At 61.6% G+C, this 56,796-nt stretch carries 49 protein-coding genes and 2 riboswitches (2 of these 51 only partly in view); of the genes, 23 read left to right on the forward strand and 26 right to left on the reverse strand.

Annotation, left to right across the window (positions count from 1 at the left end):
- From AAGQ88_RS12395 to AAGQ88_RS12415, 5 genes are all read left to right on the forward strand, one after another.
- Window positions 1-3,186, forward strand: the 3' portion of a protein-coding gene (locus AAGQ88_RS12395; RefSeq protein WP_285423965.1) for a response regulator. Its footprint begins 312 nt before the window's first position; the window shows 3,186 of its 3,498 coding nt (coding positions 313-3,498); its start codon lies off the left edge, out of view; the stop codon is at window positions 3,184-3,186.
- Between the two features lie 48 nt (window positions 3,187-3,234).
- Window positions 3,235-4,056 (forward strand): protein-glutamate O-methyltransferase CheR, encoded by an 822-nt coding sequence (locus tag AAGQ88_RS12400; RefSeq protein WP_285423964.1) that lies wholly within the window; start codon window positions 3,235-3,237, stop codon window positions 4,054-4,056.
- A complete protein-coding gene (locus AAGQ88_RS12405; protein ID WP_342655519.1) occupies window positions 4,053-4,670 on the forward strand; it encodes a chemotaxis protein CheB in 618 nt (205 codons plus the stop codon). Before AAGQ88_RS12400 ends, AAGQ88_RS12405 begins: the two co-directional genes overlap by 4 nt.
- Window positions 4,664-5,845, forward strand: coding sequence for a hybrid sensor histidine kinase/response regulator (locus tag AAGQ88_RS12410; RefSeq protein ID WP_093458415.1), 1,182 nt, complete (start codon window positions 4,664-4,666; stop codon window positions 5,843-5,845). Before AAGQ88_RS12405 ends, AAGQ88_RS12410 begins: the two co-directional genes overlap by 7 nt.
- 167 nt (window positions 5,846-6,012) lie before the next feature.
- Window positions 6,013-6,390: a response regulator gene (locus AAGQ88_RS12415; RefSeq protein ID WP_093458416.1), complete on the forward strand. Its 378-nt coding sequence runs from the start codon at window positions 6,013-6,015 to the stop codon at window positions 6,388-6,390.
- A gap of 131 nt (window positions 6,391-6,521) precedes the next feature.
- Here AAGQ88_RS12415 and AAGQ88_RS12420 read toward each other — a convergent pair whose 3' ends face one another.
- A complete protein-coding gene (locus tag AAGQ88_RS12420; protein ID WP_342655520.1) occupies window positions 6,522-8,552 on the reverse strand; it encodes a response regulator in 2,031 nt (676 codons plus the stop codon).
- The gene (locus AAGQ88_RS12425) at window positions 8,549-10,078 is read right to left on the reverse strand and encodes an ATPase domain-containing protein (RefSeq protein WP_342655793.1); all 1,530 of its coding nucleotides are present in this window, start codon (window positions 10,076-10,078) and stop codon (window positions 8,549-8,551) included. The genes AAGQ88_RS12420 and AAGQ88_RS12425 overlap by 4 nt, the downstream gene beginning before the upstream one ends.
- A 242-nt stretch (window positions 10,079-10,320) precedes the next feature.
- Here AAGQ88_RS12425 and AAGQ88_RS12430 point away from each other — a divergent pair, with 242 nt between their 5' ends.
- Together AAGQ88_RS12430 and nudC are read left to right on the forward strand one after the other, a co-directional pair.
- Entirely contained in the window at window positions 10,321-11,133 is an 813-nt protein-coding gene (locus AAGQ88_RS12430; protein ID WP_342655521.1) for a crotonase/enoyl-CoA hydratase family protein, read from the forward strand.
- Window positions 11,134-11,225: 92 nt separating this feature from the next.
- Window positions 11,226-12,074, forward strand: a complete 849-nt coding sequence (gene nudC, locus AAGQ88_RS12435) for an NAD(+) diphosphatase (RefSeq protein WP_285423959.1) — start codon at window positions 11,226-11,228, stop codon at window positions 12,072-12,074.
- Here nudC and AAGQ88_RS12440 read toward each other — a convergent pair.
- From AAGQ88_RS12440 to AAGQ88_RS12465, 6 genes are all read right to left on the reverse strand, one after another.
- Window positions 12,030-12,809 carry a TSUP family transporter gene (locus AAGQ88_RS12440; protein ID WP_342655522.1) on the reverse strand — a complete coding sequence of 260 codons (780 nt, stop codon included), beginning with the start codon at window positions 12,807-12,809 and terminating at the stop codon, window positions 12,030-12,032. The two genes, nudC and AAGQ88_RS12440, sit on opposite strands and share 45 nt — an antisense overlap.
- 196 nt (window positions 12,810-13,005) lie before the next feature.
- Entirely contained in the window at window positions 13,006-14,145 is a 1,140-nt protein-coding gene (locus AAGQ88_RS12445; RefSeq protein ID WP_342655523.1) for a Gfo/Idh/MocA family oxidoreductase, read from the reverse strand.
- Between the two features lie 194 nt (window positions 14,146-14,339).
- The gene (locus tag AAGQ88_RS12450; RefSeq protein WP_342655524.1) at window positions 14,340-15,107 is read right to left on the reverse strand and encodes an SDR family oxidoreductase; all 768 of its coding nucleotides are present in this window, start codon (window positions 15,105-15,107) and stop codon (window positions 14,340-14,342) included.
- Between the two features lie 30 nt (window positions 15,108-15,137).
- Window positions 15,138-16,205, reverse strand: a complete 1,068-nt coding sequence (locus AAGQ88_RS12455; protein WP_342655525.1) for a phosphotransferase family protein — start codon at window positions 16,203-16,205, stop codon at window positions 15,138-15,140.
- Window positions 16,206-16,430: 225 nt separating this feature from the next.
- On the reverse strand, window positions 16,431-16,745 hold the full coding sequence (locus AAGQ88_RS12460; protein ID WP_285423955.1) for an SCP2 sterol-binding domain-containing protein: 315 nt from the start codon (window positions 16,743-16,745) through the stop codon (window positions 16,431-16,433).
- A 56-nt stretch (window positions 16,746-16,801) separates the two neighbouring features.
- Entirely contained in the window at window positions 16,802-17,512 is a 711-nt protein-coding gene (locus AAGQ88_RS12465; RefSeq protein ID WP_342655526.1) for a histidine phosphatase family protein, read from the reverse strand.
- A gap of 214 nt (window positions 17,513-17,726) precedes the next feature.
- Here AAGQ88_RS12465 and sohB point away from each other — a divergent pair, with 214 nt between their 5' ends.
- Complete coding sequence (gene sohB, locus AAGQ88_RS12470) at window positions 17,727-18,749, forward strand: protease SohB (protein WP_342655527.1); 1,023 nt, start codon at window positions 17,727-17,729, stop codon at window positions 18,747-18,749.
- A gap of 341 nt (window positions 18,750-19,090) precedes the next feature.
- Here the strand turns inward: sohB and AAGQ88_RS12475 are convergent, their stop codons facing one another.
- Window positions 19,091-19,585: a DUF934 domain-containing protein gene (locus tag AAGQ88_RS12475; RefSeq protein WP_342655528.1), complete on the reverse strand. Its 495-nt coding sequence runs from the start codon at window positions 19,583-19,585 to the stop codon at window positions 19,091-19,093.
- Window positions 19,569-21,227: a nitrite/sulfite reductase gene (locus AAGQ88_RS12480; protein WP_342655529.1), complete on the reverse strand. Its 1,659-nt coding sequence runs from the start codon at window positions 21,225-21,227 to the stop codon at window positions 19,569-19,571. Before AAGQ88_RS12480 ends, AAGQ88_RS12475 begins: the two co-directional genes overlap by 17 nt.
- Window positions 21,228-21,789: 562 nt before the next feature.
- Between AAGQ88_RS12480 and AAGQ88_RS12485 the strand changes: the two genes are divergently transcribed.
- Window positions 21,790-22,878: an ABC transporter substrate-binding protein gene (locus AAGQ88_RS12485; RefSeq protein ID WP_342655530.1), complete on the forward strand. Its 1,089-nt coding sequence runs from the start codon at window positions 21,790-21,792 to the stop codon at window positions 22,876-22,878.
- A gap of 12 nt (window positions 22,879-22,890) precedes the next feature.
- On the opposite strand, the gene AAGQ88_RS12490 is transcribed toward AAGQ88_RS12485, so the two are convergent.
- Both AAGQ88_RS12490 and metH read right to left on the reverse strand, forming a co-directional pair.
- Window positions 22,891-23,133 (reverse strand): DUF2970 domain-containing protein, encoded by a 243-nt coding sequence (locus AAGQ88_RS12490; protein WP_342655531.1) that lies wholly within the window; start codon window positions 23,131-23,133, stop codon window positions 22,891-22,893.
- A gap of 162 nt (window positions 23,134-23,295) precedes the next feature.
- A complete protein-coding gene (gene metH, locus AAGQ88_RS12495; protein ID WP_342655532.1) occupies window positions 23,296-27,006 on the reverse strand; it encodes a methionine synthase in 3,711 nt (1,236 codons plus the stop codon).
- 173 nt (window positions 27,007-27,179) lie between these two features.
- Between metH and AAGQ88_RS12500 the strand changes: the two genes are divergently transcribed.
- The 3 genes from AAGQ88_RS12500 to nfuA all read left to right on the forward strand — a co-directional run bounded on the left by AAGQ88_RS12500 (window position 27,180) and on the right by nfuA (window position 31,663).
- On the forward strand, window positions 27,180-29,480 hold the full coding sequence (locus tag AAGQ88_RS12500; RefSeq protein ID WP_342655533.1) for a fatty acid cis/trans isomerase: 2,301 nt from the start codon (window positions 27,180-27,182) through the stop codon (window positions 29,478-29,480).
- Between the two features lie 487 nt (window positions 29,481-29,967).
- The gene (locus AAGQ88_RS12505; RefSeq protein ID WP_342655534.1) at window positions 29,968-30,987 is read left to right on the forward strand and encodes an acyltransferase; all 1,020 of its coding nucleotides are present in this window, start codon (window positions 29,968-29,970) and stop codon (window positions 30,985-30,987) included.
- 82 nt (window positions 30,988-31,069) lie between these two features.
- The gene (gene nfuA, locus AAGQ88_RS12510) at window positions 31,070-31,663 is read left to right on the forward strand and encodes a Fe-S biogenesis protein NfuA (RefSeq protein ID WP_093458433.1); all 594 of its coding nucleotides are present in this window, start codon (window positions 31,070-31,072) and stop codon (window positions 31,661-31,663) included.
- Window positions 31,664-31,909: 246 nt separating this feature from the next.
- Here nfuA and cobM read toward each other — a convergent pair whose 3' ends face one another.
- The 4 genes from cobM to AAGQ88_RS12530 are packed head-to-tail and all read right to left on the reverse strand — an operon-like array spanning window position 31,910 to window position 34,025.
- Window positions 31,910-32,656 carry a precorrin-4 C(11)-methyltransferase gene (gene cobM, locus AAGQ88_RS12515; protein WP_342655535.1) on the reverse strand — a complete coding sequence of 249 codons (747 nt, stop codon included), beginning with the start codon at window positions 32,654-32,656 and terminating at the stop codon, window positions 31,910-31,912.
- Between the two features lie 30 nt (window positions 32,657-32,686).
- The gene (locus tag AAGQ88_RS12520) at window positions 32,687-33,106 is read right to left on the reverse strand and encodes a cobalamin biosynthesis protein (RefSeq protein ID WP_342655536.1); all 420 of its coding nucleotides are present in this window, start codon (window positions 33,104-33,106) and stop codon (window positions 32,687-32,689) included.
- The gene (locus tag AAGQ88_RS12525) at window positions 33,103-33,822 is read right to left on the reverse strand and encodes a CbtA family protein (RefSeq protein WP_342655537.1); all 720 of its coding nucleotides are present in this window, start codon (window positions 33,820-33,822) and stop codon (window positions 33,103-33,105) included. The genes AAGQ88_RS12520 and AAGQ88_RS12525 overlap by 4 nt, the downstream gene beginning before the upstream one ends.
- Before the next feature lie 11 nt (window positions 33,823-33,833).
- Window positions 33,834-34,025, reverse strand: coding sequence for a CbtB-domain containing protein (locus tag AAGQ88_RS12530; protein WP_342655538.1), 192 nt, complete (start codon window positions 34,023-34,025; stop codon window positions 33,834-33,836).
- A gap of 98 nt (window positions 34,026-34,123) precedes the next feature.
- Window positions 34,124-34,341, reverse strand: a riboswitch (cobalamin riboswitch).
- 213 nt (window positions 34,342-34,554) lie between these two features.
- Window positions 34,555-34,778: riboswitch (cobalamin riboswitch) on the forward strand.
- A gap of 129 nt (window positions 34,779-34,907) precedes the next feature.
- On the opposite strand from AAGQ88_RS12530, the gene cobW reads away from it, so the two are divergent.
- The 4 genes from cobW to AAGQ88_RS12550 all read left to right on the forward strand — a co-directional run bounded on the left by cobW (window position 34,908) and on the right by AAGQ88_RS12550 (window position 41,563).
- Window positions 34,908-35,987, forward strand: a complete 1,080-nt coding sequence (gene cobW / locus AAGQ88_RS12535; protein WP_342655539.1) for a cobalamin biosynthesis protein CobW — start codon at window positions 34,908-34,910, stop codon at window positions 35,985-35,987.
- A 2-nt stretch (window positions 35,988-35,989) separates the two neighbouring features.
- A complete protein-coding gene (cobN, locus tag AAGQ88_RS12540) occupies window positions 35,990-39,754 on the forward strand; it encodes a cobaltochelatase subunit CobN (protein WP_342655540.1) in 3,765 nt (1,254 codons plus the stop codon).
- Between the two features lie 127 nt (window positions 39,755-39,881).
- Window positions 39,882-40,907, forward strand: a complete 1,026-nt coding sequence (locus AAGQ88_RS12545; RefSeq protein WP_342655541.1) for an ATP-binding protein — start codon at window positions 39,882-39,884, stop codon at window positions 40,905-40,907.
- A 17-nt stretch (window positions 40,908-40,924) separates the two neighbouring features.
- Window positions 40,925-41,563: a VWA domain-containing protein gene (locus AAGQ88_RS12550; protein ID WP_285423938.1), complete on the forward strand. Its 639-nt coding sequence runs from the start codon at window positions 40,925-40,927 to the stop codon at window positions 41,561-41,563.
- 137 nt (window positions 41,564-41,700) lie between these two features.
- On the opposite strand, the gene AAGQ88_RS12555 is transcribed toward AAGQ88_RS12550, so the two are convergent.
- Window positions 41,701-41,967 (reverse strand): hypothetical protein, encoded by a 267-nt coding sequence (locus AAGQ88_RS12555; RefSeq protein ID WP_093458442.1) that lies wholly within the window; start codon window positions 41,965-41,967, stop codon window positions 41,701-41,703.
- Between the two features lie 388 nt (window positions 41,968-42,355).
- Between AAGQ88_RS12555 and AAGQ88_RS12560 the strand changes: the two genes are divergently transcribed.
- Window positions 42,356-43,672, forward strand: coding sequence for a sigma-54 dependent transcriptional regulator (locus AAGQ88_RS12560; RefSeq protein WP_285423936.1), 1,317 nt, complete (start codon window positions 42,356-42,358; stop codon window positions 43,670-43,672).
- 98 nt (window positions 43,673-43,770) lie between these two features.
- Here AAGQ88_RS12560 and AAGQ88_RS12565 read toward each other — a convergent pair whose 3' ends face one another.
- Window positions 43,771-44,310 carry an AAA family ATPase gene (locus AAGQ88_RS12565; RefSeq protein ID WP_342655542.1) on the reverse strand — a complete coding sequence of 180 codons (540 nt, stop codon included), beginning with the start codon at window positions 44,308-44,310 and terminating at the stop codon, window positions 43,771-43,773.
- Window positions 44,311-44,317: 7 nt separating this feature from the next.
- Window positions 44,318-44,881: a nicotinamide riboside transporter PnuC gene (gene pnuC / locus AAGQ88_RS12570; RefSeq protein WP_342655543.1), complete on the reverse strand. Its 564-nt coding sequence runs from the start codon at window positions 44,879-44,881 to the stop codon at window positions 44,318-44,320.
- A gap of 323 nt (window positions 44,882-45,204) precedes the next feature.
- Here pnuC and AAGQ88_RS12575 point away from each other — a divergent pair, with 323 nt between their 5' ends.
- Window positions 45,205-46,035 carry an undecaprenyl-diphosphate phosphatase gene (locus tag AAGQ88_RS12575; RefSeq protein ID WP_342655794.1) on the forward strand — a complete coding sequence of 277 codons (831 nt, stop codon included), beginning with the start codon at window positions 45,205-45,207 and terminating at the stop codon, window positions 46,033-46,035.
- Window positions 46,036-46,038: 3 nt separating this feature from the next.
- Entirely contained in the window at window positions 46,039-46,482 is a 444-nt protein-coding gene (locus tag AAGQ88_RS12580; RefSeq protein WP_342655544.1) for a DUF1294 domain-containing protein, read from the forward strand.
- Between the two features lie 15 nt (window positions 46,483-46,497).
- On the opposite strand, the gene AAGQ88_RS12585 is transcribed toward AAGQ88_RS12580, so the two are convergent.
- Both AAGQ88_RS12585 and AAGQ88_RS12590 read right to left on the reverse strand, forming a co-directional pair.
- On the reverse strand, window positions 46,498-46,842 hold the full coding sequence (locus AAGQ88_RS12585) for an MmcQ/YjbR family DNA-binding protein (protein ID WP_342655545.1): 345 nt from the start codon (window positions 46,840-46,842) through the stop codon (window positions 46,498-46,500).
- 50 nt (window positions 46,843-46,892) lie between these two features.
- Window positions 46,893-47,807 carry a LysR substrate-binding domain-containing protein gene (locus tag AAGQ88_RS12590; RefSeq protein WP_285424075.1) on the reverse strand — a complete coding sequence of 305 codons (915 nt, stop codon included), beginning with the start codon at window positions 47,805-47,807 and terminating at the stop codon, window positions 46,893-46,895.
- 187 nt (window positions 47,808-47,994) lie between these two features.
- On the opposite strand from AAGQ88_RS12590, the gene AAGQ88_RS12595 reads away from it, so the two are divergent.
- Window positions 47,995-48,492 carry a DUF302 domain-containing protein gene (locus AAGQ88_RS12595; RefSeq protein WP_342655546.1) on the forward strand — a complete coding sequence of 166 codons (498 nt, stop codon included), beginning with the start codon at window positions 47,995-47,997 and terminating at the stop codon, window positions 48,490-48,492.
- A 99-nt stretch (window positions 48,493-48,591) separates the two neighbouring features.
- Here AAGQ88_RS12595 and AAGQ88_RS12600 read toward each other — a convergent pair whose 3' ends face one another.
- Window positions 48,592-49,683 (reverse strand): NADH:flavin oxidoreductase/NADH oxidase, encoded by a 1,092-nt coding sequence (locus AAGQ88_RS12600; RefSeq protein WP_342655547.1) that lies wholly within the window; start codon window positions 49,681-49,683, stop codon window positions 48,592-48,594.
- An 87-nt stretch (window positions 49,684-49,770) separates the two neighbouring features.
- Between AAGQ88_RS12600 and AAGQ88_RS12605 the strand changes: the two genes are divergently transcribed.
- A complete protein-coding gene (locus AAGQ88_RS12605) occupies window positions 49,771-50,070 on the forward strand; it encodes a helix-turn-helix domain-containing protein (RefSeq protein ID WP_093458449.1) in 300 nt (99 codons plus the stop codon).
- Between the two features lie 147 nt (window positions 50,071-50,217).
- Here AAGQ88_RS12605 and AAGQ88_RS12610 read toward each other — a convergent pair whose 3' ends face one another.
- The 3 genes from AAGQ88_RS12610 to AAGQ88_RS12620 are packed head-to-tail and all read right to left on the reverse strand — an operon-like array spanning window position 50,218 to window position 54,075.
- Window positions 50,218-51,516 (reverse strand): cytochrome c, encoded by a 1,299-nt coding sequence (locus AAGQ88_RS12610; protein ID WP_342655548.1) that lies wholly within the window; start codon window positions 51,514-51,516, stop codon window positions 50,218-50,220.
- Window positions 51,517-51,528: 12 nt separating this feature from the next.
- Window positions 51,529-53,313 carry a GMC family oxidoreductase gene (locus AAGQ88_RS12615; protein WP_342655549.1) on the reverse strand — a complete coding sequence of 595 codons (1,785 nt, stop codon included), beginning with the start codon at window positions 53,311-53,313 and terminating at the stop codon, window positions 51,529-51,531.
- Window positions 53,314-53,316: 3 nt separating this feature from the next.
- On the reverse strand, window positions 53,317-54,075 hold the full coding sequence (locus AAGQ88_RS12620; RefSeq protein ID WP_342655550.1) for a gluconate 2-dehydrogenase subunit 3 family protein: 759 nt from the start codon (window positions 54,073-54,075) through the stop codon (window positions 53,317-53,319).
- 340 nt (window positions 54,076-54,415) lie between these two features.
- Between AAGQ88_RS12620 and AAGQ88_RS12625 the strand changes: the two genes are divergently transcribed.
- Window positions 54,416-55,021 (forward strand): FMN-dependent NADH-azoreductase, encoded by a 606-nt coding sequence (locus AAGQ88_RS12625; RefSeq protein ID WP_342655551.1) that lies wholly within the window; start codon window positions 54,416-54,418, stop codon window positions 55,019-55,021.
- Window positions 55,022-55,425: 404 nt separating this feature from the next.
- A complete protein-coding gene (locus AAGQ88_RS12630; protein WP_285423924.1) occupies window positions 55,426-56,466 on the forward strand; it encodes a dienelactone hydrolase in 1,041 nt (346 codons plus the stop codon).
- An 11-nt stretch (window positions 56,467-56,477) separates the two neighbouring features.
- On the opposite strand, the gene AAGQ88_RS12635 is transcribed toward AAGQ88_RS12630, so the two are convergent.
- Window positions 56,478-56,796, reverse strand: partial view of a TIGR03915 family putative DNA repair protein gene (locus AAGQ88_RS12635; protein WP_342655552.1) — the final stretch only. Its footprint extends 551 nt past the window's final position; only the last 319 of its 870 coding nucleotides appear in the window; the start codon falls outside the window, past its right edge; it ends in the stop codon at window positions 56,478-56,480.

The raw sequence follows: 56,796 nt of genomic DNA on the forward strand, positions 1-56,796 counted from the left end.
GTGGGCGACAACCCCGACCAAGTGGACCGCTTCAAACGTCTGGCGTCGCTGCAGGAGTCGTGGAACCAGTTTGCGCAGGAAATGATCACGCTGCGCCGCACCAACGGCGATTATGCGACACCGATCCAGAACCGGCGAGGCAAGCGTCTGGCCGACGAAATCCGCGATCAGTACGAACAGGCCGCGAATATCGAGCATCAGCTGCGCCTGACGCGCAACACCGACGTGACCCGGACGACGATCATTTCCGTGTCGGCGTACATCGCCTTCATCCTGATCGTCAGCGGTATCCTGGCCTGGGTCGGACGCCGTGACATGACTGCGCTGTCCAGTACTTATGCTGCGAACATCAAGAGCCAGCAGGAAGACGCCGAGCGCCTGGCGCATGTCGCCTGGTTGCGCAACGGTCAGAGCGAGCTGGCCGAGCAGGTGATCGGGCAACTGACCCTGAACCTGCTCGGGCGTAACGTGTTGCAATTCTTCGCGCATTATCTGGGCGCCGTGGTCGCTGCGGTCTATGTGCGTCAGGAACACGGTGGTCTGGTCCGCGTGGCGTCTTATGGTTTTTCGCGTCAGCAGGAACTGCAGGAACAGTCGATCTACAGCGGCGAAGGCGTGGTCGGCAAGGCCGCCGAGCAAGACGAGATCATCACCCTGCAAGACGTGCCGCACGATTATTTCAAGGTCACGTCCGGGCTGGGCGACGGTGAGCCGCGCAGTGTGGTGGTGGTTCCGACCAGCAATGACGATCAGGTCAACGGCGTCATCGAGCTGGGCTTTTTGCGCGAGCTGACCCAGCGCGATATCGAGTTTCTCGAACTTGTCGCGGAAAACGTCGGCACGTCCATTGAAGCGGCGCGCTATCGCCAGCGCCTGCAGGAAGTGCTGGCCGAAACCCAGCAGCTCAACGAAGAGCTGCAAGTGCAGCAGGAAGAACTGCGCACGGCCAACGAGGAGCTCGAAGAGCAGTCGCGGATTCTCAAGGAATCCCAGGTGCACCTGGAAACCCAGCAGGCAGAGCTTGAGCAGACCAACGAGCAGCTCGCCGAGCAGAGCAAGGCGCTGGCCGAGCAGCGTGACGCGCTGGACCGCAACAACGAAGAACTGAACATCGCCCAGGTCGAACTCGAAGCCCGCGCCGACGAGTTGCAGCGCTCGAGCAAGTACAAATCCGAGTTCCTGGCCAACATGTCCCACGAGCTGCGCACGCCGCTCAACAGTTCGTTGATTCTGGCCAAGCTGCTGGCGGAAAACCCGCAGGACAACCTCACCGAAGAGCAGGTCAAGTTCGCCGAATCGATCTACTCGGCCGGCAACGACCTGTTGAATCTGATCAACGACATTCTCGACATTTCCAAGGTCGAAGCCGGCAAGCTCGACATGCGCCCGGAAAACAGCAGCGTCAGCCGTCTGGTCGATGGCCTGCGCATGACCTTCGAACCGCTGGCCGCCGACAAGCAGCTGCATTTCTCCGTTGAAGTGCAGGCGGGTGCACCGGTGTCGCTGTACACCGACCGCCAGCGCTTGGAGCAGATCCTCAAGAACCTGCTGTCCAACGCCGTCAAGTTCACCGAAAGCGGCGCGGTCAGCTTGACCGTGTCGCCTCAGCCTGGCGGCGGCGTGGCGTTCACGGTGCGCGATTCCGGCATCGGCATCGCCGAAGACCAGCAACAAAGCATCTTCGAGGCGTTCCGTCAGGCCGACGGCACCACCAACCGTCGCTACGGCGGCACGGGCCTGGGCCTGTCGATTTCCCGCGATCTGGCGAGCCTGCTGGGCGGCTCGATTTCGGTGACCAGTGCGCCCGGGCAGGGCAGCATTTTCACCCTCGTGCTGCCTGAACAGTACGTGGAGTTGACGCCGTCGCAGTATGCCGAGGTGCCGCCGGTCGTCGCCCAACCGGCGCCGCCGTTGCCAGTCCCTGCGCCCGTTCCGGTGGTTGCCCCGGTCGTCGAGCCGGCCCCGCGCTTTGCCGATGACCGCGAAAAAGCGCCTTTCAACAAGCGCTGCATCCTGGTGATCGAAGACGAAGTACGTTTCGCCCACATCCTCTTCGATCTGGCCCATGAGCTGGGCTATTACTGCCTGGTCGCCCACGCCGCCGACGAAGGTTTCGACCTGGCGTCCAGCTTCCTGCCCGACGCCATTCTGCTGGACATGCGCCTGCCCGATCATTCCGGGCTGACGGTGCTGCAGCGCCTGAAAGAAATTCCGTCGACGCGGCACATCCCGGTGCACGTCATTTCCGTGGAAGACCGTCAGGAAGCCGCGTTGCAGATGGGCGCCATCGGCTACGCGGTCAAGCCGACCACCCGCGAAGAGCTCAAGGACGTGTTTGCGCGCCTGGAAGCCAAGCTCACGCAGAAGGTCAAACGTGTCCTGCTGGTCGAAGACGACGCGCTGCAACGCGACAGCATCGCTCGACTGATCGGTGACGACGACATCGAAATCACCGCGGTCGGATTCGCTCAGGACGCGCTGGAACTGCTGCGCGATAACGCCTATGACTGCATGATCATCGACCTCAAGCTGCCGGACATGCTCGGCAATGACTTGCTCAAGCGCATGTCCACCGATGAGATCTGCGCGTTCCCGCCGGTCATCGTCTACACCGGGCGCAACCTGACCCGCGATGAAGAGGCCGAACTGCTCAAGTACTCGCGCACGATCATCATCAAGGGCGCGCGCTCGCCGGAACGCCTGCTCGACGAGGTCACGCTGTTCCTGCACAAGGTCGAGTCGCAGCTGTCCAATGAGCGTCAGAAAATGCTCAAGACCGCCCGCAGCCGCGACCGCGTATTCGAGGGCCGCAAGATCCTGGTGGTCGACGATGACGTGCGCAATATCTTCGCCCTGACCAGCGCGCTGGAACACAAGGGCGCGATCGTCGAGGTGGGGCGCAACGGGCTGGAAGCCATCGACAAACTCAACACCATCGAAGACATCGATCTGGTGCTGATGGATGTGATGATGCCGGAGATGGACGGTTATGAGGCGACCATGCAGATCCGCAAGGACCCGCGCTGGCGCAAGCTGCCGATCATCGCCGTGACCGCCAAGGCCATGAAAGACGATCAGGACCGCTGCCTGCAGGCGGGCTCGAATGATTACCTGGCCAAGCCGATCGATCTGGACCGTCTGTTCTCGCTGATTCGCGTGTGGTTGCCGAAGATGGAACGTATCTGAATGGATCGGATCAATTGACCACTATTGTTGAAAGCCCGGATTCTGCTGATGTCTCATGAGAGAAACGCCGATATCGAACTGCGCTTGCTGATTGAGGCGATCTATCTGAAGTACAGCTACGATTTCCGCGATTATTCGGGCGCGTCGGTCAAGCGGCGCGTTGCTCACGCGTTGCGCCAGTTCGAACTCAAGACTATCTCAGCCTTGCAGGAGCGCGTGCTGCACGATCCGTCGGCGTTCATGCAGCTGCTGCAATTCCTGACGATTCCGGTCAGTGAGATGTTTCGCGACCCTTCACATTTCCTCGCGATTCGTCAGGAAGTGGTGCCATTGCTTAAGACCTACCCGTCGTTGAAAATCTGGATCGCCGGCTGCAGCACGGGGGAAGAGGTCTATTCCATGGCGATTCTGTTGCGCGAAGAAGGGCTGCTCGAGCGCGCGATCATCTACGCCACCGACATCAATCCCAGCTCTCTGGAAAAAGCCAAGCAAGGCATTTTCTCGATGGACAGCATCCCCGGCTACAACACCAATTACCTGAAGGCCGGCGGCAAGCGTCAGTTTTCCGATTACTACACCGCCGCCTACGATTACGCAATTTTCGACAAGACCCTGCGTGAGAATGTCACCTTCGCGGACCATAGTCTGGCCACCGACAGCGTGTTTTCCGAGACGCAGTTGATCTCGTGCCGCAACGTGCTGATCTACTTCAACAAGAAGCTGCAGGATCGCGCGTTCGGCTTGTTTCACGATTCACTGTGTCATCGTGGGTTTCTGGTGCTCGGCAGCAAGGAAACCCTGGATTTCTCCGGTTATAAAGATCAATTCGAACCCTTGGTCAAACAAGAGCGGATCTACCGCAAATCATGAGAACGTCCTTTACCGGTATTGACCCCGATCAACCCGCCTTGCCGGTGGTCGACGCCATTGTCGTGGGCGCATCGGCGGGCGGCGTCGAAGCCTTGCTGACGATTTTCCGGCGGCTGCCCCGAGGCTTCGGGTTGCCGATCCTGACCGTGCTGCATCTGCCCGATGAGCGACGCAGCCATCTGGCCGAGGTGTTCAGTTCGCACCTGGCGATACCGGTCAAGGAAGCCGATGACAAGGAAACCATTGCGCCTGGCACGCTGTACTTCGCAGCGCCGGGTTATCACCTTTCCGTGGAGTCCGATTTCAGCCTGTCCCTGAGCCAGGAAGAGCGGGTTTTTCACTCCCGGCCCAGCGTCGATATTCTCTTCGAATCGGCCGCTGACGCTTACGATGCAAGGCTTGCCGGCGTGCTGCTCACCGGTGCCAACAATGATGGTGCCCGGGGTATGGCACGAATCAAGGAGTTCGGTGGTCTGACCGTGGTCCAGGATCCGGCGCAGGCGCTGGCGCGCACCATGCCCGAAGCTGCGCTGGCCCTGCACACACCGGACTTTCTCTTGCCTTTGCCCGACATCGGCCTGTTGCTTGTCGAGCTGGAACGAATTGCATGCTGAGTGAAATCAAAGCCAAACTGCTGATCGTCGACGATCTGCCCGAGAACCTGCTCGCGCTCGAAGCGTTGATCAAACGCGAAGACCGTCAAGTGTTCAAGGCACTGTCTGCCGACGAAGCATTGTCGCTGTTGCTGGAGCACGAGTTCGCCATGGCGATTCTCGACGTACAGATGCCTGGCATGAACGGCTTCGAGCTCGCCGAAATGATGCGTGGCACCGAAAAGACCAAGAACATCCCGATCGTGTTCGTCAGTGCCGCGGGGCGCGAGTTGAACTACGCCTTCAAGGGCTACGAAAGCGGCGCAGTGGACTTCCTGCACAAGCCGCTGGATATCCATGCGGTCAAGAGCAAGGTCAACGTCTTCGTCGACCTTTATCGTCAGCGCAAGGCCCTCAAACAGCAGCTGGAGGAACTCGAGCGCAGCCGACAGGAACAAGAGGCGCTGTTGCGCGAGCTGAAGTCCACGCAGAACGAGCTGGAACATGCGATACGCATGCGTGACGATTTCATGTCCATCGTCTCCCACGAGGTGCGCACGCCCCTCAACGGCCTGATCCTGGAAACCCAGTTGCGCAAGCTGCACCTGGCCAAGGACAACGCCTCGGCGTTCACCATGGACAAGCTCAAGGCCATGGTCGACCGCGACGAGCGCCAGATTCAGAGCCTGATCAGGCTCATCGAGGACATGCTCGACGTGTCGCGCATTCGCACCGGCAAGCTGTCGATCCGCACCAGTCCGTTCGACCTGTCCGAGCTGGTGGTCAATCTGGTGGAGAGTTACGCGGCGCAGATCGCCGCGGCCGAAAGCGTCGTCACGTTGCATGCCAGCGAGCCGGTCATCGGCGTGTGGGATGAATTCCGCATCGAACAGGTGGTGGCAAACCTGCTGACCAACGCACTGCGCTATGGCGCGCATAAGCCTATCGAGGTCCGCGTGTACAGCGAGGGCAACGAAGCGTATGTGGAAGTGCGCGATCAGGGCATCGGCATCAGTGCCGAGAATCAGAAGCGTATCTTTCAGCAGTTCGAGCGCGTGTCGGCCAGTCATGCCATCTCGGGGCTTGGGCTGGGGCTGTTCATTTCCGATCAGATCGTCGTTGCGCACGGCGGTCGGATCAGCGTCGAAAGCGAGGAGGGTGCAGGCTCGGTTTTCCGCGTCAGCCTGCCACTTTAAGCCCTGTCGGGCGACGGCAGGCTCGGGCCAGAGCCTTGCCGTCGACATATCCCGCACGTCCAACCACACGCGTACGACCGTCCGGCTAAATAACTGATTTTTCTGCGCAACCTCCTGCGCGGGCCATGGTCGTAATGGCAGCTATTTACAAGATCGAAGGCGTTCCAATGAGCTCTGATGCAGAAAATGTCGTACTCATCGTCGAAGACGAGCCGCTGATCCTCATGCTGCTCTCCGACTACCTGTCGGGAGAGGGCTATCGGGTCTTGCAGGCGGAAAACGGTGAACAGGCATTCGAAATCCTCGCGACCAAACCCCATCTGGATTTGATGATCACCGATTATCGTCTGCCGGGCGGCGTGTCGGGCGTGATGATTGCCGAACCGGCGGTCAAGTTGCGGCCCGAGCTGAAGGTGATTTTCATCAGCGGCTACCCGGCGGAAATCGTCGAATCGGGCAGCCCTATCGCGCGCAAGGCGCCGATCCTGGCCAAGCCGTTCACCATGGACACGCTGCATTCGCAGATTCAGAGCCTGTTGAACTGAGGCGCGCCATGCATCTTCAACTATGAGCCTGCTCGCGATTGCGACGGTTGGGCATTGAATGCGATGACCGACCCGCCGTAACCGCGAGCACGCTTATTCCTGGAAAGGGCCAAACGGCTGCCGCCCGTGGCTCATCCCTCAATCATCTCCCGCACCTTGGCCGTCAGCTGATCGAACGCGAACGGTTTGGTGATCATCTGCATGCCGGTGTCGAGGAAACCGGCTCGGGCGCCGGCATTTTCGGCGTAACCGGTGATGAACAACACCTTCAGGTCCGCGCGCATCTGCCGGCCGATGTCGGCCAGCTGGCGCCCGTTCATGCCGGGCAGGCCTACGTCGCTGATCATCAGGTCGATGCGTTGGGACGATTCGAGAATCGGAATCGCGCCCACGGCGTCACCCGCCTCCAGATACGCATAACCCAACTCGCTGAGCACTTGACTCACCAACGCGCGCACGGCCGGGTCGTCTTCGACGATGAGGATCGTTTCACCTTCGCGCGCTTCGGTCGCAGTGGCGTGCTCGGTGGTTTCTTCAGCCTGGGTCTCGCCGCGAAAGCGTGGCAGGAACAACTGCACCGTGGTGCCGTTGCCGACCTGGCTTTCAATCGACACGTGCCCGTGTGACTGTTTGGTGAACCCATAGATCATCGACAGGCCCAGGCCGGTGCCCTGGCCAATCGGTTTGGTTGTGAAAAACGGATCGAATGCTCGGCTGATGACGTTTTCCGGCATGCCGCATCCGGTATCGGTCACGCTGAGCACCACATAGTCGCCCGGCAGCAGGTTTTCGTACGCATTGGTGAAGGTGCGGTCGAGCTTGCGGTTGAACGTCTCGATCATCAGCATGCCGCCGTCAGGCATCGCGTCCCGCGCGTTGAGCACCAGGTTGAGCAGGGCGCTCTCGAGCTGGTTGGGGTCGGCCTCGGCTGTCCACAATTGCGGATCCAGGCACATGTCCAGGCGGATGCTTTCGTTGACGCTGCGGTGTAGCAATTCACCCATGGAGTTGACCAGCTCGTTCATCTCCACCGGTTTGGAGTCCAGCGATTGTCGACGCGAGAACGCCAGCAGTCGGTGGGTCAGCGCGGCAGCACGGTTGGCCGACGTCACGCCGAGATCGATCAGGCCGTCCAGATCCTCCGTACGGCCCCGCGCCAGCCGGCGCCTGAGCAATTCCAGGCTGCCGATGATGCCGGTGAGCATGTTGTTGAAGTCGTGGGCGATGCCCCCGGTGAGCTGGCCCACGGCTTCCATTTTCTGCGACTGACGCAACACTTCCTCGTTATGGCGCAGCTGCGAGGTGCGCTCCTCGACTTGTTGTTCGAGGGTTTCATTGAGGCGGCGCAGCTGCTGCTCGGCCAGCTTTCGCTCGGTGATGTCCGAGGTCACGCCTGCCAACAGGCTGACCCGACCGTTGCGTGCCCGAATGGCCCGGGCGCGCACGTCGACCCAGTGCAGCGACCCATCGGGCCAGAGGTTGCGAAACTCGATGATGAAGTCGTCGCCGCTGTCCAGGCTGCGCTGCAGCGCCGACTGCATACGCGGCTGGTCTTCGGGGTACACCGAACCCAGCCAGTCGTGATAAGTGAATGGCGCGTGTTCGTCACGGCCGAAGTGGGTCTTGCTGATCGCCGAGCAATCGAGCTCGAAGAATTCTGCTTCCAGTTGCCACGAACCCAGCCGCCCGGCCTTGAGCGCATGCTGCAGACGCTGTTCGCTTTCGCGCAGGTCTTCCATGCGGCTGCGTGCCTCGTACTGGCGACGCCGGCCGCGCACGGCGGTGGTCACCAGACTCACCAGCGTGGCCGGGTGAAACGGGCGCTCGAGAAACGTCACGTTGCCCAGCAGTTTGCCCAGACGCGCCGAAGGATTCTGGTCCGGGCCGCCATGGTGCGTGAGCAGCACGATTGGCTGATCCGACCAGGCAGGCTGATTGGCAAGCAAGTCGAGCAGCGGGTTGATGTCGACCCCGCGCAGGGCTTCGTCGGCGATGATCGCCAGCCCCGCGCCGGAGATGAGTTCGCGGCACATGCCGCCCAGGTCGTGAGTGATGATGGCCGGGAATCCCGCTTCCTGCAGGATCATCAGGGCGATCTGGCTGTCCCTGCCGTGGGGGGCAAGGATGATTGCCCGCTCCGAGAGTTGTCCAGGTGTACTCACGCGTCCTCGTCCCGCAGCAGCGGATTGCTCTCGCCGAAATAATGAGGCACGCCGCGCAGTACGCCCTGGAACGCTTCCAGCGGTGCACCGATCTTCATACCGGCGCCGCTGATGCGGTATTCGCGAATGGTCGACTCATGGGTCCCCGTGCGTTTCTTGATGATGGAAATGGCTCGGCGCACCTTGCCCAATGCTTCGAAGTAACGCAACAGAATCACAGTGTCCGCCAGGTAGGTGATGTCCACCGGGGCGCGCATGTCGCCCACCAGGCCGTGCTGGGCCACGGTCATGAACGTGGAAGCGCCCTGACGGTTCAAGTAGAGCAGCAACTCGTGCATGTGCAGCACCAGCGCATTTTCTTCCGGCATCGCCGCCTGATAGCCGTTGAGGCTGTCGATGACCACGGTGCGGATCTGTTTTTCATCGACGCTGCGGCGTACCCGGTGAGAGAACTCACCCGGCGACAGCTCAGCCGCGTCGACCTGTTCGATCAGCAGGTTGCCGGTCTCTTGCAAGGCATGCAGATCGATCCCGACTTTTTTCATGCGCTCGAACAGCAGGCCCATTTCTTCGTCGAAAATGAACAGGCCGACACGTTCGCCGCGCAGCACGGCAGAGGCTGCGAAGACCAGCGATATCAAGGATTTGCCGGTACCGGCCGGGCCCAGGATCAGCGTGCTCGAGCCGCTGTCGATGCCGCCGCCCAGCAGGTCGTCCAGCTCCTGGATGCCACTGCTGATCGGCTGGCTGCCACGGGTCTTGCGGTGCTCGGCCGCGATCAGGCGGGGGAACACATGGACGCCGTCAGCGAGGATGGTGAAGTCGTGGTAGCCGCCGCGGTATTTCTGCCCGCGGTACTTCACCACGCGCAGACGACGACGTTCGGCGCCGTACGATGGCGTAAGTTCTTCCAGGCGAATGACGCCGTGGGCAACACTGTGGACGGTCTTGTCCAGCGACTCGGTGGTCAGATCGTCGAGCAGGACCACGGTCGCATCGTAGCGCGCGAAATAATGCTTGATCGCCAGAATCTGCCGGCGATAGCGCAACGAGCTCTGCGCCAGCAGGCGGATTTCCGAGAGGCTGTCGATGATCACGCGCGAAGGGCGGACCTGCTCGACGATTTCGAAAATCTGCTTGGTGGCCTCACCCAGTTCAAGGTCCGAGGAGTACAGCAGGCTTTGCTGATGCTCGGCATTGAGCAGGTCTTCAGGCGGCGTCAGCTCGAACACGACGATCTCTTCGTTCAGCTCCCAGCCATGGGACAGGGCACCTTCGCGCAGCTCGCGTTCGGTTTCAGAAAGTGTGATGTAGAGACAGCGTTCGCCCGCCGCCGCGCCTGCCAGCAGAAACTGCAGCGCAACGGTGGTTTTGCCGGTTCCGGGTTCTCCTTCGAGAAGAAATACATGACTGCGCGAAAGACCACCCGCAAGGATGTCGTCCAGGCCCACGATGCCGGTTGCCGCTTTTGATGTAGTCAAGTATCGCCCTCTTGCGACCTGAGAAAGGGTCGAGCGCCGATTCATCATCGCTCGCCCAGGCAGCGTTGATACCGGGATATTCCGGTTCTTTACCGCCAACACTCTGGACCGCCGGCATGGCCGACCGTTCAGTTTTTAAATGGCCGAATGCTGGCAAATCGAGGCAGTCGTGCTGCTTCGTTGTCCGGCAAATGGCGCAACCGTGGCCTGCGAGCGGCCTTGTCGGCTTGCTATAGTCGGGCGTCATGGAATTCAGCCCCGTCACTGCCCGATCAAGGATCATCATCGTGTCCGACTACAGCGCTTTCAAGGTCGAACTCAACGACCACATCGCTCATGTGCAAATCAATCGTCCAGAAAAGATCAACGCCATGAACGCGGCATTCTGGAGCGAGATTATCGACGTTTTCCAGTGGGTTGAAGACACTGACGAGATTCGGGTGGTCGTGCTCAGTGGCGCGGGCAAGCATTTTTCATCGGGCATCGACCTGATGTTGCTGGCCTCGGTGGCCAACGAACTGGGCAAGGATGTCGGGCGCAATGCGCGCCTGCTGCGCCGCAAGATCCTGCAGATGCAGGCGTCATTCAATGTGGTCGACCGCTGCAGCAAGCCGGTGCTGGCGGCCATTCAGGGCTATTGCATTGGCGGCGCCATCGATCTGATCAGCGCCTGCGACATGCGTTACGCGGCCGACGATGCGCTGTTTTCCATTCGTGAAATCGACATGGGCATGGCCGCCGATGTCGGCACCTTGCAGCGTCTGCCCCGTCTGATCGGCGACGGCATGATGCGCGAGATGGCCTACACCGGTCGTAACGTGGATGCGGCGGAAGCGCTGCGCATCGGTCTGGTCAACCGCACGTTCGCCGACACGCCTCTGTTGCTCGAAGGGGTGTTCGCGGTCGCACGGCAGATCGCTGCCAAATCGCCGATCGCCATCGGGGGCAGCAAGCGAATGATCGGTTACATGCGCGATCACAGTGTCGATGATGGCCTGGAATACGTTGCCACCTGGAACGCTGCCATGTTGCAATCGGCGGACCTGAAGCTGGCAATGGTCGCCCACATGGGCAAGCAGAAGCCGGTTTTCGACAATTGACCGATGATTTAGCATTCGCAGCGATCTGCCGTCTCTGAGCGCGGGGCCTGAGCCTTGCGCGGCGCAGGTCTGCTCACAAGAGGAGTTGCTTCATGACGCGCCCCAGGCGTTGGACCACCGCAGTGCTTGATGTCCAGGCGCCGGGCGGTTGGGCCGTGGTCCACAGTGATCAGGGTTTTCTGCTCGACGATAACGGGGTGATGTTCCCCCGTGAATGGCTCAAGCGCCAGGACCTGCCATTGATCAGTGAGCACGGCATTGGCCACTTCGATGGCGAACCGGTGTACGTGCTGGTGCTCAAGCATCCGGTGGAACTCGAAGGCATGCGCTGGCAGACGCTGCGTCAGTTCATGCTGGCCGACGACGCCGATATCTTCCAGACACTCGGTTACGCCGCGCAGATCAGCACTTGGGCCCGTGAACATCGTTTCTGCGGGAGTTGCGGGCAGCCGATGCAGCAAGTGCCGGGTGAGCGGGCGATGTACTGCAGCCATTGTGATCTGCGCGCCTATCCGCGGATTTCACCGAGCATGATCGTGCTGATCACCCGTGGCGATGAAGTGTTGCTGGCACGCTCGCCGCGCTTCGTGACGGGGGTCTACAGCACGCTGGCCGGGTTCGCCGAGCCGGGTGAGTCGGCCGAGGACTGCGTGCGTCGCGAGGTCATGGAGGAGGTGCAGCTCAAGGTCCGCAACATCCAGTACAAGGGCAGTCAGTGCTGGCCGTTTCCGCACTCGATGATGCTGGGCTTTCACGCCGAATACGACAGTGGCGAGATCGTCCCTCAGGCCGACGAGATCGAAGACGCGCAGTGGTTCAGCATCCACGACATGCCGCCGTTACCGGCCAGTCGTTCCATTGCGCGCTACCTGATCGATCTCTATCTTGCGCAGCGCTCAGGCGCCCCCGAACCAGTGCTGCCAGGCCAGGCGGACAGTTAAGCTGAGCACGACGGTGATGAACACAGGGCGGATGAATTTCGCGCCGCCCTGGATGGCCGTCCTGGCGCCCAGAAACGCCCCGACCATCAGCGCCGAGCCCATTGCCAGGCCGATGGCCCAGTCGACGGACCCGTTGATCGCGAAGATCGTCAGCGCTGCGGCATTGCTGACGAAGTTCATGCTGCGCGCCACGCCGCTGGCTTTCACCAGGTCGACCGGATACATCAGCAGCGTGCTGACGGTCCAGAACGCGCCCGTGCCGGGACCTGCCACGCCGTCGTAGAACCCCAGGCCCAGCCCTTGCGGCAGTTGCCACTTGGTGCTGATCGGCGCGTCGCTGTCCAGCGGCGCCTTGGGTGTTCCGCCAAACAGCAGGTACACGCCACAGCCAAACACGATCACCGGCAACATCTGGTTGAGCAGCTCGGCCGGCAGGTAGTGCGCGACCACGGCGCCGATCAGCGAGCCGACGGCGGTGCCGAGCAGGGCGCGCTTCCACTGTGCTGGATGGAACAGCTTGCGTCGGTAGAAGGTGAAACCTGCGGTGGCTGAACCGAAGGTCGAACTGAGTTTGTTGGTGCCCAGCACCAGGTGCGGCGGCAGGCCGGCGGTGAGCAGGGCAGGTGTGGTCAACAGCCCGCCACCGCCAGCGATGGCATCGATGAAACCGGCAACGAAGGCGACAAGGGCAAGCACCACCAGCGTGGTGAGGTCTACGGTGAGTTCGAACGGCATGACTGAGCTTACTTGGCAGACGGGCAGAATGGCTGCCCGGAAGCCCGGCATTCTACCCGTAAGCCGGCGCGTATTGCAGAGCGAATCCCGGTTTCAGGACGAACCCGTTACGTGCGCAAGGCCACGGGTTCGCGAGAGGCCGTATACGACGCACCTGCCTCGACCCTCAGACTGAGTCACTCTCGCATCCGTTGTTTCAGATATCGGACACCGTCACCCAGCGCATCTCGCTGGCGGCGACGCGGATGGCGGTTGCCAGCCTTTCTATCTCGAGGGCTTCGGCAAAGTCCGGTCCTTCGTTGCCTTGCCCGCACAGCGCCTGAATCAGAGCATGGACCTCCAGCGTTTTCAGTTCGTTGTAGCCCAACTGATGACCCGGCGCCGGGCAGAATGCGGCGTAGCCCGGCTGCGTCGGGCCGGCGAGAATGCGCTGAAAACCGTCGCACCCCGGCGCGCCCGGACGGTAGATTCGCAGCTCGTTCAGGCGCTCCTGATCGAACGCCAGCGTGCCCTGGGTTCCACTGATTTCAAAGCTCAGGTGATTCTTGTAACCGTGCTTGAGCCAGCTGCTGGCAAAGGTGCCTCGCGCGCCGCTGGCAAAGCGCAGCAGCGCGTACGTGTGGTCGTCGATGGCGATCGGCCACTGTTCCTGGCTGCCCCGGGTGGCGGGGCGCTGCCCGTGGACAGTTTGCGAGTCGGCGCATACCGCTTCGACGTCACCCAGCAGATAGCGCGCCATGGCCAGCAAGTGGCTGCCCAGATCGGCCAGCGCGCCGCCCGCATGCGCCTGCTCGCAGCGCCAGGACCAGGGCGACTGGGGATCACCCATGAAGTCTTCGCTGAATTCGCCTTGAAAACTGATGATTTGGCCCAGTTCGCCGTCTTCGATCATTTGGCGGGCCAGACCGATCATGGGATTGTGCTGATAGTTGTAGCCGACGCGGGTCACCACCCCGGCCGATTGCGCCGCGCGGTGCATCTGCCGGGCTTGCTCGAGGCTCACGGCCAGAGGCTTTTCGCAATACACCGCTTTGCCTGCCTCAAGGGCGGCCATCGCCATGGGGAAGTGCAAATGGTTAGGCGTGGTGATTGCCACCAGCTGCACGCCCGGATCGCTGATCAGTTGCTGCCAGTCGGCATGGCTGTGATCAAATCCCCAGGACTGCGCGCAGTGTTCGGCGCGAGCGGCGTCGGCATCGGCCAGTGCGGTGAGCCTGAGGTTGACGGGCAGCTCGAAGGTGGTGCGGGCGTTGTGAAAGGCCAGTGCATGGGCACGACCCATGAATCCGGTGCCGATCAGGCCGACCCCCAGATCCGGAAGCGATGATGCGCGCATAACAGCGATCCTTGATGGCATGTTGTTGTGCGGAAAATGTATTCGCCCATGAGAATGAATGGAATCTTTATTCCATCAGAAAGGCCTCAGATTCACCTCACTGCAAGAGCGGCTTGCAATTGAGCAGGCTTGAAAAACGGTGGAAGTAAGCGCGCTCACTTCCACGACGAACCGTCAGCGCTGTCGCATCGCGTTCAGGACAGGAAACCGCCATCCACGTTCAGTGCCACGCCGGTGGTGTAGCTCGACGCATCGCTTGCCAGATACAGCACCGCGCCGGCCATCTCGCTCGGGTCGGCGATGCGTTTGAGGGGAATCTGGGCCAGCGCGGTGTTGAGGATTTTCTCGTTGCTGACCAGCGCAGAGGCGAACTTGGTGTCCGTCAGGCCCGGCAGCAGGGCATTGCAGCGGATGCCGAATGACGCGCATTCCTTGGCGAACACCTTGGTCATGTTGATCACGGCGGCCTTGGTGACCGAATAGATGCCCTGAAACACGCCGGGGGAAACGCCGTTGATCGACGCCACATTGATGATGCTGCCGCCGCCGTGCTCCCGCATCAGCTTGCCGGCTTCCACCGACATGAAGAAGTAGCCGCGAATGTTGACGTCGACAGTCTTCTGAAAGGCGCCCAGGTCGGTGTCCAGCACGTTGCAGAACTGCGGATTGGTCGCAGCGTTGTTGACCAGAATGTCGAGGCGTCCGAACTGTTCCTTGATCTGGGCGAAAACCCCAGTGATCTGCTCCATCTCGCCGATATGGCAGGCAATCGGCGTCGCCTTGCCCCCTTCGGCGATGATGGCGTCGGCGACCTGCTGGCAGCCTTCGATCTTGCGGCTGGAAACGATGACATGGGCGCCTTGCTGCGCGAGCAGTCTGGCGATGGCTTCGCCGATGCCGCGGCTGGCGCCGGAGACGAAAGCGATCTTGCCATCTAGGTCGAACAGTTGAGTCTTGGACATGGTGTCTTCCTTATCGTGTCGCAAACGGAATCAGAGGCTGGAACGGTCGATCACTTGCAGCGCCATGCGTTCCAGCAGCGTGTTCATGTGGATGAACTGAGCGAACCGCTTGTCCTGGGTCTGGCCATGGAAAAACCGGTAGTAGATCTGCTGGACGATACCGGCCAGACGGAACAGCCCGTAGGTGTAGTAAAAGTCGAAATTGTCGATGCGCATGCCCGAGCGCTCGGCGTAATAGGCCACGAAGCCGGCGCGGGTCAACATGCCCGGCGCGTGACTGGGCTGGCGTCGCATCAGTTGCACGGGCGCCGGGTCATCGGCCTGAATCCAGTACGCCAGGCTGTTGCCCAGATCCATCAGCGGATCGCCCAGCGTGGTCAGCTCCCAGTCCAGCACGCCGATGATCTGCATCGGGTTGCCGGGGTCGAGGATGACGTTGTCGAAGCGATAGTCGTTGTGCACCAGGCTTGAGACGGGGTGATCGGCGGGCTTTTTATCGTCCAGCCAGCGGGCCACCTTCTCCCAGCTCGGCGCATCCGCTGTGCGCGCCTTGTCATAACGCTCGGTCCAGCCACGGATCTGCCGCTCGACATAGCCCTGCGGCTTGCCGAGATCGCCCAGGCCGCAGGCGTTGTAATCGACCTGATGCAGATCGACCAGCTTGTCGATGAAGCTTTTGCACAGCGCTTCGGTCTGGTTGGCGTCAAGGTTGAGTTCGGCAGGAAGCTCCGAGCGCAGGATGATGCCTTCGACGCGCTCCATGACATAGAACTCGGCACCGATCACCGAGTCGTCGGTGCAATGCAAATAGGCTTTGGGGCAGTAAGGGAAGGCATCACGCAGCTGGTTGAGAATCCGGAATTCGCGGCCCATGTCGTGGGCGCTTCTGGCCTTGTGGCCGAACGGCGGGCGACGCAGGACGAACTCCCGCTCCGGGTATTTCAACAGGTACGTCAGGTTGGAAGCGCCGCCGGGAAACTGGCTGATCTGCGCGCTGCCCGTCAGGCCGGGAATGTGTGATTTGAGGTAGGGGTCGATCAGGGCGGCGTCCAGCTCTTCGCCGGATCGAACCTGGGTGGACTGGTCAGTTAGCGCCATGCTTATCCCTGCTGTTTATTCTGGAAGGCGATGATCATTGACTAATCTAATGCGCGCCGTGCGCCTCGAACAAGCCGGATGCGGCCTTATTGGCGAGCGTGTTACAGGCTGATCAGTGGCCTTGATCACCGCCGCGCACAAATCCCGGCGCAAAAAAAACCGAAGCGGCAACGCTTCGGTTCAGTGGGCAAAAGCGCGGTCCGGGCGGGAGCGCGCTCATTGCACTTACGAGGGGAACAGTTCGCTCAGTTTCATCGCCAGCATCATGTCGCCTTCGGCGCGCAGCTTGCCGGCCATGAAAGCCTGCATGCCGTCGGTCTCACCGCTGACGATCCCTTGCAGGGTTTCGCCATCCATGACCAGGGTCACTTGTGCATCAGGGTTTTCGCCTTCCTGCAGGTCGCAGGTCTTGTCTTTGACGATCAGCGAGAAGTTTTTGGTTTCGTCGATACGGAAACCAAAAACCAGGTCCAGGCCCGCAGCGGCATCCGGGTTGAACTTGGCTTTCATGGCTTGTACGGCGTCGGCTACGGAGGTCATGGTGTCATCCTTTATTTGTGTGATTGCTGGCACCTTGCGGGTGCGATAGGCCGGGCTCAGCGGTAGGTGATGAGCTCCGGCGCCTTCATCAGTTGCAAATGCGCGTGACTGTTGAAGGAAGCCAGGGTCACCTCGCGACCGCGAAACCGGAGCTGGTTGAGCGAGGTGTTGACGATTTGCCAGTTGAGCTCGAATGCATGGGTTGCGGGCATTCGGGTGATCAGGTGGAGCAGGGCGGTGATGGTTCCGCCCGAGGTAAAAACGGCAATGCGGTCGTTGGCGGCGGCGCTGTCGAGAATGCTCTCAAGGCCACTGCGGACCTGGGCGACGAAGGCCAGCCAGCTCTGCAGGGCAGGCGTGTCATGTTCGCCCCCCAGCCAGCGGCCGATGATCAGCGCGAACAGGCGCTGGAATTCGGCGCGGTTGTGCGCGGCGTTGCGCATGACCTCCAGTGCCTCGGGCTCGTCCGGCAGCATCGCGGGCAGCAGCGCGCGAATCACGCCTTCAGCGTCGAATTCGTTGAAGGCTGAGTCGATTTCCAGAGCGGGGGTTTCAAGGCCGGCTGCGTCGAGCTGGGCGAGGGCGGTTTCGGCGGTGTGGCGTTGACGAAACAGGCTTCCCGACACGCAGCGATCGAATGTCAGCCCCAACTGGGCCAGATGCGTGCCGAGGACTTCGGCCTGGCGATAACCGGTGGGCGACAAGACGTCGTAATCGTCTGCACCAAAGGAGGCCTGGCCATGTCGTATCAGATAGATGCTGCCCACGTCCGCGTCATCCCGGCACGTTGAAAGTGTTGGGAGGTTATGAGGAGGGTGCGGGGTCTGTCAATGAAAAAACATACGCTTGTTTGAATTGGCCGTTGGCCTGCGTTTTGCCTCGTCTCGCTGGCTCGACGCAGGGCGCGCCGGTATGCTTGATCCGTTCGCGATTCTGTACGGACCTTACATAAAGGTTCTGACGTGTAGGTAAGGAGTTTCTGTGGAGTTCATGTTCGATTACGCCAGCTTTCTGGCAAAAACCGTCACCGTGGTGATTGCGATCGTCGTGGTGCTGGTGGTCATCGGCTCGCTGCGCGGCCGCGGTCGGCGCGGTGGCGGCGGTCAGTTGCATGTGACCAGGCTCAACGATTTCTACAAGGGCCTGCGTGACCGCCTGGAAGGTTCGCTGCTCGACAAGGCCCGACTCAAGGCGCTGCGCAAGGCACAGGCGAAGGACCTGAAGAAGGAAAAGAAACAGGCTGACAACAAGCCACGTGTTTACGTACTGGATTTCGATGGCGACATCAAAGCCTCTGCCACCGAAAGCATGCGTCATGAAATCACTGCACTGCTGACCCTGGCCACCGACAAGGACGAAGTGGTGCTGCGTCTGGAAAGCGGTGGCGGCATGGTGCACAGCTACGGCCTGGCGTCTTCGCAATTGGCCCGCATCCGGCAGGCAGGCATTCCGTTGACGATCTGCATCGACAAGGTGGCGGCCAGCGGCGGCTACATGATGGCGTGTATCGGCAATCGCATCATCAGCGCGCCCTTCGCGGTGCTGGGTTCCATCGGCGTGGTTGCGCAGTTGCCTAACGTCAACCGGCTGCTGAAGAAGCACGACATCGATTTCGAGGTGCTGACCGCCGGCGAGTACAAGCGCACGCTGACGGTCTTTGGCGAAAACACTGAGAAAGGCCGCGAGAAGTTTCAGCAGGATCTGGACATCACTCACGAGCTGTTCAAGAACTTCGTCGCCAGCTACCGCCCTCAGCTGCAGATCGATGAAGTGGCCACCGGCGAAGTCTGGCTGGGCATGGCGGCCAAGGACAAACAACTCGTGGATGAACTGAAGACCAGCGACGAGTACCTGTCCGAGAAGGCCAAATCTGCCGACGTCTTCCATCTGCATTACGCCGAACGCAAGAGCCTGCAAGAGCGCGTCGGCCTCGCGGCAAGTGGGTCGGTCGACCGGCTGGTGACAGGCTGGTGGAGCAAGCTGACGCAACAGCGGTTTTGGTAAAGGAACGGGTCTGGACGATCTGAACGGATTTGCACGATCGGAATGTTTTGCCCGGATCCGACGGGATCTGCAGGAGCGTGGCTTGTCCCGCGACGCGGTGTGTCAGCCTCGATCCGGATAGATGACCGAATGTGATCGCGGGCAAGCGCGCTCCTACAGGGGTTGTGCGTCGTTGGCACACTTGTGGGAGTGAGCTTGCTCACGAAAGCGCCGGTATGACCGCTGCATTTTCAGCGGCTGAATTCGGTGTTCGCGGGCAAACGCCCTTTTACAGGTGCACGAAAAAGCCCCGGTTTCTCACGAAACCGGGGCTTTTTTGTGGGCTCTGGATCAGCGCCGGATCAACGGCGACGGAACAAGGGCAAAGGCTCGTCGGTGGCTGCCTGATACGTCACCGAAAAGTCCCGCAGACTTGCCAGCGCTTCGTACGGGTCTTTGTCCGCACGAATGGCGAAGGCATCGAAGCCACAGCGATGCAGGTAGAACAACTGATCGCGCAGCACGTCGCCGATCGCGCGCAGTTCGCCTTTGTAGCCGTAGCGATCGCGCAGCAGGCGAGCGTTGGAGTAGCTGCGTCCATCGGTGAATGCCGGGAAGTTCAGGGCGATGACCTGGAACTGATTGGCGTCGTCACCGATTTCTTCGGCTTCTTCATCGCTGTCCAGCCAGACACCCAGGCCACCATCACGTGCTTTCAGCGCATGGCCGTGCTCGCGCCACAGAGCCAGTGGCACGATCAGGTCGTCGCAGTTCGACAGGCTGCCGAACTCGGTGTCCTTGGGCAACAGGTGCCAGGTTTCGTCGATGACTTCGTTGTTCTTAATGATTCGCTGCATAGACGCGCTCCTTGAAAGGGTCGATGCCGATACGCTGGTAAGTGTCGATGAAGCGCTCGTCCTCGTTGCGTTTCTCAACGTAGACATTGATCAGCATCTCGATCACGTCCGGCATGGCGTCCTGTGCGAAGGATGGGCCAAGGATCTTGCCCAGGCTTGCGTCCCGGCTGGCGCTGCCGCCAAGGGACACCTGGTAGAACTCTTCACCTTTCTTGTCCACGCCCAGAATGCCGATATGGCCGACGTGGTGGTGGCCGCAGGCGTTCATGCAGCCGGAAATGTTCAGGTCCAGTTCGCCGATGTCGAACAGGTAGTCCAGATCGTCGAAGCGGCGCTGGATCGATTCGGCGATCGGGATCGATTTGGCGTTGGCGAGCGAGCAGAAATCGCCGCCCGGGCAGCAGATGATGTCAGTCAGCAGGCCGATGTTCGGCGTCGCGAAACCTTGCTCGCGCAGCTCGCCCCACATCGTGAAGAGCTGGCTCTGCTCGACGTCGGCCAGAATGATGTTCTGCTCGTGGGAGGTGCGCAGCTGGCCGAAACTGTAGCGGTCGGCCAGATCGGCGATGCCGTCCAGTTGCTTGTCGGTGACGTCGCCCGGGGCAACACCGGTCGGCTTGAGCGACAGCGTCACGGCAGCGTAGCCGGGCTTCTTGTGCGCCAGCACGTTGCGCGAGCGCCAGCGGGCAAAACCCGGATGCTCTTTGTCGAGCTGGGCGAGTTCGGCGCTGTAGTCGGCCAGCGCCTTGTACTCGGGATCGACGAAGTGTTTGGCGACACGATGCACTTCGGCTTCGGTCAGGGTGGTCTGGCCGCCACGCAGGTGGGCCATTTCCGCCTCGACCTTCTCGGCGAAGACTTCAGGGGTGAGCGCCTTGACCAGGATCTTGATCCGCGCCTTGTACTTGTTGTCGCGACGACCGTAGCGGTTGTACACGCGCAGGATGGCGTCCAGGTAGCTCAGCAGATCCTGCCACGGCAGGAACTCGTTGATGAACGCACCGACGACCGGCGTACGACCCAGACCACCGCCCACCAGCACGCGGAAGCCAAGTTCGCCAGCGGCGTTCTTGACCGGCTCCAGGCCAATGTCATGGACTTCGATGGCGGCGCGGTCGGACGTGGAACCGTTGATCGCGATCTTGAACTTGCGCGGCAGGTAGGCGAATTCCGGGTGGAATGTCGTCCACTGACGCACGATCTCACACCATGGGCGCGGGTCAACCAGCTCATCGGCGGCGACGCCGGCAAACTGGTCCGTGGTGACGTTGCGCAGGCAGTTACCGCTGGTCTGGATCGCGTGCATCTGCACGGTGGCCAGTTCAGCGAGAATATCGGGAATGTCTTCCAGCGCCGGCCAGTTGAACTGCACGTTCTGGCGGGTACTGATGTGGGCGTAGCCCTTGTCGTAGTCGCGGGCGATTTTCGCCAGCATGCGAGTCTGGCGCGACGTCAGTTGACCGTAAGGCACGGCCACGCGAAGCATCGGGGCGAAACGCTGGATGTATAGGCCGTTTTGCAGGCGAAGCGGGCGGAACTCTTCTTCGCTGAGCTCGCCGGCCAGATAGCGGCGGGTCTGGTCGCGGAACTGCTTGACGCGGTCCTCGATGATCCGCTGATCGTACTCGTCGTATACGTACATGGTGGTCCTGTTCTCAGGCGGTTCACTGCTGCTTAGACGGCCCGAAGCAGGCGATGCGTTGTCGCAAGGTTTCAGGCCGCTGAACAAATCTGCGCGCACGGTCGCGCAGCCCCAAAAGGAGCCGGGGGAGGTTACCAGTTTGCGGATATGCGCAAAAGTGATGTTTGAATATAAGTAAATAACTGAAAGTGCTAAGCACTTCATCGGCTATTCATGACCCCACTTGTGGTGAGGGAAAGGGTCAACTTTACTCTGGCAATGGCTGCGGTCAACCGTCCGCCGCTTGCTCCATCTGCAATCACCAATAAGAACTGACAAGAGGCGATGCAATGAGTAACAACCACCCTAAAGTTGCCAAGTCCGACAGCCACGTGGATGCCTGGGCGATTCTCTTCATCATTATTCTCGTCGTGGGTGCTGCGGTTTTCTGGGTCAGTCACCAGTAATACAGGCACTTTGCCTTCAAGTCGGGTACACAATCCCCGACGGCTGCCGATAGGATAGGAGCGGGTCTGGTTTTTACAGACCTGCCGAGTGTTCTTTGGCGTAAGGCGGGGTGTCCATGATCAAGTTTTTCAATGGCTGCCTCCTTTTACTGGTGTGGGGGATGTGGTCGAGCGGCGCGTGCGCGGCGTCGGTGGTTTTCCTTAATCCGGGCTCGGCACCGGACCCTTATTGGTCAAGCTATTCACGGTTCATGCAGACGGCTGCCGACCGGCTTGGCATGCGCCTGAAAATTCACTACACCAACCGCGACACCCGCGCCTTGCTCACGCTGGCGCGCCAGACGCTGTCGGGGCCCGAGCGGCCGGACTACCTGGTGTTCTCCAACGAGCTGAACGTGGCTCCGGAAATCCTGCGGCTTTCCGTGGGCAGCGGGGTTCGGTTGCTGGCGGTCAACAATACCTTCACGGCGGACCAACTGAGCATCCTGGGCGATCTTGCCGTTCGCTACCCTGACTTTCTCGGCAGCCTGGTCGCCAACGACGAGGAGGGCGGTTATCGGGTCGCCCGGCAACTGATCGAGGCACAGTCACTCGCAGCGCCCGGCAAACCTGTCGAAATGCTCGCCTTCTCCGGGACCAACAGCACGCCGGTTTCGCTGCAACGCGAGCGTGGCCTGTACCGGGCGCTCGCCGAATACCCTCACGTGCGCCTGCGCCAGATCGTGCTGGGCGGCTGGCGTCGTGATCGCGCCCATGAACAGGCGCAGGTGCTGCTCAAGCGTTACCCGGGCACCCGCGTGATCTGGACGGCCAGCGATCAGATGGCATTCGGGGTGATGGATGCCATTCGCGAAACCGGCCAGCAGCCTGGAAAGGACGTTCTGCTCGGGACGATCAACGATTCGACGGCCGCGTTGCAGGCGCAACGGGACGGCCTGTTGAACGTGGTGGTCGGTGGCCACTTCACGTTGGGTGGCTGGGCGCTCGTGCTGCTGCATGATTACGACGAGGCCGAGCCCTCGGCGCGCCAGCGCATCGGCAACTGGCGGGTGAGCGCGATGCAGGTCAGGGAGCGCAAGGACGCCGCGTTTTACATCCGGGCCAATCAGCGCGACGACTACGACATTGACGTGCGTCAGTTTACCGAAGGCCGCAGTCCCGCCGGTGTGGGCTATCCCTTCGTGAAAGCCGGACCTCGGGACTGACGCCGATCTGGCTCAGCGACTTGCGAAAAACAGCACCAGTTGCACGATGCCCAGCAGGGCCAGCGCGAAGAAGGCCGTGAAGGCAACGCCAAGCAGGATGAAGTGCACCGGCTTGCCATGACTGAAATCCCGCGCACGATTGCGCTGGCTCTGAACGCCAAAGGCCGCGGCCATGACGCTGTGCAGCATCTGCCAGAAGGTTGGCGGCGTGCCGTCGTCAGGCGTCGGGGAAGGGGCTTCGTTCGGTTTGTCCATGACATCCTCCAGACCACCGTGGAAGGTCTGCAGGAAGGATAGTCGTAAATCGGTGAGAGCCTGCGGTGGCGCTTGCCCGACCGTGCAGCGTCAGCGGGCGCTGAATCACTGACACGACCCTGTCGCGGGCAAACGCTCCTGCAGGTTGATCAGTCCATTGGCTTACTCGTCATAGCCCAGATTCGGCGCCAGCCAGCGCTCGGTGACGCGCATTTCCTGACCTTTGCGGGCGTTGTAGCTTTCGACCTGGTCCTTGTCGACCTTGCCCACTGCGAAGTATTGCGCCTGAGGGTGAGCGAAGTACCAACCGCTGACGGCGGCGGCCGGGAACATTGCGTAGTGCTCGGTGAGGAACACGCCGCTGATGCCTGGCTTGCCGTCGCCCTGGGTCGGGTCCAGCAGGTCGAACAACACGCCTTTCTCGGTGTGATCCGGGCAGGCCGGATAGCCGGGAGCAGGGCGGATGCCAACGTACTTTTCCTTGATCAGGTCTTCGTTGTTCAACTGCTCGTCGGTTGCGTAGGCCCAGTACTCTTTACGCACCTGCTGGTGCAGCCATTCGGCGCAGGCTTCGGCCAGACGGTCGGCGAGTGCCTTGACCATGATCGCGTTGTAATCGTCGCCCTTGTCCTGATACGCCTTGGACACTTCCTCGGCACCGATGCCGGCGGTGGTGATGAAGCCGCCCACATAATCGGTCACGCCGCTGTCTCGGGGCGCGACGAAGTCGGCCAGCGAGAAGTTCGGCTTGCCGTCGGTCTTGATGATCTGCTGGCGCAAGTGATGCAGTTTCGCCAGCGGCTGGCCGTCGTCGTCGAACAGCTGAATGTCATCGTGATCGACCTGATTGGCAGGCCAGAAACCGAACACTGCCCGGCTGCGGATCAGCTTCTCGTCGATCAGCTTGCGCAGCAGCTCTTGCGCGTCGTTGAACAGCGACGTCGCCGCTTCACCGACGACTTCATCGGTGAGGATGCGCGGGTATTTGCCCGCCAGATCCCAGGAAATGAAGAACGGCGTCCAGTCGATGTAGTCGACCAGCACGTTCAGGTCGATGTCTTCCAGCACCTTCACACCGGTGAAGGTCGGCTTGACCGGCGCGTAGGAGGCCCAGTCGAACTGCGGTTTCTTGGCGATGGCCGCGCTGTAGCTCAGGCGTTCGGTGCGTGCGCTGCGCGCCGAGGTGCGTTCGCGCACTTCGACGTATTCGGCGCGGGTCTTCTCGATGAATCCGGCTTTGAGCTCCTTGGACAGCAACTGGGTCGCCACGCCCACCGCGCGCGAGGCGTCGGTGACGTAGATGACGCCGTCGTTGCTGTATTTCGGCTCGATTTTCACCGCCGTATGGGCCTTGGACGTCGTCGCACCGCCAATCATCAGCGGCAGGCTGAAGTTCTGCCGCTGCATTTCCCGGGCGACGTGGACCATTTCGTCCAGCGACGGCGTGATCAGGCCGGACAGGCCGATGATGTCGCACTTCTCGTCTCTGGCCACCTGCAGGATCTTCTCCGCCGGCACCATCACGCCCAGGTCGACGATGTCGTAGCCGTTACAGCCCAGCACCACGCCGACGATGTTCTTGCCGATGTCGTGCACGTCGCCCTTGACCGTGGCCATCAGAATCTTGCCCTTGGCTTCCGGCTTGTCGCCTTTCTCCGCTTCGATGAACGGGATCAGGTGGGCCACGGCCTGCTTCATCACGCGAGCGGATTTGACCACCTGCGGCAGGAACATCTTGCCCGAGCCGAACAGGTCGCCGACCACGTTCATGCCGGCCATCAGCGGCCCTTCGATGACTTCGATCGGGCGCGTGAAGGTCAGGCGCGACGCCTCGGTGTCTTCCACGATATGGGTGGTGATGCCCTTGACCAGAGCGTGCTTGAGCCGCTCGTTGACCTCCCAGCCGCGCCATTCTTCGGTTTCGGCTTCCTTGACCGAGCCATCGCCCTTGAACTTGTCGGCGATGGCGAGCAGCGCGTCCGTACCATTGGGCGTGCGATTAAGCACCACGTCCTCGACGGCATCGCGCAGTTCCTTCGGAATCTCGTCGTAGATTTCCAGTTGACCGGCGTTGACGATACCCATGGTCAGCCCGGCGCGGATCGCGTACAGCAGGAACACCGAGTGGATGGCCTCGCGAACCGGGTTGTTGCCACGGAACGAAAACGACACGTTGGACACGCCGCCGGAGGTCAGCGCATACGGCAGCTCGTCGCGGATGTAGGCGCAGGCGTTGATGAAATCGACCGCGTAGTTGTTGTGTTCCTCAATGCCGGTGGCGACGGCGAAGATGTTCGGGTCGAAGATGATGTCTTCCGGCGGGAAGCCGACTTCGTTGACCAGAATGTCGTAGGAGCGTTTGCAGATTTCCTTCTTGCGCGCTTCGGTGTCGGCCTGGCCGGCTTCGTCGAAGGCCATGACCACCACTGCCGCGCCGTAGCGCTTGCACAACCTGGCGTGATGAATGAACTGCTCGACGCCTTCTTTCATGCTGATCGAGTTGACGATGCCCTTGCCCTGAATGCACTTGAGGCCGGCCTCGATCACTTCCCATTTGGAGGAGTCGATCATGATCGGGACGCGGGAAATGTCCGGCTCACCGGCGATCAGATTGAGGAAGGTCACCATGGCCTTCTTCGAATCCAGCATGCCCTCGTCCATGTTGATGTCGATCACCTGAGCACCGGCCTCGACCTGTTGCAGGGCGACTTCCAAGGCTTCGGTGTAGTTGTCTTCGCGGATCAGGCGGGCGAAGCGGGCGGAGCCGGTGATGTTGGTGCGCTCGCCGACGTTGACGAACAACGACTGGCGATCGATGGTGAACGGCTCCAGGCCCGACAGTCGGCAGGCTTTGGGGATGTCCGGAATGGCGCGCGGCGCGTACCGGGCAACGGCGTTGGCGATGGCCTTGATGTGCGCAGGCGTGGTCCCGCAGCAGCCGCCGACGATGTTCAGGAAGCCGCTTTGCGCGAACTCTTCGACGACCTTGGCCATCTCCGCCGGGCTCTCGTCGTACTCACCGAACTCGTTCGGCAAGCCGGCGTTCGGGTGTGCCGAGACGTGGGTGTCAGCCTTGTTCGACAGCTCTTCCAGATACGGCCGCAGCTCGCTGGCACCCAGCGCGCAGTTCAGGCCGACCGAAAGTGGACTGGCGTGACGCACCGAATTCCAGAAGGCTTCGGTGGTCTGGCCCGACAGCGTACGGCCCGAGGCGTCGGTGATGGTGCCGGAGATCATGATCGGCAATTGATGGCCGATTTCGTCGAACACACCCTGCACGGCGAAGATCGCGGCCTTGGCGTTCAGCGTGTCGAAGATGGTTTCGATGAGGATCATGTCCGCACCGCCTTCGATCAGGCCGCGGGTCGCCTCGGTGTAGTTCTCGACCAGCTCGTCGAAGGTAACGTTACGATAGCCGGGGTTGTTCACATCCGGAGACAGCGAGCAGGTGCGGCTGGTCGGGCCGAGCACGCCGGCGACGAAACGCGGCTTGTCCGGCGTTTCGAGGGTTTTTGCATCGGCCACTTTGCGCGCCAGCCGGGCGCCTTCCACGTTCAGTTCGTAGACCAGCGCTTCCATGCCGTAATCGGCCTGGGACACCTGGGTGGCGTTGAAGGTATTGGTTTCGAGGATGTCGGCGCCGGCGTCCAGGTACTCTTTTTCGATCGCGCCGATCACGTCCGGACGGGTCAGGATGAGCAGGTCATTGTTGCCCTTGACGTCGCTGGGCCAGTCGGCGAAACGCTTGCCGCGATAGTCTTCTTCCTCCAGTCGATAGCTCTGGATCATGGTGCCCATGCCGCCATCGAGAATCAGAATCCGCTCTTTGAGAGCCTGCTGGAGTGCTTGAAGACGCGCGCTGCGATCTGACATGAAGGTTACCCGGATGAAAAAGTACGAAATAGGGTGTCGCTGAAAAGTGCGAAATAATAGCAAACCTGTACCGTTTTTAAACCGTTACCGGATTTACATGAATTCTGCTCATGTTGATATCGGTTCGCCACGGGTAGAATTGACGGGTTTTTTATTTTCAGGACGCCCGTTCCATGTTGCATCGCTTGTTCGCCCTGTGTGTGGGTCTGTTGTCATGCGGTGCAGCGCTGGCGCAATCGCCCACCGCTTCCCCGGCCATTTCCTACAGCCGGGACATCCAGCCGATCTTTACCGAGAAGTGTGTCGCCTGCCATGCGTGCAACGATGCGGCGTGCCAGTTGAACCTGGGCAGCGCGGAAGGCGTGTCGCGCGGGGCGTCCAAAGTGCCGGTGTATCAGGGCGATCGCAGTCAGGCAGTGGCGCCGACGCGGATCTTCTACGACGCACAAGGCCCTGATGCCTGGCGCAGGAAGGGCTTTTATTCGGTGCTCGACGGGCAGAGCAATCAGGCCGCGCTGATGGCGAAGATGCTCGAACTTGGCCACAGCGCGCCCCTGGTGCCCAACGCCAGACTGCCTGACGACATCGTGTTGGGGCTCAATCGCGAAAACATGTGCCCGCTGCCGCAGGAATTCGAAGGTTACGCCAGGTCGCATCCGGGGCAGGGCATGCCGCTGGCAGTGACCGGGCTGACCGACGCCCAGTACACGACCTTGCAGAGCTGGCTGGCGCAGGGCGCACCGGTGGAACAGACGCCGGTGCAGCCAAGCGCTGGCGAGGCGGCGCAGATCAATGAATGGGAAAACCTGTTCAACCGGCCAGGCTCCACCGAAGCACTGGTGGCGCGCTGGCTCTACGAGCACCTGTTTCTTGCGCACATCTACTTTACCGACGGTGAGCAGGGGCATTTCTTCCAGTGGGTACGTTCGCGCACGCCCAGTGGCCAGCCTGTGGATCTCATTGCCACCCGGCGTCCCGATGACGACCCCGGCACGACGTTTTACTACCGCTTGATGCCGGTGCAAGGCGTGATCGTGCACAAGACCCATATCACCTACCCGATGGGCCCGCAGAAACTGGCGAGGGTCAAGCAGCTGTTCTACAGCGGCAACTGGCACGCCACGGAATTGCCAGGCTATGGGCCGCAACGCCGCGCCAATCCATTCGATACGTTCAAGGAAATTCCTGCGGTCGCGCGTTACCAGTTCATGCTGGACAACGCCGAATACTTCGTGCGCACGTTCATCCGCGGCCCTGTGTGCCGGGGACAGATCGCCACCGATGTGATCCGCGATCACTTCTGGGCCTTGTTCCAGGAGCCGGCACACGACCGCTACATCACCGATGCCGCTTACCGGGCCAAGGCCACGCCGTTGCTGGCGATGCCGGGGCAGAACGACGATGTCGGCAGCGTCCTCAGCCTCTGGCACGACTACCGTGACAAGCGCAACGAGTACGAGGATCTGCGCAGCGACGCCTACGCGCACATGCCGCCGCCCGGTTGGGCCACGCTGTGGGCCGGCAACGACAACGCCTTGCTGACCATCTTCCGTCACTTCGACAGCGCCACCGTCAACAAAGGGCTGATCGGCGACCTGCCGACCACCGTGTGGCTGTTCGACTACCCGCTGCTGGAGCGCACGTATTATCAGTTGGTGGTGAACTTCGACGTGTACGGCAACGTGTCTCACCAAGTGCAGACGCGGTTGTATTTCGACCTGATCCGCAACGGCGCCGAAGTCAATTTCCTGCGTCTGATGCCGGCCGACAAACGCGACGACATCCTCGGCAGCTGGTACCAGAACAGTGGCAAAGTGAAGATGTGGCTGGATTACCAGGCCATCGATAACGACACGCCAACCGGCATGAAGCTGGACGAGGAACACCCCAAGCGGGATTTCGAACGCAAGCTGATCGAGCGCGCGGGCACGTTGAACGTCACGCCCGATCCGATCAACCGCTGCAGCGGCGCCTATTGTTCGCGCAAAGGGCTGGACCCGGTTTTCAGTGAGGTCGAGCAGACGCTCAGCCGGCTGGCTTCACGACCTGCGGCAGGCCTGAAGGTCATCAATCAGTTGCCTGAGGCGACGATGCTGCGCATTCAGGATGGCAGCGGCAAACGGATTGTCTACAGCATGCTGCGCAACCGCGCCCACGCTAACGTGGCGTTTCTGCTCGGCGAGGTTTATCGCTATCAGCCGGGGCTGGACACGCTGACGATCTACCCGGGCGTGCTCAGCAGCTACCCCAACTTCATCTTCAATGTCCCGGCCAGTGAGGTCAGCGCGTTCGTCGACGCCATGGAGCAGGCCCGGAACGACAAGCCTGCGTTCGATCGCATCGTCCAGCGTTGGGGTGTGCGCCGCAGCCATCCGCTGTTCTGGACGTACTTTCACGACTTGGACCGCTATATCCAGGAGACAGAGCCGCAGGAGGCGGGGGTGCTGGATATGAATCGGTATGAGAATCTGTGATTCGCAGGACCTGGCGCTCTGTGATCACTCGCTCGCGAAAGTAAGTCAACGGTCTATAACGCCCCCTTCGATCAGCGGCGTAACAGCGGACACCTTCCCGGCCGAAGCCGGTCCTACGAAAAGCTTGCGGCGCCTGTGGGAACGGCTTAAGCGGATCCTACGAAAAAGCCTGCGACGTTGTAGGACCGGCTTCAGCCGGGAAGAGGCAGGTGCAGGCTGTCGAGGTGCATGGGTTGAGAATTCGCCTTCGCAAGCCCGCTCATGCCCACAGATTTTTCATGCCTGACCCAACCTCCGCATCGTCCCGCGGGTACGAGGCGAAACTGGAAAACCCTTGTAAAACATGGCGTGCAGCCATTATGCAGCCCGTCAGGCCTGCCGAACCTTTTGCCCAATCCTGACTCGGACCCTGTGAGTCGTCCCGCCAGCATGGCCCTTTTCGAGGTCCGGGATCGTGGGTCAAACCAGAGTAAGCAAGAGGTTGCAGATGTTGATTTCGGTTCAAGCCCTGCGGGCACTCGCCGCGTGGGCCGTTGTGTGTCACCACTTCATGCAGATTTTTTTCGACTTCCACCCCAGCGGCCCGATCGGCCGGTTTTTTACTGAAAAAGGCGCCGTCGGCGTCGACATCTTCTTCGTCATCAGCGGTCTGGTCATCTACCTGTCGACGGTCGACAAGGACATTCCGGCCAGCCGCTTCATGCTCAATCGCCTGATCCGGATCGTCCCCGCGTACTGGCTTTACACGCTGGTCATGGGGTTGTTGGTGGTGGTGGCGCATCCGCTGCTGCCTCATCAGGTCGTCGACTGGCAGAGCTTCATCCTCTCGCTGCTGTTCATTCCTTCGGAAAACCCGGGTGGTTACGGCCTGTATCCCACGTTGAACGTCGGCTGGACGTTGAATTACGAGATGTTGTTCTACGTGCTGTTCTCCATGGTGTTCCTGTTCCAGCAGCGTCTGCGCCCCCTGATCATCGCGGCTGCGCTGTTCGCGGTGACCGACGTGCTGGGTCGCTCAGGGCTGATCAGCCGTTTCTATGCCAACGATATCGTTTATGAATTCCTGTTGGGCATCGGCATCGGGGTAATCTACCGCCGTGGCTGGATCACCGAGCGACTCTGGCTGCCACTGCTGGCGATCGGCGGCGCGCTGCTGACGATCAAACAGCTGCCGCCGGACCTGCGCATCGTTAACTGGGGCCTGCCCAGTGCGGTGATCGTGGTGGCCTGTATTTCGCTGGAGCCGTACTTGCGCGGCAGTCGTCTCTTGAAAATCATGGGCGACTGCTCATATTCGGTGTATCTGCTCCATGTGCTGGTGCTTTATGGCGGTTGGCTGGCCAGCGAGCGCTATGGTTTCGATCCCTACGCGGTGTTCGCCGTCTGTGTGCCGGTGATCGCACTGGGCTCCTGGCTGAGCTACGAGTGGATCGAAAAAGGTTTGTACCGCCGAATGAAAGCCTGGCTGGACGGCAGGAGGGGAGTGAAGGAAGCGGTGCTTTCCTGATCTTTACCTGACCAGAATAGTAGGGCTTTGTCAGGCGCCGTCGATTGGCGTAAACTCCGCCCCACGTCTGCGAGGAATTTTCATGACCGCTATTACGATTACCGATGCCGCCCACGATTACCTGGCCGATCTGCTGCAAAAGCAGAACACGCCGGGCATCGGCATCCGCGTGTTTATCACCCAGCCTGGCACCCAATACGCTGAAACCTGCATTGCCTACTGCAAGCCTGGCGAAGAGAAACCGGAAGACAAGGCCATCGGCCTCAAGAGCTTCACTGCCTGGATCGACTCGTTCAGCGAGGCGTTTCTGGACGACGCCGTGGTCGATTACGCCACCGACCGCATGGGCGGTCAGCTGACCATCAAGGCGCCGAACGCCAAAGTGCCGATGGTCAATGCCGACAGCCCGATCAACGAGCGCATCAACTATTACCTGCAGACCGAAATCAATCCGGGTCTGGCCAGTCATGGCGGGCAGGTGACGCTGATCGATGTCGTTGAAGAAGACGACGCCAATATTGCCGTGCTGCAATTCGGTGGTGGTTGCCAAGGCTGCGGTCAGGCCGACGTCACCCTCAAGGAAGGCATCGAGCGCACCTTGCTGGAGCGGATTCCCGAGCTTGCCGGCGTGCGTGATGTGACTGACCACACCCAGAAAGAAAACGCTTACTACTAAGCGGTTTTTCTCCCTCAAAAAGCCCCGACTGGTTCGGGGCTTTTTGTTGGGTGCAGAATCCCTGTAGGCGCGTGGCTTGTCTCTGGGCCGCATCCAGACGATCTGCCGGGTACCGACAGCAGGCGCTGTGATGAAGCCTGTCAGATCGAGAAAGTCGGTTCGATGCCGCTGCGCAGCAGATTGCCGGCAAGCCAGGCGTCTACGAATTCCTTCCAGCATCAAAAACGGATCAGACCTCAATCCAGGTCACGGCCGGAACACGTGGGCGTGCCCGGCGCGGTACAGCGACGACTCGCTGAACACGTCGTTACCCAGCACGCGGCCCACGAGGATCAGCGCGGTGCGGCGGAAACCCTTGGCTTGCACCTTGTCTTCGATGTCACCCAGCGTCCCGCACACCCAGTCCTGGTCCGGCCAGCTGGCGCGGTGGACCACGGCAATCGGGCAGTCTGCGCCGTAATGCGGTGTCAGCTCGGCAACGATCTTGCCAAGATTGTTGATGCCCAGGTGAATCGCCATCGTCGCCCGGTGCTGCGCCAGTTCGCCGAGTGACTCGCCCTGCGGCATGGCGGTCTTGTCCGCGTAACGCGTCAGGATGACGCTCTGGGAGATGTCCGGCAGGGTCAGTTCAGTACCCAGCAGCGCTGCGCATGCCGCCGTGGCAGTGACGCCGGGAATGATCTCGAACGGGATGCCCAGGGCTTTGAGACAGCGAATTTGCTCGCCGATGGCGCCGTACAGACTGGGGTCGCCGGAGTGCACGCGGGCGACGTCCTGACCGTTTGCATGAGCGGATTTCATCAAGGCGATGATCTGGTCCAGGTGCAATTCGGCACTGTTGGACACTTGCACCGCCTGATGGCCTTCCAGCACAGCCTCTGGCACCAGCGATCCAGCGTAGATGATCACCGGACAGCTGCGGATCAGGCGCTGGCCCTTGACGGTGATCAGGTCAGGGTCGCCAGGTCCGGCGCCGATGAAAAATACGGTCATGGGGTCTCCAGAGATGTGCGCCGGTCAGCGTCAAGCGGTGATGCCGATAGCCAGCGCGAAGGTGGCGCGAGAGCTGTTGCGGCGCTCGATCAAAAGGCTGGCCGAGCCGTTCGACAGTCGGGACGCCATCACCAGTGCCGCGCTTTCCGCCACGCCGTGACAACCCGTATGCGCGAACGCTGTGGGTGAGCGATGGCTCAGCTGCGATTCAACGATTTTCAGTTCATCGGCACTGAAAAACATCAGCGGCAGGCGCATATGTTCGGCCAGTTCCAGCAATCCCGCCTCGTTCGATTTGCTGTCGATGGAGGCGAGGGCGCTGATGTCGCGAACGCTGACGCCGTGTTCCAGCAGGCACACCTCGATCAGACCCTGCAGCACCGATGCCGGACAGCCGCGCTGGCAGCCCAGACCGATCACAAGGATCGGCCGGTTGCCGGCGTCACTCATACCGCGTGATTCAGACCGGACTGCGTCGACGCTGCTTCGTGTCGACGGAACAGCCAGGCGCTGATCACGCCCATGCCGACCCAGAACAACGCATTGGTGACTAACGAGGCCACTTTGAACTGGGCTTCGAGGGCTTCGGGCGCCAGTGCAGCATGCACTTCAGGCTGCGGCGCGCCGACGACATGGGGCACCACCAGAATGGCGACGCCCAGGGCTTTCAACAGCCAGCTGCGGGCGAACACGATGAGCGCCAATCCGGCAGCGGTCGAAGCGGCGGTGCCGACCCACCAGATCTGCCGCTGCGTGAGATCGGCGGCCGCGGTGCCCGGCAATTCCGGTGGCAGGCCGAGGGTCGGCGCGAGGACGAACACGGCGAAACCCGCCAAACCCCACAGCACGCCTTGGCGAGCGCTGTTCGGGCTGCGCAAGGTGTAAAGCGCGGCCAGCATCAGCGAAAAGCCCACGGCGACCACCAGATTGCCGCCGCTGGTGGACAGCACGCGCTGCCAGCCATCTTCAGGTTCCCAGGCCTCTTCGTCGTGAACATGCCCGGCCATGGCGCCGTCGGCATGCTCGTGCATCTCGGCGGCCGGGGCTTTCTCGTAGGTTTCAGCCTGCAGAATCAGCGGCGCAACCCAGAAACTCTGCAGCAAGGTCAGCAGCAGGGCCGCGAGCAGGCCCGTGAAACCAGCCGTGTGAGCGATACGCTTGAACATGGCGGCAGGTCTCAGTGGCAAGGAAATGCGGAACTGTGGCGGGTGTCGTGCGCAGCATTGTGCACGGCGTCGATGTGCGAGAACCCTGCGAAGTACACCAGAAAGGCGCCCAGAATCATGGCGCTGACGGCGGCGGTCAGGCGTTGGGTCTGAGTCTGGGTGCTGACGTTGCTGGATGTCTGGCTGGTAGTGCTGATCGACATGGCGCTTCCCTCTGAAGTGGTCAGCGACGGGATAGCGCAAGGGCGCACCACTGACGGACGTCAGCCGTGAACGCAACTGCACCCGCCCACCGCGGGTTTGTCATATGTCATTGACGGGCCGGTCTCCGGGCTTGCGAGGGGCGGGCCTTTCGACCTGCCTGCAAGAATCGCCTTCCCATATCGCTGACGACACAGTGGATCTGACTCTTCACTCGCTTACCGTTGCGGGGGCAGCGCCGGACTTGCACAGCATCGATCTGTGCGCACCGGTTTCCCGTTTCACCCTGTGAAGGGCACCCGTAACAAGGTGTGTAGGAGACCACGGAGGCGAAGCCCCGTCAATTGCAGCGTTCGCCACCGTCGTTAACGCCGGTCCAACGGGAAGAGTGGACCGAATTCGGGATTGGACCAAAGCTATCCCGGCTGAAGCCGGTCCTACGCTGTGGACCGAATACAGGACCGGCTTCAGCCGGGAAGGTCTCTCCGGACAAGGCGCACGTTTGTTCGTTGACCTTGCCCCGGTCACTGCGTAGCCTTGCGCACTCGAGGTTCACCGTTTCGCCGCCTTGGCGGTTCGGTGCTAAGAAGGGAATGCGGTCAATGCCGCAGCTGCCCCCGCAACTGTAAACGGTCATGTTCATTGCACAGCCACTGCGCGAGCGGGAAGGCGCGATGAATGCCGGTCGCCTGACGATAGCGCCAGTCGATCCGCCGCCGTAAGCCAGGAGACCTGCCTCGATTCGGGCCTGCTTTGATCAGCGCCCAGGAATTCTCACTACAACCGGGCGGGGTGATCCGGTGGCGAAACGAGTCGCGGGCCGGCCCCTGTCCGGAACGCGCAGCGCTCGTCCTGTCTGCCCGCCGCAAGCCCAAGGGCATCCCATGAAAACACTGGCCAAACTTCCCGTCACCATCGTCACCGGCTTTCTCGGCTCGGGCAAAACCACACTGCTGCGTCACATGCTGGATAACGCCGAGGGGCGCCGCATTGCCGTGATCGTCAACGAATTCGGCGAGCTGGGAATCGACGGCGAGATCCTCAAGCAATGCACCATCGGCTGCACCGAAGAAGAAGCCAACGGCCGCGTCTACGAATTGGCCAACGGTTGCCTGTGCTGCACGGTGCAGGAGGAATTCTTCCCGGTGATGCAGGAATTGGTCGCGCGACGCGGCGATCTGGACCACATCCTCATCGAGACATCCGGTCTGGCGCTGCCCAAGCCGCTCGTTCAGGCCTTTCAGTGGCCGGAAATCCGCAACGCCTGCACCGTCGACGCCGTGATCACCGTGGTCGACAGCCCGGCGGTCGCCGCGGGCACGTTCGCCGCGTTCCCGGATCAGGTTGATGCTCAGCGCAAACTCGACCCTAATCTGGATCATGAATCTCCGCTGCACGAGTTGTTTGCCGATCAGCTGGCGAGTGCCGATCTGGTCATTCTCAACAAGACCGACATGATCGCCGCCGAAGCGCTGGCCGCCGTGCGCGCGGAAGTCGCTGAAGAATTGCCGCCGGCCGTGAAGGTCATTGAAGCGAGCAAGGGCCAGTTGCCGATCAGCGTGTTGCTGGGACTGGGCGCCGAGTCAGAATTGCACATCGACGGCCGCAAGACCCACCACGATCACCATGAAGGCGACGACCACGACGATCATGATCACGATGCCTTCGACTCGATCTCGATTTCGCTGCCTCAGGCGGACGAAGCGTTGTTGCTCGACGCCCTGACTCAGGCAGTGGTGCAGCACGGCATTCTGCGGGTCAAGGGCTTCGCGGCTATTCCCGGCAAACCGATGCGCCTGTTGGTGCAAGGCGTCGGTACGCGTTTCGACAAGCATTTCGACCGAGCCTGGAAAGCCGATGAGCAGCGGCTGACGCACCTGGTGCTGATCGGCCAGGACCTGGACGCCCACGTGCTCGAAGCGCAACTGCGCGCGGCCGTCACGACGTCCGGGATCAAAGGCTAAGCATGCACCTGCTGCGCACTCAGCCCGGCGGCTTTGTCCCCGACGACAGCATCGCTGACCTGGGGCAGACCCCCGCCGAACTGGTGATTCTCTGCAGCGGCGATTCACACCTGGCGTTGCTGGCGCAAACCGCGCAGCAACTGCCTGACGATTACCCGAGCCTGCGCCTGGCCAATCCGATGCAGGTGCAGAATCACGCCTCGGTCGACCTTTATGTCGATCAGGTGCTGCGCCATGCCAAGGTCATCCTGATTTCCCTGCACGGCGGCATCGGCTACTGGCGCTACGGCGTGGAGCGGCTGGTCGAACTGGCGCAGCGCGGGGTCAGGCTGATCCTGGTGCCGGGCGATGACCGACCCGACCCGGAGCTCAGCGACCTGAGCACCGAGCCTGCGCAGGACTGTGATCGGCTCTGGCATTACCTGCGTCAGGGCGGCAAGCACAACGCTTTGCAGTTGTTCAATTACCTCGCCAGCCGATGGCTGGATCGGCCTTACGGCTGGAGTGAGCCCCAGGCGTTGCCGCGCACGGCGGTTTATCACCCGCGCCATGGCCACGGAACAATCGCCGACTGGCGGGCTGACTGGCGCGACGATCAGCCGGTGGCGGCGGTCTTGTTCTACCGCTCGCACCTGCAGGCGGCCAACACCGGGTTCATCGATATGTTTTGCCAGCGTCTGCAGGCCCAGGGGCTCAACCCGCTGCCGATCGCCGTCGCCAGCCTCAAGGAGCCTGCTTGCCTTGAGGCGGTCCAGGACTGGCTGGATGAAGCGGACTGTGAAGTCATCCTCAACACCACCGGATTCGCGCAATCCAGTCCGGAAGCACCGCACCTGCGGCCTTTCAGGCGCAATATCCCGGTGATCCAGGCGATCTGCGCGCAAGACAACCAGCCTGCCTGGGAGGCCAGCGAGCAAGGTCTGGGGGCGCGGGATCTGGCGATGCATATCGCGTTGCCGGAGCTGGACGGGCGCATCATCAGCCGGCCCATCAGCTTCAAGGACCTGGCCTGGCACAGCGAGCGCAGCCAGTCAGACGTGGTCTGCTACCGGGCCCATCCCGAGCGGATGGATTTCGTCGCTGAGCTGGCGCGGCGCTGGGTGCTGTTGGCGCGTACTGCCAACGGCGACAAACGTGTGGCGCTGATTCTGGCCAATTACCCGACGCGCGATGGGCGCATCGGCAACGGTGTGGGCCTCGACACGCCCGCTGCCGCGTTGAACATCCTCAATGCCATGCAGGCCGAGGGATATCCGGTCCAGGATCTGCCGCAGAGCGGCACCGCGCTGATCCACGCCTTGCTCGGCGGCGTGACCAATGACCCCGACAGCCTGGATCAGCGGCCTTGCCACCAAAGCATGGCGATGGAGGCGTATCTGGCGGCATTCCAGTCGCTACCTGAAGCCAACCGCGCGGCGGTAATCGAGCGCTGGGGCACGCCGGATAACGATCCGATGTGCCGGGACGGGCGAATGATGGTTGCCGGCCTGCGGTTTGGCATGACCTTCGTCGGCATTCAGCCGGCACGCGGTTACAACGTCGATCACAGCGCGGTGTATCACGACCCTGATCTGGTTCCGCCGCATGGCTATCTGGCGTTCTACTTCTGGCTGCGCCGCAGTTACGGCGCCCATGCGGTCATCCACGTCGGCAAGCATGGCAATCTTGAATGGCTGCCGGGCAAGGGCGTCGGCCTGTCGGCACACTGCTGGCCGGACGCAACCCTTGGCGCGATGCCGAACATTTACCCCTTCATCGTCAATGATCCAGGTGAGGGCGCACAGGCCAAACGGCGGACTCAGGCCGTCATCATCGACCACCTCATGCCACCGCTGACCCGAGCCGAAACTTACGGACCGTTGCGTCATCTTGAACTGCTGGCCGACGAATATTACGAAGCCCAGTTGCTCGATCCCCGGCGCGCGCGGGAGTTGCAGAAGGACATCCTCATGCTGGTACGCGAGACCCGCATCGATCGCGAGCTGGCGCTGGACGAGCATCTGGACAGCGACGCCGACGCCGCGATCTGGCTGCCGCGTCTGGACACGTATCTGTGTGATCTGAAGGAATCGCAGATTCGCGACGGCTTGCATGTGTTCGGCGAGTCACCGAGCGGGCGTCTGCGCATCGACACCTTGCTGGCCATTCTGCGAGTGCCCCGCGGCGATGGCCGGGGCGCTCAGGCCAGCCTGTTACGTGCGCTGAGCAACGCCCTGGGACTGGCATTCGACCCGCTGGACTGCAATCTCGCTGAGCCGTGGACCGGTGCGAAACCTCATGTATTACATGAAGTGAGCCAAGACCCTTGGCGCACGACTGGCGATACGCGCGAGCGGCTTGAACTGTTTGCCGCCACTTTCGTTGAACAACTGTTGTCCGGTGAAGATTTTAAAATATCGTTGAAAAACAGTGATTTAAACGAAGTTGTTAAAGCCATTAAAGAGGTTGTGGCGCCGCGCCTCGATGCGTGCGGGCCTGCTGAAATGCGTGGTCTGCTCGACGCCTTGAGCGGCCGATTCGTGCCGGCCGGCCCGAGCGGTGCACCCAGTCGGGGTCGGCTGGACGTGCTGCCGACCGGGCGCAATTTCTTCTCGGTGGACGTGCGCAACCTGCCCACAATGACCGCGTGGAGAATTGGCTTTAAGTTGGCAAATCTCTTGCTGGAGAGACACTTACAGGACAATGGTGATTATTTACGTCAACTTGGACTGTCGGTCTGGGGCACGGCCACGATGCGCACCGGCGGCGATGACATTGCTCAAGCCATGGCATTGATGGGCGTGCGTCCGGTCTGGGCAACCGGAAGTCAACGCGTGGATGATTTTGAAATCCTGCCGCTGAGCTTGCTGGATCGCCCGCGCGTGGACGTGACATTGCGGGTGTCCGGGTTTTTTCGCGACGCATTTGCCAACCTGATCAAGCTGTTCGACGCGGCCGTTCAAGCCGTGGCTGCGCTCGATGAGCCCGATGACATGAACCCGCTGGCGGCCCGGGTGCGCGAGGAACGCCGGCAACTCGAACGCGAGGGCGTCACTGCCGAACAAGCGGCGAAGCAGGCCGGCTGGCGTATTTTCGGCGCCAAGCCCGGCGCTTATGGCGCCGGCGTGCAGAACGCGGTCGACGGTCGTCTGTGGCAGACCCGCGCCGACCTGGCCGAGGTGTACCTCAATTGGGGCGGTTACGCCTACGGGACGAACGACGAGGGCACGCCTGCGCGGGACGGTTTCGCTCGGCGGCTGAGCCAGGTGCAGGCGGTGGTGCAGAATCAGGACAATCGCGAGCACGACCTGCTCGATTCCAACGACTACTACCAGTTCCAGGGCGGCATGCTGGCCGCCGTCGAGAGCCTTGCCGGCACGAAGGTCGCCAGTTACCACGGCGACCACAGTCAGCCCGATCTGCCGAAAATCCGCACCCTGAAAGAAGAACTCAATCGTGTGGTGCGTTCGCGCGCCGCCAATCCCAAGTGGATCGAGGGGGTCAAGCGCCATGGTTACAAAGGCGCGTTCGAGATGGCGGCAACGGTCGATTTTCTCTTCGCCTTCGACGCGACCACCGAGCTGATAGACGACCATCAGTACGCATTGTTGGCGGACGCTTATCTGCTGGATCCGGCCACGCGGGCGTTCATTCAGCAGCACAATCCCGATGCATTGCGCGACATGACCGAGCGCATGCTCGAGGCACAGCAGCGCGGCTTGTGGCAGGAGCCGGGCGAGTACCGAGAGGCGCTGGAGAATCTGTTGCTGGATATTGAAGAGACGTGATGACCTCGCGGCCATGGAGACAGCCTGGCTGCCTGGCGGCGCGGTAACGGCTGATGCTTCAACCTTCCGTGAGCGCAGCGCAAGACTTTTGATCAGTGACTCAATCGACGTTCGACGAGATACAACCATGACCGACACCTCGCATTTCCCGCTGGCCGCCGTGGTCGGCGCTGACGACCTGAAGCTGGCGCTGTGCCTGACCGCCATCGATCCCAAGATCGGCGGCGTGCTCATCGAGGGGCCTCGCGGCATGGCCAAGTCGACCTTGGCGCGCGGCCTGGCCGACCTGTTGGCCAGCGGTCAGTTCGTCACGCTGCCGCTCGGTGCCACCGAAGAACGGCTGGTCGGCACGCTGGATCTGGAGGCTGCGCTGGGCGAGAGCCGCGCGCGCTTTTCGCCAGGTGTGCTGGCCAAGGCCGACGGCGGCGTCCTGTATGTCGACGAGGTCAATCTGCTGCCCGATCATCTGGTCGACCTGCTGCTGGACGTCGCCGCCAGCGGCGTCAATCTGGTGGAGCGTGATGGCATCTCCCATCGTCATCCTGCGCGCTTTGTCCTGATCGGCACGATGAACCCGGAGGAAGGCGAACTGCGCCCCCAGTTGCTCGACCGGTTTGGCCTCAATGTCGCGCTGAGCGGGCAGACCGCGCCGCAGCAACGTGGGCAGATCATTCGTCGGCGTCTGGATTTCGATGCGGCGCCCGAGGCGTTCTGCGAGCAATGGGCGCCTCAGCAACAGGCGCTAAAGGCCCGATGTGAAAACGCCCGAGCGCGGTTGTCAGCCATCGAGCTGGACGACCTGAGTCTGGCGATGATCACCGAACGCTGCTTTGCCGCAGGCGTCGATGGCCTGCGCGCTGACCTTGTCTGGTTGCGCGCCGCCCGCGCGCATGCCGCATGGCGCGGGGAAACGTCGATCAGTGAAGCGGACATCGATGCGGTGGCGGATTTCGCCCTGCGTCATCGTCGTCAGGCCCCGCCGCCCCAACCGCCGGCATCGTCCGGGCAGGCTGACGAGCCCCAGGTTCAATCGGCGCAACAGGATGCGGCACAGGGACAGCGCCAGGGCGAGGGCAGTTGGGGTGCGATGCCTGCACGGGCCGTCGCCACCGGCGCGCGCCGAGAAGTGCCCATCTGGCCAAAAAAGCCCTAGGCGTCCGCCCTCGGCAAGTGTCGGGGGCGGATGCCAGCCCTCGGCCGGGCACGCTCAACGGTGGTAAAAGTGGCGCCGCGCGCTCGGGTATCGAGGGCGCGATTGCGTGGCTGCCGACGTTGCTGCGAGGGCGCCCCGGCACGCGCGCGGATATCGTGCGTCAACCGCGTACTCGGCAGGCGCAGATGCTCTGGCTGGTGATCGTCGATGCGTCGGCTTCGACCCGTCGTCATCAGGCGCTGAGTCAGGCCAAAGGACTGCTCGCGCAGTTGTTCGACGATGCGTATCGACAACGCGCCAGACTGGCATTGCTGACGGCCAGTGGCAGCGGCGCGCGCTGGCAGCACCATGGTCTGAAAGCCGGCGCCGCGTTGCAACCCTGGCTGGACGGGCTGGGGGCAGGGGGCGGCACGCCGTTGTCCGATGCCATCGAGCAGGCGGGCGACTGGTTGAACAAACGGCAGAAACGTTATCCCGGCGAGATTCAGCGCGTGCTGATCATCACCGATGGCCGCGTCAGGGAAGTGCCTGCGGCGTCGGGGTTCGCCTGTCCCAGTCTGCTGATCGACATCGAGCGCGGGCCGATCCGGCTCGGTCGGGCCGTCGAGATTGCACAACGACTGGGTGCTCAATACCGCCATATCGATGCGCTCTAGTGCATCGACGCTTCGGTCCGGCAGGCGTGAAAAGAGGGTTGGCAACACGCGCCGACCCAAGGTCGGCGGCGTGCGGATGAGTGCGGGGCGCTGAGTCACACGTCTGGCGCGTCACCCGGCCCTCGCATTCGGGGGGATCAGGCTGGCATGCTCCAGGGTTCCAGGCGATAGCCTTCACCACTGATTTCCGCACGGGTCTGTTCCAGCACATGGGCCAATTGCTGAGGGTCGGAATAGGCGCTGCTTGGAATCTGTTTGCGACCAATGCGGTTGCTGGTGCGATCGACGACAGTCAGGCTCAGTTCGCCGTTGCCATCCTGTGGCGCCCACGCCACACAGTGGAAAGGCTGGAAAGCGTGGCCGACGATCAGCAAAGCATCGTTAAAGCGCAAGGGGGCGTTCATGGAGTGTCCTCTAAGTGCCCGTATCAATTCGTCAACCGACGGCGGGCGTCCCGTGCGGCTGGTTACTTCTACTGATGACCTGCGCCCCTGGGTAAGTCACAACGAATCCCGACATTTTTTGATTTATTTTCCAACCTCTTGTTTTTCCTCGCCTTCATGCTCCATTTCCCGCTGTCCGAGTGGGCCGCCGGACCGTGCCCCGTGGGCTGATACCCGTTTATTGCCTGATCGCGACTGCTAAGCACGTTTGGTTCTTAGGCTTATAGTGAAACGGTCCAAGGCAGTGTCAATTATTTGCTAATGTAACAACCGGGGTCGCCAAGACACTGTTTCTAAAAATGTTTTTTCTCCGGAATATTCTTCGAATCCTGGCGCCAAGGAATTTTATATGCATGAACTGGCATCAATCCGTCGCCTGTTAATCGTCGAGCCGTGCGAAGAATGTCTGCAATTGATTCCCGGGCTGCGCATTGCCGGTTGGGAAGTGGACAGCTGTACGCTGGAGTCAGTGGGATCACGCCCCTTCGATGTCGGGTTGATTCGTCTGATGCCGGAGCATTTCGAGCATCCGGAGGTGGTCAAGGGGCTGATCACCCGCAGCAATACCGAATGGATTGCCGTATTGACCGCCGATGACCTGCGCAGAGAGCTCATCGGTGATTTTGTCTGCGAATGGTTTTTCGATTTCCACACGTTGCCTTTCGACGTTGGCCGCGTTCAGGTCACCCTGGGGCGCGCCTATGGCATGGCCCGCTTGCGCGCTCAAGGGACGAATTATGGCAGCGGACCGGGCCACGAGATGCTCGGCGAGAGCCGTCCAGTGCGTGAGTTGCGCCGGTTGTTGACCAAGCTTGCGCCCACCGAGTCCCCGGTTCTGATCCGTGGCGAGGTCGGAACCGGCAAGGAACTGGTGGCGCGCACGCTGCACGCGCAGTCTCAAAGGCGCAATCAGCCGTTCGTTTCGGTCAATTGCAGCGCGACGCCTGAGCACCGGTTGCAGCCTGAGCTGTTCGGCGATGATCAGGATTCGATCGGCGGGGCTCAGCGCAAGGTGGGCCGAATCGAAGCGGCCAACGGCGGAACGCTGTTTCTCGACGAGATCGGTGACTTGCCGCTGGAGGTTCAGGCCAACCTGCTGCGCTTTTTGCAGGATCGCCACATCGAAGTGGCCGGCGAGCGGGTGCCGGTCGATGTGCGGGTGCTGGCGGCGACCCATGTGGACCTGGAGGCGGCGATTCGCAAGAAGCTTTTCCGCGAAGACCTTTACTACCGGCTCAATGTCTTGCAGGTCGGCACGGCGCCGCTGCGTGAGCGGCATGGCGATCTGGCGCTGCTGGCCAATCACTTCGCCCAGTTCTACAGCCGCGAAACAGGGCGGCGTGCGCGCAATTTCAGTCAGGACGCCCTGGTCGCCATGGGCAAGCATGACTGGCCGGGCAACGTGCGTGAGCTCGAAAACCGGGTCCGGCGCGGGCTGGTGCTGGCCGAGGGGCGGCAGATCGAGGCGTTCGACCTGGGGCTGCTGGGCGAGGAGGAAATCAGCTCCAGCATGGGCACGCTGGATGACTACAAATGCCGGGCCGAGCGCCAGGCCTTGTGTGACGTGCTGACCCGGCACAGTGACAATCTGAGTGTGGCAGCCAAGGTGCTGGGGATTTCCAGGCCCACATTTTACCGACTACTGCACAAACACCAGATCCGTTGACCCCTTGAAACACACGTCACCGACACCCGCTGGCCGGCGGCCGTTTTCCGCTCCGGCAGCGGGCTGACGCGCAAGCGGGCTTTCGCTGCGTACGTGATTCAGTTGGCTGCCGGCGTAACGTCGAGCAACCGTTTCACCGCCTGCATCGCGCGTTCCATGCGGTAGCTCCAACTGCCTTCGATGACTTCAAAGCACTGCTCATGCCGTTCGAGCCAGTCCCGGCTTGCGTCGAAGAACGCCTGGCGTTCGCTCAACAGCGGCTGACAGCGCTGGCCATCGCTTATCCATTCGACCCCGTCGGGGGACAGCAACAGGTGAAGATCGTAATGACGTTCGAGCAATGCCGGTTCAAGCCAGTCGGGACAGTCGTGGAACAGTGTGCGGCTCCAGAGGAGGTTGCTGAGCAAATGCGTGTCGAGAATCAACAGTGTAGGCGATTGCGCCCGGGCGGCGTCTTCCCACGCCAGCTGCCCTTGGGCAATCGCGGGAATGTCGGCATACACGGGGTCGCGCTGCTGCTCGTCGATGAAATGGCGGACGTATTCGTCCACCCGTACACCGCCGAAATGTGCCTGGATGTGCGCCGCCAGCCAGCTTTTGCCGCTGGACTCCGGGCCGGTCAGTACCAAGACTTTCATCGGTGCTTCACCGTGCCAGCGCAGGGTCGGCGCGCCAGTCGCGCCAACCTTGCACGGCGAGCAACGTGAACAAAGCGTACAGCGCCGCTGTCAAGTACAGCGCTTTGTAGAGGAAAAGGCCGACGAAAATGACATCCAGCACGATCCACAAGGGCCAACATTGAACACGTTTCTGCGCCATCCACACCTGCGCGACCAGGCTGTAGCCGGTCAGGGCGGCGTCGAGCCAGGGCTGTGCTGCGTCAGTGAAATGCGCCATCGCCGCGCCGAGCAACAGGCTCACCACACCGCCGATGACCAGGCTGACCAGCAGGCCGCCGCTGCCCAGCGAGGAGACGATGCGACCGGTTTCGACATTGCCGCGTCGGGTCCATTGCCACCAGCCGTACAGTTGCAAAGCGGCGTACACCACTTGCAAGAGCATGTCCGAATAAAGCTTCACGTCGAAGAAGATCCACGTGTACAGCAACACCATCACCAGTCCGATCGGCCAGCACCATGGGTTTTGTTTGACTGTCAGCCAGACGGCGATGACACCGAGTGCGGCAGCGAACAGTTCAAGCCCGGACATGGCAACTCCTGCGAAGGGACGGAAAAAAGGGTCGGCGATTGTAAGCGCTTTATGGGTGCCGTGGGGGCAATGGGCGAGGGCTGTACAGCAAAAAAGCGGCGTAGGCCAATTGTCATCGAGGGTCGATTACAGTAACCGGCCAAACGCCAGTATCCACGCTAGAGCGTTCGTCGAACAGGTCTGCTAGCATCGCCGGCGCTTACATGCCTGAGGCAGCGAATCTTGCCTGTTCATGCGGTTTTTTCTGACCGCACACCGTGCGTGCAATGTCGCTCAATAATTCAAGAGAGCCCTGCCATGAGCAGGCTCCATTCGGGGGAATGATGGATCTTTGGACCGCCGCACAGGCGCTGATACTTGGGGTTGTCGAAGGACTGACCGAGTTTTTGCCGATTTCCAGTACCGGCCACCAGATTATCGTCGCCGACCTGATCGGCTTCGGTGGCGAAAGGGCAATGGCTTTCAACATCATTATTCAACTGGGCGCAATCCTGGCCGTGATCTGGGAGTTTCGCCGGAAGATTTTCGACGTGGTGACCGGGCTGCCCACCCAGCCACAAGCCAGGCGCTTCACCGCCAATCTGATCGTCGGCGTACTTCCGGCGATGGTGCTGGGGGTGATCTTCGCCGACATGATTCATTATTACCTCTTCAACCCCATCACCGTCGCTGTGGCGCTGGTGGTGGGCGGCGTGATCATGCTCTGGGCCGAGCGCCGCGAGCACACCATTCACGCTGAAACCGTGGATGAGATGAGCTGGGTCGACGCGCTGAAAGTCGGCTTCGCGCAGTGCCTGGCGATGATTCCGGGTACGTCGCGCTCGGGATCGACCATCATCGGCGGCCTGTTGTTCGGGCTGTCACGCAAGGCCGCCACCGAGTTCTCGTTTTTCCTGGCGATGCCGACCATGATCGCCGCCTCGGTGTATTCCGGTTACAAGTACCGCGACCTGTTTCAGCCGGATGACTTCGCCGTGTTCGCGACGGGATTCATCACCTCTTTCATCTTCGCGATGATCGCGGTGCGTGGCTTGCTCAAGTTCATCGCGACCCACAGCTATGCGGTGTTCGCCTGGTACCGGATCGCGTTTGGCCTGTTGATTCTGGCGACCTGGCTGTTTGGCTGGATCGACTGGACCAGCGTGCAGGCCTGACCGATGAATGCGCGCCTTCAGCCCGACGCCAGCGGCCGCCGCACGCCGACGACGCTGCGCTTTGCAAAACTCAAGTTACTGTTGCTGGTGGTGTTCTGCGCGCTGCCGGTTTACGGCGTCGTGACGATCTGGCTGCGGGACGGCTCATGGCTGCCATGGCTGCCCGCCGCGATCTATCTGGTCATGAGCGTCATCACGTTCGGACTTTACGGTTACGACAAGCGGCAGGCCCGCGGCAAAGGACGCCGTACGCCGGAAAAACTGCTCCATGGACTGGAGCTGCTCGGCGGCTGGCCCGGAGCGCTGGTCGCGCAACAGGTCTTCCGCCACAAGACCCGCAAGGTTGCCTTCCAAGTGGTGTTCTGGCTGATCGTGCTGTTGCACGAGTTGTTCTGGATCGACCGCGTCGTGCTCGGCGGCAACTTCATCGCCCGGCACTTTTACTGACGGCTGCAGGGCCGCTCAAAGTTTCAGCGCGACCTGTCGTTTCTTCGCCAGCTTGCTCACCACCAATTGGTGCGAGCGCGTCAGCAGGTCACGCAGCTCCTCACCGCCGATGGCGTAGGGGTACGTCAGAGTGATCCAGTGGGCGCGTGCGAGGTAAGGGGCAGGGCGCACGCCGGGGCGATCGACGTAGCCGAGAAACAGTTCGCTGCCCACCTTGAACGACAAGTCGTCACCGGCCAGGCCCATGACCGCGAACATTTTCGTGTCGGCGATGGAGAACACCCGCACGCCGCCCCATTTGTAATCCTCGCGCGCGCCCGGCAGGCTCAGGCAGAACGCGGCCACTTCGTCACGGTGCATGGTCATCCTCATTCATGATGTCTGACGCCCAGGGGCGCCGTTGGCAGCGGTCACAGCGGGCGTTGCTCGCTGTTGAACGCCGTTTCCAGATGGTCCAGCCATGCCCGCACCGCCGGAAGCACGCCGCGCCGGTGGGGGTAGACAGCCTGCAACCAGGCAGACGGACAGCGCCAGTCCGGCAGCAGCCGAACCAGCGCACCGCTGGCCAGCTCGTTTTCGCAGTACATCATCGGCAGGACGGTAAAACCCAGCCCGGCCAGGGTGGCTGCCTTGCGCATCTCAAAATCTTCCACGCTCAACCGTGGCTGCATCGCCAGATCGAAACGCTCGCCCGCCGCATTGTGCAAGCGGGCACGGGCCAGGCGATCGGAATCCAGCGCGCCGAGGAAGGGCAGCGAGGTCAGTTCCCGCGGATGGCTGACTCGGTTGGCCTGGGCAAAGTGCGGCGCGGCGACCACTTCGGTCTGCGCTTCTCTGAGCCGACGGGTCACCAGGTTCAGCTCTTCATCGTCAGCCTCACGCACCCGCAGCGCGACGTCGATGCCTTCATTGATCAGGTCCACACGCCGGTTGACCAGCAGCAGATCGAGCTGAACCTGCGGGTAGTGCTGCAGAAAATCCCGGACCAGCGGGGTCAGTTGACTGGCCAGCCCCACCGGGCTGCTGACCCGCAGCGGGCCTCGCGGTTCGGATGTCGCGCTGGCGACCACTTCGTCCGCAAGCTCCGCTTCCAGCAGCATGGCCTGGCAGTGTCTGAGGTAGCGTTCTCCGAGCGCCGTGAGTTGCATCTTGCGGGTCGTGCGTTGCAGCAGCCGCGCGTTCAGACGAATTTCGAGCTCGGCGATGCGTCGCGACAGTCGGGATTTCGGAATGCCCAGCAGCCGGCCTGCTGCCGCAAAACCGCCCGCTTCGACGACTTTGGCGAAGTAAAACAGGTCGTTGAGGTTTTTCGGGTCGCCGGGGATCACGTATCAGAACCTTCGCGGTTGAGCAGGGACGACGATTGTACGACGAACCGGACCTGATCGAGCGTTATCACAGGCCTTGAATGAAGCAGTGGCGCCTTCCGTCGACCTTCATCCTGTGCGGCAGAACTTTAGATTGTGGTTGTAATCCTTTGCGAGGTATCAGCCATTCAGAGGAAGTGTGCACATGCCTGTCAATGAACAACCGTTTCAGGGCGTCAGGTTGCAGGTCGCGTCCGAGAAGTCTTACGACGCGCTGTTGACGGCGTTACTCGACGACATCGGCCATGCGCCGGTGAAGATGGATGAGGTGGTAGACCAGCACCCGTCGTGGGACGCCTTTCGCGACGAGATCGAGCGCAAAGCGGGACCCAGCGGCTTCATGCTGTTTTCACTGCTCGATCATGGCGCCTGGACCCGAAAGGCCGGGTTGTCACAACGGGCCATGCGAGTGGTGCTGGGAAACCCGTTGATTGCGATCACCATGCTCAAGCACGACCCGCGTTCGGGGCTGTTCGCTCCGGTTGAACTGTTGTTGCTGGAAGAGCCCGCCAACACCAGCAGCATCGTGTACGTCAGGCCTTCGTCGCTGATGGTGGTGGAGCCTGATCAGCCGCTGCTCGACGCAGCCACCGCCCTCGACCGCAAGCTTGCGGCGCTGGTGAGTAAAACGGCGGGAGGCTGAGCGGGCTGTGACAGGTGCCGGCCCTGCGATGGGGCCGGCTTGTATGACTGACGGCGCGGCGTTGCACCGCGCGCGTCCTGTTGCAGTGATCCTGCCCGATCAGCGGTAGCGCTCCAGCCAATGGGCGTAAGGTGCCGGCAGCGTCCAGGACGCTTTTTCCACACCCAGCTCTTTGGCGGCAAAGTAAGCCCAGTGCGGGTCGGCCAGGTGAGCGCGGCCTACGGAAACCAGGTCCAGCTGACCGGCTGCGATGGCGTCATGTGCCAATTGTGGCGTGCCGAAGCCCCAGGCAGAGGTCACCGGCAGGCCCGCTTCGCGGCGCACCCGTTCTGCAACCGGGCCCATGAACGCGGGCCCCCACGGAATGTTGGCCTGGGCGATGGTGAAGCCGACACTGACACTCAGCAGGTCCAGACCGCCGGCCTTGAATCGCCGGGCCAGTTCGATGGAGTCGGTCAACGTCTGCTCGTCGCGGCCGTCGTATTCGATCACGCCGAAACGGGCAGTGAGCGGCAGGTTCTCCGGCCATACTTCACGCACGGCCGCCAGTGTTTCGAGGAGGAACCGGCTGCGATTTTCGAAGCTGCCGCCATAGGCGTCCGTGCGTTTGTTGGCGTGCTCCGAGAAGAAGCTCTGCGCCAGGTAGCCATGGGCAAAATGCAGTTCGATCCATTCGAAGCCGGCGTCACGGGCTCGGCGCGCGGCATCCACGAAGTCCTGACGGACGCGGGCGATGTCGTCCAGGGTCATTTCCTGCGGGACTTTGGGCAGGTGCTCGCCGAAAGCGATCGGTGAGGGCGCCAGGGTTTTCCAGCCACGGGGATCGTTTTCCGGAATGTGGTCGTCACCTTCCCAAGGGCGATTGGCGCTTGCCTTGCGGCCGGCGTGGGCGATCTGGATGCCGGGCACCGAACCGGCTGCCTTGATGGCGTTGACCACCGGAACGAACGCCTGAGCGTGTTCGTCGCTCCAGATACCCGCACAGCCCGGCGTGATGCGTCCTTCCGGTGACACGGCGGTGGCCTCGACCACGACCAGACCGGCGCCTCCACGGGCCATGCTGGCGAGGTGCACATGGTGCCAGTCGTTGATCACGCCGTCTTCGGCCATGTACTGACACATCGGCGGAATGGCGATGCGATTGCGTAGCGTGACGTCTTTTAAGGTGAACGGCTCGAACAGTGCGGACATGCAAGTGTCTCCGGTGATGGTTGATTCGTTTGTTCGATAGTATTCGAAATATGGCTTAATCGCTAACCCCTCGCTATGATTCGCTCCATGCGAGCCTTCAAACATCCTTTTCCTTCCGAGTTCGTGCTTGAGCGTGTGCTGTATGCACTCAGCGATCCTGTGCGCCTGGAAATCGTCCGGTACCTGGCCAATACCCAGGAGGCGACCTGCGGCGAACTGGATGGCGGGCGCCCCAAGTCGAGCATGTCTCATCACTTTCGCGTGCTGCGTGATGCCGGTCTGGTCCAGACCCGGAACATCGGCACGACGCACATGAACTCGCTGCGCGCCGATGAACTCGATCAGCGATTTCCCGGGCTGTTGCCATGCATTCTGGCGCAACGCTGACCACGCGCCGTGTGCGGGCATTTGCAGGAGAGATGCAGAGGGTGTCGGGCGTGTGACGCTGTGGCATGAACGCTCGCCTGCATCCCTGCGGGCGAGCGCCTTGCCATCAAACCTTCAGACCCGAACGCGATGGTTGCAGGCCTGAACTCAGTGCCCGGTCACCTGGCCCAGGTCATCCCCGGACGTGGTTTTCATGTCGCTGCTGCGTAGCCTGGCGACATCGTCGGTTGTCACTTCGCTGGCCTGATTGCCCCAACTGGTACGAATGAAGTTCACCACGGCGGCGACTTTCTCGTCGTTCAGGCGCCAGGCGAACGCCGGCATGGTGAAGTTCGACGGGGCCGTGTGGGTCGCCGGAACGGTGCCGCCTGCTAGCACCACGTGGATCAGCGACGTCGGATCGGCCGTCTGCACCACCGGATTACCGGCAAGCGCCGGGAAAACCCGGGTGTAGCCCTGTCCATCGGTGCGGTGGCACGCTGCGCAGTTGTCGATGTAGACCGACGCCCCCGGTTTGCTGTCGTCGCCTTTCCACAGCGCATCGGCGACCTGCTTGTCATAGACAGGCGGCTCGTCGTGCGGATTGCTCGCAGGCAGCGTCTTCAAGTAGCGGGCAATGGCTCTGAGGTCGGCATCGGTCATGTACTGCATGCTGTGCTCGACAACATCGCTCATGCCTCCGAACACTGCGCTGCGGTCACTGCGGCCGGTCTTGAGGAACTGCATCAGGTCGTCTTCGCTCCAGCTGCCCAGGCCATCCTTGTGGTCGCCGCGCAGGTTTTTGGCAATCCAGCCTTCGAGCGGCGCGCTGCCGGCCAGAAACTGACTGCCTTCGGCCGGGGTCAGTGCTTTTTCCTGCATCGTCAGGGCACGCGGCGTGTGACAGGCGCCGCAATGACCCAGTCCCTCGACCAGATAGGCGCCGCGGTTGACCACTGCATCAGCACTGGTCGTCGGCTCGAAGGCCTTCACGGGCGGGGCGAAAAGGCTGCGCCAGATCGACAGGGGCCAGCGCATGCTCAGCGGCCAGGGGATGTCCGTGGGTTTGTTCGGCTCGGCGACAGGCGCGACGCCCTTCATGAAATACGCATACAGCGCACGCATGTCGTCATCGCTAACCCGCGCGTAAGACGGGAAGGGCATCGCCGGGTAAAGCGTGCTGCCGCTTTTGCCGATGCCGTGACGCACGGCCTGATCGAAGTCTTCGAAGCTATACGAGCCGATGCCGGTCGGATCCGGCGTGATGTTGGTGGAGTACACCGTACCGATCGGCGTTTCCATCGGCAAGCCACCGGCAAACGGCTTGCCGCCCTTGGCGGTGTGACAAGCCACGCAATCACCGGCACGTGCCAGGTATTCGCCCTTTTTGACGAGCGCGTCGTCGTCGGCTGCCAGCACGCAAGTACTGGCGCTGAACAGCACAGAGGCGATCAACAATGTTTTCATGCTCATCGCTCCTTAAGCCTGAACCAGCGGGCCGGGGTTTTTCAGGTACTGCTCGCGGATCGCCCGGGCAGACCAGTACGTCAACGCCGCCACCAGACCGGTCGGGTTGTAACCCAGGCCTTGCGGGAACGCCGAAGCGCCCGGGACGAACACGTTGTGCACGTCCCAGCATTGCAGGTAGCGGTTCAGCGCACTGGTCGTCGGATCGGTGCCCATGATCGCGCCGCCGTTGAGGTGGGTGGTCTGATAGTTCGCCGTGTTGAAGTGCTCCTTGACCTTCTTGCCGAGCACCGCAATGGCTTTCGGATTCATGGCCTGAGCCACTTTGGTCAGCTTCTCGACCATGAACTGATTCATCTTGATGTCGTTTTCCTGCCAGTCGAACGTCATGCGCAGGAGAGGCTGGCCATAGGCGTCGCGGTAGGTCGGATCGAGGTCCAGGTAATTGCCGCGATAGGATTGATGCGCGCCATGAGCATCCATCGACAGTTGATGGGTGTAGTAGTCGATGGTCGCTTTCTTCCAGCCGCTGCCCCAGGTCGGGGTGCCGGGCGGGTTGGCGACACCGGCGATGGGACGACTGCCGGCCTGGTTGACCCACATCGGCGAACCGCCGACGAAGCCGTGGGGGCCATGATCGAAGTTGTCCGCGTTGAAGTCGTCGATTGCGACGCCGTTGCCGCCCGCGCCGATGAAGTTGTTGGTGTAGGTGTCCTTGTCGAAGAACGCCTTGACGGTGCCCATGTTCTGGTAGGCAAAGTTGCGGCCCACGACGCCTTCGTTCTTGATCGGGTCGTAAGGCTTGCCGATGCCCGACAGCAGCATCAGGTGGACGTTGTTGAACTGGAACGCGGCGAGGATCACCAGATCGGCCGGCTGCACGACTTCGCGCCCTTGGGCATCGATGTAGGTGACGCCGGTGGCCTTGCGCCGGGTGTCGTCCAGGTTGACCCGCAGCACGTGGGCGTTGGTGCGCAGCTCGAAATTCGGTACCTGGCGCAACGCGGGCAGGATGTTGACGTTCGGCGAGGCCTTGGAATACATGTAGCAGACATAGCCGCTGCAGAACCCGCAAAAGTTGCACGGCCCCATCTGCGCGCCATACGGATTGGTGTAAGGCCCCGAGGTGTTGGCCGACGGCAGGTTGTATGGCTTGTAGCCCAGTTCGGTGGTGGCCTTCTGGAAGATCTGCGCCGAAACCACGTTTTTCTGCGACGGCAGCGGGAACGGATTGGAGCGGTCCGGCGCGTAAGGATTGCCGCCCTTGCCCTCACCGACGACCTGGCCGTTGACGGTCCAGGCCTGGCCGGAGGTGCCGAAGACCTTTTCCGCGAAATCGAAATACGGCTCCAGCTCTTCGTAGCTGACACCGAAGTCCTGGATGGTCATGCCTTCGGGAATGAATTTCTTACCGTAACGTTCCTCGTAGTGGCTGCGCATGCGCAGTTCGATCGGATCGACACGAAAATGCACGCCCGACCAATGCAGACCCGCGCCGCCCACGCCCTTGCCAGGCAGGAAAGCACTCAGTTGGCGATTGGGCAGGGCCACATCATTGACGCTGTGGCGGATGGTGACGGTTTCCTTCGAGACGTCGACGAACAGTTTCTTGCGCACGCTGTAAGTCAGCTCATCGATAACCTGCGGGTAGTTGCCGTCCGGATAGGTGTCCTGCATCGGCCCCCGTTCGAGGGCGACAACCTGCAAGCCGGCTTCGGTCAGCTCTTTGGCCATGATCGCGCCGGCCCAGCCAAACCCGACGATGACCGCGTCCACTTTCTTCATTTCATTGGCCACGACTCAAGCCCTCTCGCCACGGATGGACACGGGAGGGAAGGGATACGCTTCGTTGCGCTCAACCCAGTCCATGAAGTCGGCGCGCGCGCCGGGAAAACCTATCTGTCGCCAGCCGACCATTTCCTTATTGCCGCCGTGAACCGGATCGCAGAAGAACCCTTCGCGGGTGTTCTGCACCAGCAGGCTGAAGAACGCTTTGGCCGGGAGCTCATCGAAATGCAGCTCTCCAGCCTCGATCTTGCCGAGAATCTGGTCTCGGGTAGCGCTGTCTTGCGCGGCGAAATTTTTTTTCGTCTGCGTCATGCACCACGCATCTGTCGCGGCGATGCCGAGGCGGTAGATCTGTTGCGGGTTCAATTGCAGCTGATAGCCCATTTCGGCGGGGGCATCGGTCACGAACGGGCCTTGCATGTACCACTGCGCGCCGCTGGCGTAGGGCGTGTTCATCTGGCGATCAATGTATTCGGCTGCGCCTGCTTCCAGCGCTCCCGGGCCATGCTCGTCGGCGGGAATGATCCTGGACACAGCAGCCTGCAGAAAGGCCCATTCTTCGGCGGTGAAGAACGCCGGGTGATAATCGCCAGACGCGGGCGCCGCGGGCACATGAGCGTTGGCGGCAGCCGGATTTGCCGGCGCGGCCATGAGTTGTTGGGCGGTGGCGCCAAGCCCTGTACTGGCCAGGGTCACCGCCGGAATCAACGTCAGGCCTTTGCGCAGAAAGTCCCGGCGGCCTCCGTCGGGGATGGAGTGGCTGTCGTCCATTTGATCCTCACAGGTCATCGTATTGAAGTGAAATGCTGGTCGTGGAGCGGCATCGCGCTGCACGTCACGGCTTGAATCGATCGGGGAAATACAGGTTCTGCCGATTGCAAGGACGATATTATGACTTATTGTGAAACCGGTTTCAGAGCTATTGGTCAGCGGTGCTGATTCTGGAGGTATGGGCACGCGTGGAGGGCGATAATCCGCGCGTCGGTCATCTCATTGTCCTGTTAATGGAACGATCCATCGCAGTTTCGCTGACTAATCAGTTATTGGCTTGCAAGGTAGGATGATCGCCATTCAGTCGCTCCGTCGCGATTCTTCACTTGGGAAGCACGTTATGAAACTGTTGCACATTGATTCCAGCATCCTTGGCGATCACTCCGCTTCGCGTCAGTTGAGCCGCAGTGTGGTCCAGTCGTTCACCGCAACGACGCCTGACACACAGGTGGTTTATCGTGACCTGGCCAACGACGCACTGAGTCACTTCTCCGGCGCCACGCTGGCTGCCGCTGGCACACCGGTCGAAGGTCGCGACGCGGCGCAGAAGCTGGAAGTGGAAACCAATGAAGCCACGCTGGAAGAGTTCCTGTCGGCAGACGTCGTCGTCATCGGCGCGCCAATGTACAACTTCACCATCCCGAGCCAGTTGAAAGCCTGGATCGACCGCATCACTGTCGCGGGTCGCACGTTCCGCTACACCGAAGCCGGTCCGGAAGGCCTGTGCAAAGGCAAGAAAGTGGTGATCGTGTCCACCGCCGGCGGCCTGCATGTCGGCCAGCCCACCAGCGTCGGTCACGAAGACCTGCTCAAGGTACTGTTCGGTTTCATCGGCGTGACTGACCTGCAATTCGTGTTCGCACACGGCCTGGCCTACGGCGACGAGCCACGTGTCGCGGCCATGGCCGCTGCGCAGAAACACATCGAAGAAACACTGTTCGCCTGATGCCCTAAGACGTGCCGCTGATCGGCACGCTCGATCGATTCAGATTGAAAGCCCCGTCAACCCGGCCCCAAGCCTCGGTTGACGGGGCTTTCGTCGTTCAGGCAATGCATTTTTCGATTTGCCGTCGATGTGTTCAGTCAAGCGACAGACTTTGCGATTTCTTTGCGAGTAACCTTGCTCTCAGGCCAGTAAAATCGCCGCTGACTCGGCCGGCGCGGTAACCAGCACGGCTACTACGCCCTTTTTTCTGAGCTTGGCCCGCCTTGTGCACGATTGATCTAAGAACGTTTCTGAATGTTATCGATGCCGGTCGGTCAGATAGCCACAGACATCGTTTTATAAGGAACTCAGACCCGCTGCGTCTGATTCGACAAGCACGGATTGATAAGGTGAGGGGCATTGCAATGATGCGTCTTTGTGCAGTGATGATGATCAGCCTGTTGAGCGGCATGATTTCGGTGCAGGCCGCCGAGTCGGATGCGTGGAGCGTGGGCTTCCACGAGCTGACCTTTCTGGATCCGCTGGATTCCCGGCCCATGCATGCCTTCGCTTTTTACCCGTCGACCGACGAAGAACACGTGACCCGCGTTCAGGGGTATCCGATTGAAGCCACCGAAGACGCCCGCATCGCCATGGGCCGTTTTCCGCTGCTGATGCTTTCCCATGGCAATACCGGCACGCCGCTGGCCCAGCATGATCTGGCGACGTCGCTGGCGCGCAAGGGGTTTGTCGTGGTGGCGGTGTTTCACCCCGGTGACAACTACCTCGATCACAGCCGACTGGGCAGCCTGAGCAATCTCTACGGCCGACCGCTGCAGATTTCCGAAGCGATCAGCGCGGCGCTGCTCGATCCCATGCTGTCGCCTTACATCAGCGCACGCCGTGTCGGCGTCATCGGTTATTCGGCGGGTGGCGAGACCGCGTTGATCCTCGCGGGCGCTCAGCCTGATCTGCAGCGGTTACGCCATTACTGCATGGAACGTCCGCAGGACCGGGATGCCTGCAAAACCCAAGGTGAGCTGCTCGCCGATCGCGATGACCTGCACGCTCAGGCCGATCCTCGCGTCGGCGCGCTGATGCTGATGGCGCCGCTGGGGCTGATGTTCGGTCGTCACACGCTGTCCGACGTGCATGTGCCGGTGTTGCTGTACAGCGGCGATGGCGATGAATTGCTGGCAATCGACAAGAACGCAGAAGCGCTGGCGCGCAAGCTGCCCGAAGTTTCGGATTTCAAATTACTGGCCGGGGCCGGGCATTTTGTCTTCATGGCGCCGTGCGATGACGAACAGCGTGCCACTCAGCCGGGTTTGTGCACCGATGCGCTGGGCGTCGACCGCGAGGACATTCACCGCAACCTCAGTGCCGAGGCCGTGGAGTTCTTCGGCAGCACGCTCGGCGCGCCGATGAGCACGGCGGGCATGCAGACGGCGGTGCATCAACAATAAGCGCCTGAACGCTAGACGTTGCCCTTGATCACCTTGCCGCGTCGCTCACCGATCTGCTTTGCCTGACCGTCCCGTTGCTTGCCGGTGCGCGCTTCACTGATAAGCGCCGGGATCAACGGACCTTCGGGCAGGTTTTTCCAGAACCGTGTTGGCAGATGGCCTTGCATGACTTTGGGATTGAGTCGCGCAGGGTTGAAGATGTGGCTGTAATACGTCAGCCACAGTTGCCCGTGCGGGTCGTCGGCGTTACGCGCCAGCGCTTGCCAGGCCGGCGGGCACTCACGCTGATGGATCAGCTGCTGCCCGTCGTAGAAGACACCGTCTTTGGGC

It is taken from the genome of Pseudomonas sp. F3-2 (genome assembly GCF_038804275.1).
Classification (GTDB): domain Bacteria; phylum Pseudomonadota; class Gammaproteobacteria; order Pseudomonadales; family Pseudomonadaceae; genus Aquipseudomonas.

Coding starts and splice junctions, on each gene's coding strand:
- AAGQ88_RS12560 (WP_285423936.1), top strand. CDS start 42,356: ATGCATGAACTGGCATCAATCCGTCGCCTGTTAATCGTCGAGCCGTGC.
- AAGQ88_RS12485 (WP_342655530.1), top strand. CDS start 21,790: ATGATCAAGTTTTTCAATGGCTGCCTCCTTTTACTGGTGTGGGGGATG.
- cobN (WP_342655540.1), top strand. CDS start 35,990: ATGCACCTGCTGCGCACTCAGCCCGGCGGCTTTGTCCCCGACGACAGC.
- AAGQ88_RS12630 (WP_285423924.1), top strand. CDS start 55,426: ATGATGCGTCTTTGTGCAGTGATGATGATCAGCCTGTTGAGCGGCATG.
- AAGQ88_RS12400 (WP_285423964.1), top strand. CDS start 3,235: ATGTCTCATGAGAGAAACGCCGATATCGAACTGCGCTTGCTGATTGAG.
- AAGQ88_RS12605 (WP_093458449.1), top strand. CDS start 49,771: ATGCGAGCCTTCAAACATCCTTTTCCTTCCGAGTTCGTGCTTGAGCGT.
- AAGQ88_RS12575 (WP_342655794.1), top strand. CDS start 45,205: ATGGATCTTTGGACCGCCGCACAGGCGCTGATACTTGGGGTTGTCGAA.
- cobW (WP_342655539.1), top strand. CDS start 34,908: ATGAAAACACTGGCCAAACTTCCCGTCACCATCGTCACCGGCTTTCTC.
- pnuC (WP_342655543.1), bottom strand. CDS start 44,881: ATGTCCGGGCTTGAACTGTTCGCTGCCGCACTCGGTGTCATCGCCGTC.
- AAGQ88_RS12600 (WP_342655547.1), bottom strand. CDS start 49,683: ATGTCCGCACTGTTCGAGCCGTTCACCTTAAAAGACGTCACGCTACGC.
- nudC (WP_285423959.1), top strand. CDS start 11,226: ATGACGCGCCCCAGGCGTTGGACCACCGCAGTGCTTGATGTCCAGGCG.
- AAGQ88_RS12610 (WP_342655548.1), bottom strand. CDS start 51,516: ATGAAAACATTGTTGATCGCCTCTGTGCTGTTCAGCGCCAGTACTTGC.
- AAGQ88_RS12475 (WP_342655528.1), bottom strand. CDS start 19,585: ATGCAGCGAATCATTAAGAACAACGAAGTCATCGACGAAACCTGGCAC.
- AAGQ88_RS12440 (WP_342655522.1), bottom strand. CDS start 12,809: ATGCCGTTCGAACTCACCGTAGACCTCACCACGCTGGTGGTGCTTGCC.
- AAGQ88_RS12520 (WP_342655536.1), bottom strand. CDS start 33,106: ATGAGTGACGCCGGCAACCGGCCGATCCTTGTGATCGGTCTGGGCTGC.
- AAGQ88_RS12625 (WP_342655551.1), top strand. CDS start 54,416: ATGAAACTGTTGCACATTGATTCCAGCATCCTTGGCGATCACTCCGCT.
- AAGQ88_RS12555 (WP_093458442.1), bottom strand. CDS start 41,967: ATGAACGCCCCCTTGCGCTTTAACGATGCTTTGCTGATCGTCGGCCAC.
- AAGQ88_RS12480 (WP_342655529.1), bottom strand. CDS start 21,227: ATGTACGTATACGACGAGTACGATCAGCGGATCATCGAGGACCGCGTC.
- AAGQ88_RS12490 (WP_342655531.1), bottom strand. CDS start 23,133: ATGGACAAACCGAACGAAGCCCCTTCCCCGACGCCTGACGACGGCACG.
- AAGQ88_RS12455 (WP_342655525.1), bottom strand. CDS start 16,205: ATGGCGCTAACTGACCAGTCCACCCAGGTTCGATCCGGCGAAGAGCTG.
- AAGQ88_RS12545 (WP_342655541.1), top strand. CDS start 39,882: ATGACCGACACCTCGCATTTCCCGCTGGCCGCCGTGGTCGGCGCTGAC.
- AAGQ88_RS12585 (WP_342655545.1), bottom strand. CDS start 46,842: ATGCACCGTGACGAAGTGGCCGCGTTCTGCCTGAGCCTGCCGGGCGCG.
- AAGQ88_RS12410 (WP_093458415.1), top strand. CDS start 4,664: ATGCTGAGTGAAATCAAAGCCAAACTGCTGATCGTCGACGATCTGCCC.
- AAGQ88_RS12505 (WP_342655534.1), top strand. CDS start 29,968: ATGTTGATTTCGGTTCAAGCCCTGCGGGCACTCGCCGCGTGGGCCGTT.
- AAGQ88_RS12530 (WP_342655538.1), bottom strand. CDS start 34,025: ATGTCGATCAGCACTACCAGCCAGACATCCAGCAACGTCAGCACCCAG.
- AAGQ88_RS12595 (WP_342655546.1), top strand. CDS start 47,995: ATGCCTGTCAATGAACAACCGTTTCAGGGCGTCAGGTTGCAGGTCGCG.
- AAGQ88_RS12500 (WP_342655533.1), top strand. CDS start 27,180: ATGTTGCATCGCTTGTTCGCCCTGTGTGTGGGTCTGTTGTCATGCGGT.
- AAGQ88_RS12565 (WP_342655542.1), bottom strand. CDS start 44,310: ATGAAAGTCTTGGTACTGACCGGCCCGGAGTCCAGCGGCAAAAGCTGG.
- AAGQ88_RS12620 (WP_342655550.1), bottom strand. CDS start 54,075: ATGGACGACAGCCACTCCATCCCCGACGGAGGCCGCCGGGACTTTCTG.
- AAGQ88_RS12425 (WP_342655793.1), bottom strand. CDS start 10,078: ATGAATCGGCGCTCGACCCTTTCTCAGGTCGCAAGAGGGCGATACTTG.
- metH (WP_342655532.1), bottom strand. CDS start 27,006: ATGTCAGATCGCAGCGCGCGTCTTCAAGCACTCCAGCAGGCTCTCAAA.
- AAGQ88_RS12445 (WP_342655523.1), bottom strand. CDS start 14,145: ATGCGCGCATCATCGCTTCCGGATCTGGGGGTCGGCCTGATCGGCACC.
- AAGQ88_RS12525 (WP_342655537.1), bottom strand. CDS start 33,822: ATGTTCAAGCGTATCGCTCACACGGCTGGTTTCACGGGCCTGCTCGCG.
- cobM (WP_342655535.1), bottom strand. CDS start 32,656: ATGACCGTATTTTTCATCGGCGCCGGACCTGGCGACCCTGACCTGATC.
- AAGQ88_RS12580 (WP_342655544.1), top strand. CDS start 46,039: ATGAATGCGCGCCTTCAGCCCGACGCCAGCGGCCGCCGCACGCCGACG.
- nfuA (WP_093458433.1), top strand. CDS start 31,070: ATGACCGCTATTACGATTACCGATGCCGCCCACGATTACCTGGCCGAT.
- AAGQ88_RS12405 (WP_342655519.1), top strand. CDS start 4,053: ATGAGAACGTCCTTTACCGGTATTGACCCCGATCAACCCGCCTTGCCG.
- AAGQ88_RS12450 (WP_342655524.1), bottom strand. CDS start 15,107: ATGTCCAAGACTCAACTGTTCGACCTAGATGGCAAGATCGCTTTCGTC.
- AAGQ88_RS12415 (WP_093458416.1), top strand. CDS start 6,013: ATGAGCTCTGATGCAGAAAATGTCGTACTCATCGTCGAAGACGAGCCG.
- AAGQ88_RS12460 (WP_285423955.1), bottom strand. CDS start 16,745: ATGACCTCCGTAGCCGACGCCGTACAAGCCATGAAAGCCAAGTTCAAC.